We start from the raw sequence: 56,810 nt of genomic DNA on the forward strand, positions 1-56,810 counted from the left end.
CCCTAATTTCAAAAAACTTTTCAACCGTGTTTTTTTTCAGCAAAAACCGAGTAAAAGAACAATCCTTAAACAATTATTAAGCTAAACATCCAATACCGAAGTGAAACAGTAGAGTAAAATAGAAATATAAGAAGACTGATAGGACAAATCACCATGCAACTAAATACCCAACAGCAGGCCGCCCAGCGAAATCTTTCCTACTTACTGGCTGAAAAGATTGGTCAGCGTATTCTCGCAGGAGAATATGAAGCGGGCAGTATACTGCCCGGCGAAATAGAGTTGGGTGAACAATTTGGTGTAAGTCGCACCGCAGTACGTGAAGCAGTAAAAATACTGGCAGCGAAGGGGATGCTATTGCCGCGCCCACGAATTGGTACTCGTGTTATGCCACAGACGAATTGGAACTACCTTGATCAGGAATTATTAACGTGGTGGATGACCAAGGAGAATTTTGATCAGGTCATGCAACACTTCCTTATACTAAGAACATCGTTGGAACCACAAGCCTGTTATCTGGCAGCAACACATGCCAATGAGAAACAGCGGGAGCTGTTAGCATCATTAGTTGCAGAAATGCGTGCGCTGCATAGCAACTTTAATCGTGAGCAATGGATTCAGGTGGATACCCAGTTTCATAAATTAATTTATGAAGCTAGCGGCAATCCATTTTTAACCTCTTTTGCTAACTTATTCAGTTCGGTTTATTACAGCTACTTTCGTGCTATTACTGGTGATGAAGTGATTAAGCTACAACATCATCAGAACATTGTAGATACTATTCTGGCAGGTGATAACCAAGGTGCTTTATTCGCCTGTCAGGTGCTATTAAAAACGGTAGACTGACGACAGCACTATCAGCCACATGCTATTTATATAAAGAAGAAAAATTATCGCCCCCATATAAATCACCAGGACGGATAATGATAAAATCTGCGCGCAGTATGGCAGGCCTTCCCTGGATAGCGGCTATGGCTTTCTTTATGCAGGCTTTGGATGCCACCATACTGAATACTGCTCTCCCTTCAATCGCCGAAAGCCTTAACCGTTCGCCGCTGACAATGCAGTCAGCCATTATTAGCTATACCCTGACAGTCGCGATGTTGATTCCAGTTAGTGGTTGGCTGGCTGATCGTTTTGGTACCCGCCGAATTTTTATCCTGGCAGTTTCTTTATTTACCTTCGGATCACTGCTCTGTGCGCTTTCAGATTCACTGGCTTTCTTAGTGGCTTCTCGAGTCATTCAAGGGATCGGTGGGGCGATGATGATGCCGGTAGCCAGGCTGGCGCTTATCCGGGCTTATCCACGCAGTGAGTTATTACCGGTTTTAAATTTTGTTACTATTCCAGGGTTAGTCGGGCCAATCATGGGGCCATTATTGGGCGGGTTGCTGGTGACTTATACCTCCTGGCATTGGATTTTTATCCTTAATATCCCTATTGGCTTATTAGGTATTTTTTATGCCCGCAAATATATGCCAAATTTTACTATGCCGAAGCGCACCTTTGATTTTATTGGTTTCCTACTATTTGGTATCAGCTTAGTTATGATATCCGTCAGCCTAGAGATTATGGGCCGACCAGAAATCGCAGATTATTTGCCTGCCGCAACCATGCTAGGCGGCCTATTAATGCTGGTTTTCTATATATTCCATGCCAAAGGCCATCCTAACCCACTTATTGGTTTGCCATTATTTAAAACCCGGACATTCTCCGTGGGGATTGCCGGTAACGTAGCCTCCCGTTTAGGGACTGGCTGTGTGCCTTTTTTAATGCCGTTGATGTTACAAGTTGGATTCGGTTATTCCGCACTTATCGCCGGTTGCATGATGGCTCCCACCGCGATTGGATCTATCATGGCAAAATCAGCCGTCACACAGGTGCTGCGCTCACTAGGCTATCGTAAAGTACTAGTCGGTATAACCTTAATTATCGGGGTACTGATTGCTTCTTTTGCGTTGCAATCTCCAGGGATGCCGGCGTGGATGATGATATTGCCGCTATTTATATTAGGCATAGCGATGTCGACCCAATTTACTGCAATGAATACAATTACACTGGCTGATTTGACTGATAACAATGCCAGCTCCGGTAACAGTGTTCTGGCGGTAACCCAGCAATTATCGATAAGCTTCGGGATCGCTATCAGTGCGGCTGTGTTGCGTTTTTATGATGAGTTGTCGTTAGGCGGTAATGTTGACCACTTCCACTACACCTTTATCACCATGGGAATAGTGACATTGCTATCATCTCTGGTGTTCTTATTACTCAAACCCAGAGATGGAGACAATTTAATTCAGGGCCGTAATGTGAAGAAAGCAGCCCCGCCGGTAAAAAATAACGTTTAACGGGGGGAGACTGAACCGCGTTCTATTAGCTCGGGGGTGAGAGTCAGAACTTGTGGATCCGCTTCCGGGTTATTCAACCGATGGATCAGCGTATCAATAGCCAGTTCACCCAGATCATCTTTGGGTTGATGAATAGTGGTCAATGGTGGCGTCATATATTGTGCAATTTCAATATCATCATAACCAATGACCGCCATATGTTGTGGAATGGATAACCCCACCTGATATAAAGCCTGATAAACCCCGACCGCCATCGCATCATTACTGGTAAACACCGCGTCTGGAGGTTGTGGCAGCGCAAGTAGCTGCTTCATGGCAACCAGGCCGCCACCAAATTCAAAATTACTAACAACTTCATATCCGTTAATAATCGGCAAACCTGCACGTGTCATTGCCTGACGATACCCCTTCAGCCGTTCTTGAGCGGAGGTTTTATCCTGTGGCCCCGTAATACAAGCGATACGGGTATAGCCTTTGGCAATCAAATATGACGTTGCCATTTCCCCGCCCAATAATGAATTATCCTGAATGACGTCATTGACCCCCTCAAAGGGGGCCCAGTCCATCATAATAATAGGCAATGAAGGATAGCAGCGCAGAATGTCTTGGGAAGGACGGTGGCTCTCGGTACACATGAGCAGCAGACCATCGACACGTTTTTGCATCAATGTTTCTATACTACGGCTCATACGGTCGATATCGCCCTCGGTATTACACAGAATCAAACTGTAGCCACGCTCATAACAACTACGCTCAACACCACGCACGACCTCCGCATAAAATGGGTTACTACTGGCAGTAACCAACATGCCAATCGTGCGGGTTTGATTCAGTTTCAGGCTACGAGCCAGTGCTGATGGAGCATAATTAAGTTGTTTGATAGCAGCCAATACTTTGTCGCGAATAGGATCACTGACAAAACGATTTTTATTGATAACGTGCGAGACTGTTGAGGTTGATACACCCGCCAGGCGGGCAACATCTTTCATAGTGGCCACGTTTTACACTCGTTCTTGTAAGAAACTATCGATTTCAGTACGCCATGGAATGGACGGTTGTGCTCCAGACCAAGTGACCGCAATAGCCGCCGCGGCATGAGCAAAACGGACTGCGGCATCCATAGACTGGCCTTCTAATAAAGCTGTCAATAATGCACCGTTAAATGTATCACCGGCAGCAATGGTATCTACGGCATTTACCTTGAACCCCGCCACTAGCTTGCCTTTACCTTGTTCACTGAGCCATACGCCACGGCTACCTAAGGTGATGATCACGGTAGCAATGCCTTTATGATGCAGAATTTGTGCTGCTTTCGCTGCATCATCATCCAGCTCAATATGAATACCAGTCAAACGCTCGGCTTCCGTTTCATTAGGCGTGATCATATCAACCAGAGCTAATAACTCATCGGGTAATTTACGGGCGGGCGCCGGATTAAGGATAACCTGAGTTTGATGCTGCTTCGCCAGTTTAGCGGCCGCAATAACTGTGTCGAGCGGTGACTCCAGTTGCATTAATAGTGCATCAGCATCGATCACTTGCTGTTGGTAGCGGCGAAGATACTCTGGTGTCACCGCTGAATTAGCTCCCGCATCAATACCAATCACATTTTCACCATCGCTATTCACGAAGATCAATGCTACACCGGTAGTCGCCCCCGTAATAGCCTCGATAGGCTGAGTATCAATGTTATCGGCAGTGAGCTGCTGACGCACCCTTTCACCAATATCATCATCACCCACACAGGCAATAAATGCGACATCCGCGCCACTACGGCCAGCAGCAACCGCTTGATTAGCCCCTTTGCCACCGAAAGCAACGTTATACTGCTTCCCGATCACCGTTTCACCCGGACGTGGAAACTGCTCAATATTCAGAATATGGTCGGCATTGATACTGCCCAACACCACCAGCTTACCTGTTTCCATCGTATTTATTCCTTTGTCCTTGAAATTGCAGGGGTAGCTGCTCTCTTTACTCGGCTCACGCAGTGAACCACGTTCAAAATGGTTTATAACCAATTTATAGTTTGCTGGCTACCTACCTGCAACTTCAATTACTTTGGGTATTATTGAATAACAACGTGCTAGTGACTGACTTTATTATTTAGTCACTAATTTCAAATCAACCGGAATGACAGACTGTACCTTTTCGCCTTTCAATACCTTATCTGCGGTTTGTACGCCAATAACACCAATCTGATCGGGACGTTGAGCAATTGTCGCCCCCAGTTTGCCGCCTTCAACCGCTTTGATGCCATCATCTGTGCCATCAAAACCCACCACTAGCACATCCGTTTTACCCGCAGTCTGTAAAGCACGTAAAGCACCCAGCGCCATTTCATCGTTCTGAGCAAATACCGCCTGAACATTTGGGTAAGCTGTCAGCAGGTTCTGCATCACATTCAAGCCTTTAGTACGGTCAAAATCCGCAGGCTGGCTGGCTAACAACTGGAATTGATGCTGTTCCATTGATTGTTTAAAACCTTCACCACGCTCACGGGCAGCAGAAGCCCCCGCAATACCTTCCAGTTGAATCACTTTCGCGTCATTACCCAGTTTTTTGGCAATGAAATCACCGGCTATTTTACCACCAAAGCGGTTATCAGATGCGATGTGGCTGACTACGGTGCCTGAATTTGCCAAGCGGTCTAATGTAATCACGGGAATATTCGCCTGATTAGCCATTTTAACGGCATTACCAACAGCATCAGAGTCTGTTGGGTTGATAAGCAGTAATTTGGTGCCACGGACAGTCAAGTCCTGCACGTTGGCCAGCTCTTTAGCGGGGTTATTCTGAGAATCCAAGACCACCAGGTTATAGCCCAGTTTATCGGCCTCTTTCTGCGCACCGTCTTTCATTGAAACAAAGAACGGGTTATTCAGGGTGGAAACCACCAGCGCGATAGTGTCTTTTGCCAGCGCGTTAGCACTTACGGTGGCGCTCAACGCAACAACAGAGATCAAAGTAGCCAGTTTCTTCATTTTCATGGTCGCACTTCCTGTAGGGAGGTTAGCAAAATCAATTAATCTGGTAGGCGTTATTGCTGCAAACAAACGGCCTACTGCTTTTTGTTCTCTACCAATACTGCCAGCAAGATCACCACTGCTTTAACGATCATTTGGTAGTAAGAGGAGACACCTAATAAATTCAAACCATTATTTAAGAAGCCGAGGATGAGTGCGCCAATTAAGGTACCCACTATTCGCCCTTTCCCCCCGGCAAGACTGGTGCCGCCTAAAACCACAGCCGCGATAGCATCCAACTCATAGCCAGTACCTGCTGTAGGTTGTGCCGACGATAGACGGGCAACTTCAATAATCCCAGCCAGTGCAGCTAACAATCCACATAATGAATAAACAATAATTTTAACTTTATCGACGCTGATCCCCGATAGACGAGTTGCAGACTCATTGCCCCCCAGCGCGTAGATATAACGACCCAGGCGGGTATGATGCAACATGTACCATGCGGCAAGAAACACAATGGCCATCAACCAGATAGGAGTGGGTACGCCAAATGGGCGACCAATACCGAACCAACCAAATGTATCCGCCACCTCAGTAAAACCGGTATTGACCGGGCTACCATTGGTGTAAACCATGGTCACACCGCGTAACAACAGCATCATAACCAGTGTCGCAATAAATGCCTGCACCTTCCCTTTGGCAACAATAACTCCGGTTATGGCACCAATAAAGGCACCCAATGCTAACGCCGCAGCCACGGCAACCAAGGCATTGACTTCCAACCCAACAATTGAGGCCGCTACCGCGCCAGTCAACGCCAGCAATGACCCCACCGATAAATCAATACCGGATGTCAGAATAACCAGTGTCATCCCTACCGCCATGATGGCGTTGACAGAGGTCTGCTGAAGAATGTTAAACATATTATTAAGGGTGAAAAAGTTCGGGCTTAGTGACGAAACCACCGCTATCAGCACCAATAGCGCAATCAGTGATTTTTGTTCTAATAACCATTCTTTACTGAACCAGCGTTTTGTCTGGATAGTGTGAGAACTCATATCTGATGACTCCTGCTCTACGCGCCATGACTTATAAATCAATAAATTGCTTACCAACGGCTGCTGCCATCAATACTTCTTGGGTAGCTTGCTCAATAGAGAACTCGCCGCTTAGCTGACCTTCATGCATGACGAGAACACGATCACTCATGCCCAATACTTCCGGCATTTCTGAAGAAATCAGAATGATACTTAGCCCTTCCTGCTTGAACTGATTGATTAATTGATAGATTTCTTTTTTAGCCCCAACATCTACCCCTCGGGTTGGTTCATCAAGAATTAATACTTTAGGCCGGGTCATCAAACCACGGGCAATCGCCACTTTTTGTTGGTTGCCACCGGATAACAAACCGATAGGTTGTTCCATGGAAGGTGTTTTTATATTGAATAAACGGATGAAGTCGGCCACAGCCAGCCGCTCATCAGCATGCTTGAGCGAACCGCCTGAATGGCTGAAATAGCGTAATGCCGTTAAAGACATATTCTCTTTGACTGACATACCCAGCACCAGACCATCCCGCTTGCGGTCTTCAGAAATGTAGACGATGCCGTTTGCCAAGCCATCCTGTGGTGAGCGAGTCACTACTTCTCGTCCATCCAACATGATAGAACCTGATTTGCGCGGTAAGGCACCATAGATGATTTTCATCAATTCAGTACGGCCAGCCCCCATCAAGCCAGCAACACCGAGGATCTCACTACCGTAGAGCGTAAAGCTGACGTTTTTCACGCCTGGGCCACATAACTGTTTAACCTGCAGACGTTTTTCACCACGTGGTAAATTCAAGCGCGGATATTGTTCTTCCAGTTTACGGCCAACCATCATCTCTATAAGTGAGTTTTCGGTCAGACTACTCACCGGTTTTTCGGCGATAAACTGCCCATCACGGAATACCGTCACATCGTCGCAAATTTCAAAGATTTCTTTTAATCGATGAGAGATATAAACAATGCCACGCCCTTGAGCTTTCAGCTCATTAATAACGTTAAATAAAGAGGCTGTTTCGGTATCCGTCAAGGCATCGGTTGGTTCATCCATAATGATGACTTTAGATTCAAAGCTCAGCACCTTGGCAATTTCCACCATTTGCTGATCACCAATGGAAAGCTCACCGACCAGCCGATGGCTGCTATAACTGATATTCAGGCGCGCTAGCAATAAATCGGCTTCGGCATACATCTTTTTCCAATCAATGCCGCCAAGGCGGTTAACAAATTCACGACCCAAAAAGATATTTTCAGCGATAGTTAACTGTGGGATCAGGTTAAGTTCCTGATGAATAATGCCAATGCCTGCTTCCTGTGAAGCCTTGGGACCCGCAAACACCACTTCTTTACCCAAGAAATGCTGACTGCCAGTATCTTTACTGTAGATACCCGTCAGCACTTTCATCATGGTTGATTTCCCCGCACCATTTTCCCCCACCAGCGCCATAACTCTGCCAGGGTAGACACTGAGCGCAGCACCGGAGAGTGCTTTGACGCCGGGGAAGGCTTTATCAATTCCTTTAAGTTGCAGTAAAGGTTGCATAAAGGCCTCAGAAGGTTACGCCGGAGCAGAGAATGATGTTAGCAAAGGGAGAGCACTCTCCGCTGCGTATCACCGCCCGACTTTGTTTGGTTTGCTCTTTGAACACCTTATGGCTGATATAACGCAGAGTAATTTGATTTCCCTGCTGTTGCTCAAGTTGTGTTAGCAGCGCGAGTAATGCCTCATGAAGTTGCGGATTATTTTTAACGATCTCTTGCGCAAGGTAAGCACTCTCAACCTGCATTTCTTGCGTTACCACATCGACAACCTGCAGAAACCCTGGCACGCCTCGTGTTAATGCCAAATCGATTCGTGTAGTGGTTGCCGGTATCGGTAGCCCTGCGTCACCTATCACAATCTGATCGGTATGGCCCAGACGGGAGATAACAGCGGAGATATCAGAGTTAAGTAATGCACCTTTTTTCATGTTCTACTCCAAGAGCGAAACGTTTCGCTAATAAGGAGTTTAGAAAAATGGCAGCAGAAGGCAAACCTAATTTAGCGAAATTGTGATCGCAATCGAAACGTTTCGCTGGCGATATAAAAAGCAGAAGGATCTTTAGAGAGGTTATTGACAAAGTGCCTGCAACGGAGAGAACAGGCAGATCGTAAAGACGCCGGCTTCCCTGTATAAAAATAGCCTTCCCTGGGGGCTCGAGCCGCGCCCTCCCTGGCGCGGACGCTTTACTCCTCTGCCTATCCTCACCGTTCAAGATCAAGTCATCGGGGGTTGTCAGCAGTCTGAGACCGTTATGATTAACGGCCTTTCAATTAAATTTCCACTTGTGTCCCAAGTTCAATAACCCTATTGGGTGGGATCTCAAACTGATCTGGTGCACGTAATGCATTACGGCTAAGTGCAATAAATAACTTGCCACGTAAAAATAAGTGCCATGGCCGCTTGGTAAGGATTAACGATTCATGTGACATGAAGAACGAGGTTTCCATCATCTGGCAAGATAAACCTTCCAAGCCACAACGGTGGAAAATTTCCGCCACATTAGGTGTTTCACGCCAACCGTATCTGGCAACCACCCGCCAAAAAGTTGGAGAAAGCTGCTCGATGGTAACCCGCTCCACATTATGCACATAAGGTACATCTTCCGTACGCATCGTGAGCAACACAACACGGGCATGTAACACTTTGTTGTGCTTAAGGTTATGTAATAGTGCGAATGGAATGACATCCATTGCTCGTGACATATACACCGCCGTACCAGGTACTCGTACTGGCGGTGACTTCTCCAGTGAGGCAATCATCGCTTCCAGTGAATTACTGTGTTCATGCATACGACGCAGTAAACTGAAACGCTCACTTTTCCAGGTAGTCATAATAATAAACATCACCAAGCCCAGAGACAGTGGTAACCAACCCCCAGAGAATAATTTAAGCGCATTGGCAGAAAACATTGGGATATCGATAATCAGCAAGACTATCAGTAAAAATGCGACAAGAAAGCGATTCCAATGCCAGTTTTTCCATGCCACGGTACAAAACAGAATACTGGTGATAACCATAGTACCGGTAACCGCTATCCCATAAGCCGCCGCCAAATTACTGGAACGTTCAAAACCGACAATCACTAACACCACCGCTAAATAGAGGGTCCAGTTGATCACCGGGATATATATCTGGCCAGATTCCATCTCTGAAGTATGAATAATTCGCATAGGTGGCAAATACCCTAAACGAACAGCCTGCCGAGTAAGTGAAAACACGCCAGAAATCACCGCCTGTGAGGCAATAACGGTGGCTAACGTCGCCAGAATGAGTAATGGGATCAGTGCCCAGTCGGGGGCCAGTAGGAAGAAGGGGTTTTTGATAGCTTCAGGATTTTTCAGTAATAACGCCCCCTGACCAAAATAATTCAGCACCAACGAAGGTAAAACCACAGTAAACCAGGCGAGTCGAATAGGAAATTTACCAAAATGCCCCATATCCGCATACAACGCCTCAACGCCGGTGATCGCCAGTACTACGGCACCAAGGGCAAAAAATGAAACAGACTTATATTCGATAAAAAAGCTTATTGCCCATTTGGGATTCAGCGCAGCCAAAACTTCTGGGTTAGCAATAATACTGCGCAGGCCAAGTAAGGCTAGCGTCAGGAACCACACCAGCATAACGGGTGCGAAGAGTTTACCGACACTGCCAGTGCCATGCTTTTGAATCACAAAAAGTAGTGTTAATACAGCAATGGAGCAGGGAACAATATAGGGATCAAGGGCAGGTGCAGCAATTTCCAACCCTTCAATGGCCGACATCACTGAGATTGCCGGGGTAATGACCACTTCACCATAAAAGAAGCTGCCACCAATTAACCCGAGGACCACCAAAATAGACGTGGCTCTGGAAGAGGTATTACGCCCTGCCAAAGACATTAACGTTAAAATCCCCCCTTCACCCGCGTTATCAGCCCGCATTACATAGGTCAGATATTTAACCGAGACCACTAGAATCAGCATCCAGAAAATCAGCGATAAAAAACCAAACACCACATCTGGTCGGACATCAAAACCATAATGACCAGAAAAACACTCTCTCAAGGTATAGAGTGGGCTGGTGCCAATATCACCGTAAACGACCCCGATTGCGGCCAAAGTCACCGCGGATAAAGACTGTTTATGTTCTGTGCTCATAAGTTATTTCTTTTTGCTAGAACATCCATAAGCTGATGTGTGCGTTTAAGACCCCGTGACAGTGGGTTCTGTAGCCTTTGACGCCTACTAAAAGGCGCTCAGTATGCATGATTTAAATGGATTGCCTACTCTTAAATTAGAGCAGAAAAAGAGTAAAGTTTAATCAAAAATAAATAGTTGATGATATAAAAATTTCACTAGTCAACAAGCTATCCCATTAAGGAAAAAGAGGATTTATTCCCTTTTATCAGGTAAAAATTAACTCATCAGAGGAACATGTAGAACAATTATGGCGCAATCATCGCAATTGGCAGAAAGAATATCTCGCTTAAGTAATGCTCTTGAAAGTGGGCTGTATGAAAGACAGGAAGCCATTCGTTTATGCTTACTGGCGGCACTCAGTGGTGAAAGTGTATTTCTGCTCGGTCCACCGGGGATTGCCAAAAGCCTGATTGCCCGTCGCCTGAAATTTGCTTTCCGCCATGCCAGGGCATTTGAGTACCTGATGACCCGTTTTTCTACACCGGAAGAGGTTTTTGGCCCGCTGTCCATACAGGCATTAAAAGAAGAAGGGCGCTACCAACGAATGACCGGGGGCTACCTGCCAGAAGCGGAAATTGTCTTCCTCGATGAAATCTGGAAGGCAGGCCCGGCTATCCTTAATACTCTACTGACCGCCATTAATGAACGGCGCTTTCGAAATGGTGATCGGGAAGACAGTATCCCGATGCGCTTACTGGTAACCGCGTCCAATGAGTTACCAGACGCTGACAGCAGCCTGGAAGCACTTTATGACCGGATGCTGATCCGTCTGTGGCTAGACCGGGTACAAGAGAAACAAAATTTCCGCTCACTGCTGATCAGCAGACAAAATGAAAATCACAATCCGGTGGCTGAAAACCTCAGCATCACTGATGAAGAATTCCACCAATGGCAGCCATTAATCGATAAAATCACACTACCGGACCACTGCTTTGAGCTTATTTTTCAGCTACGTCAACGACTCAGCGCTCTGGAACACGCCCCTTATGTCTCTGACCGCCGCTGGAAGAAGGCATTGCGTCTGCTGCAAGCCAGTGCATTCTTCAGTGGCCGTGATGAAATAACCCCTATTGATCTGATTTTACTGAAAGATTGCCTATGGCATGACCTTAACTCGCTCAAATTACTGCAACAGCAACTGGAACAATTGCTGACGGAGCAAGGGTATCAACAGCAAAGCTTATTAATGAAGTTACAGGATATTAATAGCAAATGGTTGCAACATCAGCAGCAGCAAAGTGACCACCAGGCGCTAACAGTAATTAAGCAAAGCGGCATGTTCAGCCGAAAAGCGCAATATGCTCTGCCAGATAATCTGACAAACAGTACCTTGACGCTATTACTGCAAAAACCGCTTAATTTACATGATATTCAGGTCAATCACTTGCAAGTTGAGAAAGAGGCTCTTGCTCAATGGTTGAGTAAAGGTGGCGCTTTACGGGCCAAATTAAATGGCGTTGGCTATGCACAATCTATCGATGCGGAAATTGATGATCAGTTACATATAATCATACTAGATGTGAGCCGCCAGCCATCAACATTGTCCCTACCGGGTGTCTCAACCACTAGCGTACCGCCAGAACTGCTGGTGGCACTCACCGAACTGGAAAGTACGCTGGCAGAACAACGGCGCTTATTTAGCCAGCATCAGCCTTGTTTATTTACACCATCATCTTGGCTGGCAAAAATAGAGGCCAACCTTTTGCAGGTGGCGGAACAATTTAAACATCAATGTCAGCAACTTCAACAAGTTAAACAACAACTGAGTGGACACTGACCGATGTTCAGTCTGGCAACACTGGATATGCTGCTGTCGATAAGTGAAGGCGAACTTATCGAAGAGATGGTGGTAGGTTTACTGGCGGCACCTCAATTGGCGATTTTCTTTGAAAAATTCCCGCGGATTAAACGGGCATTAATGAAAGATATCCCCGGCTGGAAACAAAATTTACAACAACGGATCCGTGAAGCTAGCGTTCCGCCGGGGCTGGCGAATGAATTTTCCTTATATCAACAGAGTCTGTTGGAGGATAGCCCACAGTTTTATGCGCATCTGCCCGATATCGTGGCACAGTTACAAGATTTGCATTCCCCTTTTGCAGCGCAGGCTAAAACATTATTACAAACTGCAGACCTGGCAAAAAATCCTCAGGGCGGGAATAGCCTACAAACACTTTTTTTACAACGTTGGCGTGTCAGTCTGACTCTACAAACCATCACGATTCATCATCAGTTGTTAGAACAAGAACGGGAGCAGCTCTTAGCTGAACTACAGCAGAGATTAGCGCTCAGTGGTGCATTGGAACCCATACTCACCACCAATGATAATGCCGCTGGGAGACTTTGGGATATGAGTCAGGGGCATTTGCAACGTGGCGATTATCAATTATTGCTGCAATATGGCGATTTTCTGCAACAGCAACCTGAATTAATGCGTTTGGCCGAACAGCTTGGCCGCAGCCGTTCAGCCAAAGCACAACCAACACCTGACGCCCGCTATGAGCCTTACACCGTCATGGTACGCCAGCCAGATTCAGTGCCTGAGGAGGTCAGTGGCATTCATCAGAGTAATGACATTCTGCGATTATTACCGACTGAACTGGTGATGTTAGGGATGAGTGAACTGGAGTTTGAATTTTATCGCCGCTTATTGGAACGGCGCTTGCTCACATACCGATTACAAGGGGACAACTGGCAGGAAAAAACGCTACAGAGACCCGTCAGCCTTAAACAAAATGATGAGCAACCCCGTGGGCCATTTATTGTCTGCGTCGATACTTCAGGCTCTATGGGGGGCTTCAACGAGCAATGCGCCAAAGCATTTTGTCTGGCCTTACTCCGTATCGCGTTGGCCGATAATCGCCGCTGTTACATCATGTTATTTTCTACCGAAATAATTCACTACGAGCTATCAGCCGACAATGGTATTGAGCAAGCCATACGTTTCCTCAACCAACATTTTCGTGGTGGTACTGATCTGGCGGCATGTTTAACCAACACGCTAAATAAAATGGAAGACAGAGAATGGTATGATGCAGACGCGGTAATCATTTCAGACTTTATCGCCCAGCGTTTACCAGAAGAGTTAGTCAGAAAAATCAAAATCCAACAGCAAGCTCAACAGCACCGTTTCCATGCCGTTGCCATGTCCGCTTATGGCAAACCAGGGATCATGCGCATTTTCGATCATGTCTGGCGTTTTGATACAGGCTTAAAAAGCCGCTTGATACGCCGCTGGAAACGATAATCCCCTATAGTTATGCCGCCTACAGACTGATTAAAGTTAAAAACCCGCTATAACTGATACAGTTATAGCGGGTTAGCTAGGGGGATAACGACTAGATTTTACAGCAGACCATCAACTTTCTCGCTGATTTCAGGGCCCCAAACACCACATTGAACCTGACCAATATGTTGCTTCTGTAGCAATAACATCACTAAGCGGGACTGACCAATACCTCCACCGATAGTTTGTGGCATTTCACCGCGCAACAGTGATTGATGCCATTCCAGTTCCAAGCGGTCTTCATCACCAGTAAGGACTAACTGACGCTTAAGTGCTTCTGCATCAACACGAATTCCCATAGAAGATATCTCAAAGGCATCTTCCAATATTGGGTTCCAGACAATAATATCGCCGTTTAATCCAGAGAAACCTTCCGCACTCGGGGAGGTCCAGTCATCGTAATCTGGCGCACGAACATCATGGGATTGACCATCCGCCAATTTGCCACCAATCCCTATAAGGAAGACAGCCCCCAACTCTTTAGCAATTGCACGTTCACGGCCTTTAGCATCTAAATCAGGGAACCTGGCACGCAGGCTTTCGCTGTGAATAAACTGAATATGATCCGGTAGGAAGGTCTTCACACCAAACTCATCACTGATCGCCGCTTCAGTTTCTTTAATCGCTGCATAAATCTTGTTAACTGTGGATTTCAGGTAAGCCAGGTTACGTTCACCGTCACCCATAACACGTTCCCAATCCCACTGATCTACATATACAGAATGAATAGCACTCAGGCGATCTTCATCTGGGCGCAATGCTTTCATATGGGTATAAACCCCTTGGTCAGCACCAAAATCAAAACGCCCTAAGGTTTTACGTTTCCACTTCGCTAATGAATGTACAACTTCAAAAGTTGAATCTGGCAATGATTTAACTTTTACCTGTACCGCTTTCTCAGAACCAGAAAGGTTATCTTGGGTACCATCGCCCACACGGCTCAAAATAGGCGCCTGGACTTCGATCAAGCCAAGTTGTTGCTCTAATTGACGGGAAAAAAATGATTTTACGAAGCTTATTTGTTGTTGTTTTTGGATAAATTGTTTTTTCATTGCTGTTTTCTCAATTCGTTATGTTTAGTTATGCCTACTGGCTTGTCATCGATTAAGCAACAGAATGAGGGTTAAATTCAATATCCAATAACAAATATAGCCATTGTTGTTTTAATAATGAATTTATATGGCACTATAATTGAGATATCGATAAAAAAATGGGGGAAATATGAGTGAAATTTATCAGATCGATAATCTCGATCGCAGCATCCTGAAAGCATTAATGGAAAATGCACGCACACCCTATGCTGAATTAGCCAAAATCTTCACCGTTAGCCCCGGAACTATTCATGTAAGAGTAGAAAAGATGCGGCAAGCAGGGATCATTACCGCAGCTTGTGTACACGTTAACCCAAAACAACTGGGTTACGACGTTTGCTGCTTTATCGGCATAATCTTGAAAAGTGCTAAAGATTACCCTTCAGCCCTGAAAAAATTGGAAAGCTTGGAAGAAGTGGTTGAGGCCTATTACACCACTGGCCACTACAGCATATTTATTAAAGTGATGTGTAAATCCATTGATGCATTGCAGCAGGTACTTATCAACAAGATCCAGACTATTGATGAGATCCAGTCAACCGAGACGCTAATATCACTGCAAAACCCTATCATGCGTACGATCGTCCCTTAATCCCAAAATAACTATACCCACATTATCCACAGCTAGATCCCAGCTGATTCACAGAGTACAATACTGGCTCTCTACTTCAGTTGGGTTCTTTATGGCTGACATAACCTTGATTAGTGGCAGTACGCTTGGCAGTGCTGAATATGTTGCTGAACATTTAGCGGATAAATTAGAAGAAAGTGGGTTTTCTACAGAAATACTTCATGGTCCAGAGTTGGACGAACTTACGCTGAATGGCCTGTGGTTAATAGTGACATCCACCCATGGTGCCGGGGATCTTCCTGATAACTTGCAGCCATTATTAGAACAGCTCGAACAACAAAAACCTGATTTATCCCAAGTACGATTTGGAGCGGTTGGTTTAGGCAGCTCAGAATATGACACTTTCTGCGGTGCAATCATAAAACTGGATCAACAATTGATCGCACAAGGAGCCCAACGTTTGGGTGAAATATTAGAAATTGACGTCATCCAACATGAAATACCAGAGGATCCAGCAGAGATTTGGGTCAAAGATTGGATTAATTTACTCTAATTAGCTCAAAGATCACGCGAACGAATGTGTATAACTATGCTTAAAAGCAGGGTAAAACCAGTAGATATCCACATAACAACCTTGATGCAGACAAGTGCCTGTGTATAACATGCCATTTAGATCCCAGCTTATACGCAATAGGATCACTGGTCATTCACAGCAAACGATCCTCCTTAATTACATGATCTTTCATGTGAATAATCACTTATCCACAGAGGATCGTGATCCTAATAAGAGATCTAATAAAGAGATCTTTAAATAAAAAGATCTTCTTTTAATTAAGGGCGATCCTAAGCCACTTGGTCGATCGTCTAAACTTGAGTAGAATCCCCCACCCCAGGGCAAACACAGAAATTCGCATAACGGCGAGGTGCAGTACCATGTTTTATCCAGATCAATTTGACGTCATCATCATCGGTGGTGGCCATGCAGGCACCGAAGCTGCAATGGCCGCAGCACGCATGGGACGTCAGACCTTATTGCTGACGCACAATATCGATACACTGGGACAAATGTCTTGTAATCCAGCGATCGGCGGTATCGGTAAGGGGCACTTGGTCAAAGAAATTGATGCTCTGGGTGGCCTGATGGCGAAGGCAACAGACCTTGCAGGGATCCAGTTTAGGATACTAAACGCCAGCAAAGGGCCAGCGGTAAGAGCAACCCGCGCTCAAGCTGACCGTGTTCTGTATCGGCTAGCGGTACGTACAGCATTAGAAAATCAACCTAACTTGATGATCTTCCAGCAACCTGTTGAAGATCTCATTGTTGAAAATGATCGTGTCGTTGGCGCTGTCACACAAATGGGCCTGAAATTCCGTGCCAAAGCGGTGGTGCTAACCGTTGGTACATTCCTCGATGGTAAAATACATATTGGGCTAGAAAATTACAGTGGTGGCCGTGCCGGAGATCCCCCTTCGATCTCACTATCACAACGCTTACGTGAACTACCTTTGCGGGTAAATCGCCTTAAAACGGGTACCCCACCACGTATCGATGCGCGAACTATTGACTTTAGCCAATTAACACCTCAGTTAGGTGATACGCCAATTCCAGTATTCTCTTTCCTGGGAAATGCTGAGCAACATCCTGAACAAATGGCTTGTCATATCACCTACACCAATGAAAAAACGCATGATGTGATCCGCAATAATCTGGATCGCAGTCCAATGTACGCAGGGATCATCGAAGGGATCGGCCCACGTTACTGCCCATCGATCGAAGATAAAGTCATGCGCTTTGCTGATCGTAATTCACATCAGATCTTCCTCGAACCAGAGGGGTTAACCAGTAACGAGATCTACCCGAACGGTATTTCTACCAGTTTGCCTTTCGATGTACAGATGCAAATTGTCCGCTCGATGAAAGGGCTGGAAAATGCACGTATTATTCGTCCCGGCTATGCTATCGAATATGATTTTTTTGATCCCCGTGATTTGAAACCGACTCTGGAAAGCAAATATATTCAGGGCTTGTTCTTTGCGGGACAAATCAATGGCACAACGGGCTACGAGGAAGCTGCGGCCCAAGGGCTGCTTGCAGGGCTTAATGCGGGCCGTTTTGCCAACGAGGAGGACGGATGGTCACCTCGGCGTGATGAAGCTTACCTTGGCGTGCTGGTGGATGATTTAAGCACACTCGGCACTAAAGAACCGTACCGCATGTTTACCTCCAGAGCTGAATATCGTTTGATGCTGCGCGAAGATAACGCTGATCTACGCCTGACCGAAACAGGCCGTAAATTGGGATTAGTGGATGACATCCGGTGGGCACATTTCAGTCAAAAAGTTGAACAAATTGAAAAAGAGCGCCAACGGCTGCGTGATATCTGGGTGCATCCGCATTCTGAGAATGTTTCAGAGATCAATGCGCTGTTGAAAGCGCCTTTGTCCAAAGAAGCCAACGGAGAAGAGCTACTGCGTCGGCCTGAAATAGACTATCGTTTGTTGACTTCTTTGACATCATTTGGTCCAGCGTTGACAGATCCACAATCTGCTGATCAAGTTGAAATTCAAGTCAAATATGAAGGGTATATTACTCGTCAGCAGGAAGAGATCGAAAAACAACTACGCAACGAAAATACCTTATTGCCAGTTGATCTCGATTATCAGCAAGTCTCAGGTTTGTCGAATGAAGTCATTGCCAAATTGAATGACCATAAACCAAGTTCAATTGGTCAGGCATCCCGAATTTCAGGTATTACCCCCGCGGCAATATCTATCTTACTGGTCTGGCTGAAAAAACAAGGTTTGTTGCGCCGCAGTGCGTGACGATTAAACGTTTGCCTGCATTCTGAATTTTATGGTCAGGCAAGCACAGCAAACATATTCAATCCATGACCATGCTGGATTATCATTTTGCCTATTGACCCATTTATATGCTGACTGGGCATTTTCTGGTCAGAGGATACCCTTGTGTTAAAAAAATTAGACTATTTGCTTACCGTTGCTGGCATTACGTTACCCGATCAGCAAAAACATCAGTTGATTGGCTATGTAGAGCTGTTAGACAAGTGGAATAAAGCTTATAACCTGACATCTGTTCGTGATCCGCAGCAAATGTTAGTGCGGCATATCCTTGATAGTATTGTGGTTAATCCGCATCTGCAAGGCAGCCGATTTATCGATGTCGGAACTGGGCCAGGCCTTCCTGGTATTCCTTTGGCTATCGTGCGCCCTGATGCGCATTTTACTTTGTTGGATAGCCTGGGTAAGCGAGTTCGCTTTCTACGTCAGGTGCAACACGAGCTGGGGTTAAATAACATAGAGCCAGTTCAGAGCAGAGTTGAGGCGTTTACCTCAGAACCGCCATTTGATGGTGTGATAAGCCGTGCATTTGCATCTTTACAAGATATGCTCTCGTGGTGTCACCACTTGCCAGCTAAGCCTGAAGGGCGTTTTTATGCGCTTAAAGGGGTTCGGCCTGATGATGAGTTAGCGGTTCTACCCGAAGAAATTGTTCTTGAGTCGGTGATAAAACTGGACGTTCCCGAATTGGATGGAGAGCGGCATTTGATTATTCTTAAGTCAAACTAACTTTGCTTTTTATCAAAAAAAGGCAACAAATTATTAGTAGTCGTTAGTAAAATTATTAAGTTCATTGTTTCCAGCATGGGGAGATCTTTATTTGCCCACTGTTGTTTAGGAAAATTATATTTCACCTTTTTTTACAAAAAAAGAGGTAAAAGTGAGCATAACAATATCGTAAGCAGCTAAATAGTCACTTTAGTAATTACTTTTGTTGGCTATCACTCTTTTTATGTCTCTTGATTGTTATTAAATTATTATCTGAAATGTCAATGGTAAGTTTTCACTAAGTAGATAAGTTGTTTTAGAAAGAGTTTTAATTTAACATTATGATTTATAAAATATTTTAAAGGCTCTTTTCGTTAAAGACAAAGCAAGGCTTTATAGGTTATAACTCGTTTTCTTTTTATTTATGTGATGAAATTCACGTTTCTATGACTATTCTTGGAATAGTAAGACAATTAAATGAGAGCTTTATTCCGAGGCTTTTCTTGTGAAAATAAGCCTAAAGAATAAAATTTAAATAATTGTTCACCTTTTCGCTACTTATCGATTGAATTCGTTTGAGTGGCCCGTATAATTTGCTCGTTTTTCGCTGCTTGACTCAATGGGAGAAAGGCAGTTTCATACCTCACTCAGCATACCCTGGTGTGGTTCGGAGAGAACAAACGTCATGCCTGTATCCCTTTACAGTGGGAAAATTGCACGAAAGTTACTGTTTTTGCAGTTAATGACTTTTGTTGTTCTCAGCGCAGTTTTTGGCTTTAAAAGCCTGGAATGGAGTGTTTCAGCTCTGGCAGGGGGGTTGGCAGCCTGGTTACCTAGTGCCATGTTTATGTTGTTTGCTTGCCGCCATCAGGCAAAAACAGCAGCTCCGGGTCGTGTTGCGTGGTCGTTTGCCATTGGCGAAGGGTTAAAAGTTATCCTTACGATAGCTTTACTGATTGTGGCGTTAGGGCTGTTTAAAGCCGCATTTGTCCCACTTGGTTTAACCTATTTATCGGTGCTGATTGTGCAGATTTTAGCACCAGCCGTGATTAACGGTCACCGTACTTAACAGTTATCGTATTTAACTACAACAAGGGTAAGAGGCATCATGTCTGCATCAGGAGAAATCTCTACTCCAAGGGACTACATAGGTCACCACCTGAATCACCTTCAGTTGGACCTGCGTACCTTTGAGTTGGTCAATCCCCACTCAACTGGCCCTGCAACGTTCTGGACGTTGAACATTGACTCTTTGTTCTTCTCTGTCGTGCTGGGGTTAGCTTTTCTGCTTGTGTTCCGCAAAGTTGCTGCAAGCGCCACCAGTGGCGTACCCGGTAAATTGCAGACTGCTGTAGAGTTAATTATCGGTTTTGTCGATAACAGTGTGCGGGATATGTATCACGGCAAAAGTAAAGTCATCGCACCATTAGCCCTGACAGTATTTGTTTGGGTTTTATTAATGAACATGATGGATTTACTGCCAATCGATTTACTGCCTTACATCGGTGAACATGTCTTTGGGTTACCAGCACTGCGTGTGGTACCTACAGCTGACGTGAGCATTACGTTGTCTATGGCATTGGGTGTTTTCATCCTGATTATTTTCTATAGCATTAAAATGAAAGGTGTAGGCGGCTTCACAAAAGAATTAACTATGCAGCCGTTCAATCACCCGATATTCATTCCAGTAAACTTAATTCTGGAAGGTGTCAGCCTGCTGTCCAAACCGCTTTCACTGGGTCTGCGACTGTTCGGTAACATGTATGCGGGTGAGTTGATCTTCATCCTGATTGCGGGTCTGTTGCCGTGGTGGTCACAGTGGATGCTCAGTGTACCTTGGGCTATATTCCACATACTGATCATTACGTTACAAGCCTTTATCTTCATGGTTCTGACGATTGTCTATCTCTCGATGGCATCCGAAGAGCACTGATTTTCTTATAACACTACTGCGTTTTAACTGAAATAAACTGGAGACTGTCATGGAAAACCTGAATATGGATCTGCTGTACATGGCTGCCGCTGTGATGATGGGTTTAGCGGCAATCGGTGCTGCGATCGGTATCGGCATCCTGGGTGGTAAATTTTTGGAAGGCGCTGCACGTCAGCCTGACCTGATTCCTCTGCTGCGTACACAGTTCTTTATCGTCATGGGTCTGGTTGACGCCATCCCTATGATCGCTGTTGGTCTGGGTCTGTACGTGATGTTTGCTGTCGCGTAAGTAGAGTTTTCTCTACGGTGAAACTACACCAAACTATTAACTTTTAAAGAGGCATTGTGCTGTGAATCTTAACGCAACAATCCTCGGCCAGGCCATCGCGTTTGTCCTGTTTGTCATATTTTGTATGAAGTATGTATGGCCGCCAATTATGGCTGCCATCGAGAAGCGTCAACAAGAAATTGCTGACGGTCTCTCTTCTGCAGAGCGTGCCAAAAAAGATTTGGACTTAGCGCAAGCCAATGCGACCGACCAACTGAAGAAAGCCAAAGCAGAGGCACAGGTGATCATTGAGCAAGCAAATAAACGCAAAGCTCAGATCCTTGATGAAGCTAAAGCAGAAGCTGAACAGGAACGTAACAAAATCGTGGCGCAAGCGCAGGCAGAGATCGACGCCGAACGTAAGCGCGCTCGTGAAGAGTTGCGTAAGCAAGTCGCGATGTTGGCTATAGCTGGCGCCGAGAAGATCATCGAACGTTCCGTGGATGAAGCTGCTAACAGCGACATCGTTGATAAACTGGTCGCTGAACTGTAAGGAGGGAGGGGCTGATGTCTGAATTTGTAACTGTAGCTCGCCCCTACGCCAAAGCAGCTTTTGACTTTGCTGTTGAGCACCAGGCGGTTGAGCGTTGGCAGAATATGCTGGCGTTTACTGCCCAAGTGACTTGCAATGAACAGATCGCTGAATTACTTTCCGGTGCTGTAGCGCCAGAGACAATGTCGACGACGTTTATTGCAGTCTGTGGTGATCAGCTCGATGAGCCCGCACAGAACTTCATTCGAGTTATGGCGGAGAATGGCCGTTTACTGGTTCTTCCTGAGGTGTTACAGCAGTTTATTCAACTGCGTGCCTCATTGGAGTCTACCGTCGACGTTGAAGTGTCCTCTGCGAGAGCACTTAACGACGAACAGCTAGCGAAAATTGCTGCTGCGATGGAAAAACGTCTGTCACGCAAAGTTAAGCTGAATTGCAAAATTGATAAGTCTGTAATGGCCGGCGTAGTAATACGTGCAGGCGATATGGTGATAGATGGCAGCGTTCGCGGTCGTCTTGAACGCCTGGCAGACGTCTTGCAGTCTTAAGGGGACTGGAGCATATGCAACTGAATTCCACCGAAATCAGCGAACTGATCAAGCAGCGCATTGCTCAGTTCAATGTAGTGAGCGAAGCTCACAATGAAGGTACTATTGTTTCCGTTAGTGACGGGATCATTCGTGTACACGGTCTGGCCGATGTTATGCAGGGTGAGATGATCGCACTGCCAGGCAACCGTTACGCAATCGCACTGAACTTGGAGCGCGACTCCGTAGGTGCTGTAGTTATGGGGCCGTACGCCGATCTTGCCGAAGGCATGAAGGTTAAATGTACTGGCCGTATCCTGGAAGTTCCTGTCGGTCGTGGCTTGTTGGGTCGCGTCGTCAATACTCTGGGTGAACCTATTGATGGTAAAGGTTCTATAGAAAACGACGGCTTCTCAGCTGTTGAAGCTATCGCACCTGGCGTTATCGAACGTCAATCCGTTGATGAGCCTGTTCAGACGGGTTATAAATCCGTCGATGCCATGATCCCAATAGGTCGTGGTCAGCGTGAATTGATCATCGGTGACCGTCAGACAGGTAAAACTGCACTGGCGATTGATGCGATCATCAACCAACGCGATTCCGGCATCAAATGTGTGTATGTTGCTATCGGCCAGAAAGCTTCTACTGTTGCAAACGTAGTGCGCAAGCTGGAAGAACATGACGCATTAGCTAACACCATTGTGGTTGTCGCTACTGCATCAGAATCTGCAGCATTACAGTATCTGGCACCTTACTCCGGTTGTGCTATGGGCGAATATTTCCGTGATCGCGGTGAAGATGCGCTGATTATTTATGATGACCTGTCTAAACAGGCTGTTGCATATCGTCAAATCTCCTTGCTGCTTCGTCGTCCACCAGGTCGTGAAGCCTATCCTGGCGACGTATTCTACCTCCACTCCCGTTTGTTGGAGCGTGCTGCGCGTGTAAACGCTGAGTATGTTGAGGCCTTTACCAAGGGTGAAGTGAAAGGTAAAACAGGTTCTTTAACCGCATTACCTATCATTGAAACTCAGGCAGGTGACGTTTCTGCGTTCGTTCCGACCAACGTAATATCGATTACCGATGGTCAGATCTTCCTGGAATCCAGCCTGTTTAACGCCGGTATTCGCCCTGCCGTTAACCCAGGTATCTCCGTATCCCGTGTGGGTGGTGCAGCGCAGACCAAGATCATGAAAAAACTGTCCGGTGGTATTCGTACCGCTCTGGCACAGTATCGTGAGCTTGCAGCGTTCTCCCAGTTCGCATCCGATTTGGATGATGCAACACGTAAACAGCTGAGCCATGGTCAGAAAGTGACCGAACTTCTGAAACAGAAACAATATGCGCCGATGTCGGTTGCACAGCAGTCTCTGGTTCTGTTCGCAGCTGAACGTGGTTATCTGGGTGATGTCGAGTTGGCGAAGGTGGGTAGCTTTGAAGCTGCACTGTTGGCATTTGCCGACCGTGAGCATGCTGAGCTTCTGCAACAAATCAACCAAACTGGCGCGTATAACGATGAGATCGAGGCCAAGCTGAAAGGCATCCTCGATACATTTAAGGCAACCCAGTCCTGGTAACGCTATGCGGTCCTGCTTTTCTTTAGGAAAGCAGGCCGTCTGGTAATGAGGAGAAGCAGAAATGGCCGGCGCAAAAGAGATACGTTCCAAGATCGCCAGCGTGCAAAACACGCAAAAGATCACCAAAGCCATGGAGATGGTCGCCGCCTCCAAAATGCGTAAGTCGCAGGAACGCATGGCGGCCAGCCGTCCTTATGCAGAAACAATGCGTAGTGTGATTGGTCACCTCGCGTTAGGTAATCTGGAATATAAACATCCGTACCTGGAAGAACGTGACGTTAAGCGCGTTGGGTATCTGGTGGTTTCGACAGACCGTGGCTTGTGCGGTGGTTTGAACATTAACTTGTTCAAAAGACTGTTGGCTGAGATGAAAGGTTGGTCTGAAAAAGGCGTTGAATGTGATTTAGCACTGATCGGATCAAAAGCAGCCTCTTTCTTTGGTTCCGTAGGCGGCAAGATTGTCGCTCAAGTGACTGGCATGGGGGATAACCCTTCGTTGTCAGAGCTGATCGGGCCGGTGAAAGTCATGCTACAAGCCTATGATGAAGGTCGTCTGGATAAGCTGTATATCGTCAATAACAAGTTTATCAACACAATGTCTCAGGAACCACGGATCATGCAGTTGTTACCTCTTCCGCCTGCGGAAGATGGCGAGCTGAAGAAGAAGTCCTGGGATTACCTGTATGAACCTGATCCTAAAGCCCTGCTGGATACACTCTTGCGGCGCTATGTAGAATCACAAGTTTATCAGGGGGTCGTTGAAAACCTGGCCAGCGAGCAGGCCGCGCGAATGGTAGCGATGAAAGCCGCCACCGATAACGGCGGTAGCCTGATCAAAGAGCTGCAGTTAGTTTATAACAAGGCTCGTCAGGCCAGCATCACTCAGGAACTCACCGAGATCGTCGGGGGAGCCTCCGCGGTTTAACCAGGTTATTACCCTAAATAGTTCAGATTGCGGGAAGGCGGCAACTGAGTAAATCCTCTGGCGCTTATAAAGTAAGCTATCGGAGTGAGATAAGGCAGCCAACGCCTCAGCAATTTGAAGTATGGCGGGTAAACGTATTACGTAGAGGATTCAAGATGGCTACTGGAAAGATTATCCAGGTAATCGGCGCCGTAGTGGACGTCGAATTCCCCCAAGACGCTGTACCAAAAGTGTACAACGCCCTTGAGGTAGAAGGCACAACTGAAAAGTTAGTGCTGGAAGTTCAGCAACAGCTGGGCGGTGGTGTTGTTCGTTGTATCGCAATGGGCTCTTCCGATGGTCTGAGCCGTGGGTTGAAAGTAATCAACCTGGAACACCCGATCGAAGTGCCGGTTGGTAAAGCGACCCTTGGCCGTATCATGAACGTATTGGGTGAACCAATCGACATGAAAGGTCCTATCGGTGAAGAAGATCGTTGGGCAATCCATCGCGAAGCGCCTTCTTATGAAGAGCTTGCCAGCTCACAAGATCTGTTAGAAACCGGTATCAAGGTTATGGACCTGATTTGTCCGTTTGCTAAGGGCGGTAAAGTCGGTCTGTTCGGTGGTGCGGGTGTAGGTAAAACAGTAAACATGATGGAGCTGATCCGTAATATCGCGATCGAGCACTCTGGTTATTCTGTATTTGCCGGTGTAGGTGAGCGTACCCGTGAGGGGAATGACTTTTACCACGAAATGACTGACTCCAACGTTTTGGACAAAGTATCCTTGGTCTACGGCCAGATGAATGAGCCACCAGGTAACCGTCTGCGCGTTGCACTGACCGGCCTGACCATGGCGGAGAAATTCCGTGATGAAGGTCGTGACGTACTGCTGTTCATCGATAATATCTATCGTTATACCCTGGCTGGTACGGAAGTATCCGCATTACTGGGTCGTATGCCATCAGCGGTAGGTTATCAGCCAACACTGGCTGAAGAGATGGGTGTGTTGCAGGAACGTATTACTTCCACTAAGACGGGGTCAATCACCTCTGTTCAGGCCGTTTACGTACCTGCGGATGACTTGACTGACCCATCACCGGCAACCACCTTTGCTCACTTGGATGCAACCGTTGTTCTGAGTCGTCAAATCGCCTCTCTGGGTATTTACCCAGCGGTTGACCCACTTGACTCTACCAGCCGTCAGCTTGATCCGTTGGTTGTTGGTCAGGAGCACTACGATGTAGCGCGTGGCGTGCAGTCTATTCTGCAACGTTACCAAGAGCTGAAAGATATCATCGCTATCTTGGGTATGGACGAGCTGTCAGAAGATGACAAACTGGTGGTATCCCGTGCGCGTAAGATTCAGCGCTTCCTGTCTCAACCGTTCTTTGTGGCTGAAGTCTTCACCGGTTCACCGGGTAAGTTTGTGTCGCTGAAAGATACCATTCGTGGTTTCAAAGGCATCATGAATGGCGACTATGACCACTTGCCGGAACAGGCGTTCTACATGGTCGGTACCATTGAAGAAGCAGTGGAAAAAGCCAAGAAACTGTAACGCTGTTGACTGGAGGGTGACATGGCTGCAATGACTTACCATCTGGATGTTGTGAGCGCCGAGAAGAAAATGTTCTCAGGCGTGGTACAAAAGATTCAGGTGACGGGTAGTGAAGGTGAACTGGGTATTTTCCCTGGGCACGCCCCACTGCTCACTGCCATCAAGCCTGGCATGATACGTATCGTTAAACAGTTCGGTGAGGAAGAGTTTATTTATCTTTCTGGCGGCATCCTTGAGGTGCAACCGAGTGTTGTGATCGTATTGGCTGACACAGCTATTCGTGGGCTGGATCTGGACGAAGCAAGAGCGCTGGAATCTAAGCGTAAAGCAGAAGCCCATATTAATAACTCCCACGGCGATGTCGACTATGCTCAGGCATCCGCTGAATTGGCGAAGGCGATTGCGAAACTACGCGTAATTGAGCTAACCAAGAAGGCGATGTAACGTTATATTTTGTATTGTTTATCTATCTGTGACTGCTTAAATGGTATCAGATAGAACATCACAAGGTTTTAAACCGCGGCGTTTAAACCATATGAAGTATAATGTTATTAAATAATAACGATAGAATGCCAGTCGGTGAAAATTGACTGGCATTTTTTTAATGCTTATACCACCCGGCATTGACTGTTTTATCCCTCATATACCCGTCGCCCTTCAATATGAAGGAGTGTTAGCTGCCCTTGCTCACCTCAGTCACTTAGTTATCTAAGTTCCTGGGATTTACCCGGTTGCTGCCTATCTGCATCTTGAAGTAACTAGGGTATATATGATGTTTAATTCTTTAAAACCCTCAACAAATCATAAGCCAGAGTTATAAAATTTCTTTCTTAAAAGCCTTGTTTCTTGTCGTAAAATAAGTAGTTAATAACCTAATTATGTGAATACATTCTGACAAGAAAACAGCAAAAAACGTCGTCGATCGCCGACACTTTTTTACGCATTTTTTGTTTATATGACAAGTCACTACAACCCTTTAGCCACGCGGATTGTGTACGTTTTTCGTTGAGAAATATGTAGTAATTATTTCGGTAAACAGGTTTACTTCCGTCTATTAAATTGGAGTTATCAGGTTGCTTATGTCTAACAGCTCAATGAGTGTAGTCATCCTTGCCGCGGGTAAGGGGACACGTATGTATTCCGACCTTCCTAAGGTGTTACACCCATTGGCCGGTAAGCCAATGGTTCAGCATGTTATTGATGCTGCTATGAAGCTAGGTGCACAACATGTTCATCTGGTTTATGGCCACGGGGGGGAGTTACTGAAGGAGACCCTGGCTGATCCATCTTTGAATTGGGTATTACAGGCAGAGCAACTGGGCACCGGGCATGCGATGCAGCAAGCAGCCCCACATTTTACTGATGATGAAGATGTTTTGATGTTGTATGGCGATGTGCCGTTGATCTCTGTTGATACGCTACAACGTCTGCTGTCCGCTAAGCCCCAAGGCGGGATTGGCTTGTTGACGGTAAAACTGGATAACCCAAGCGGTTATGGTCGTATCGTTCGTGAGAATGGTAATGTTGTTGGGATCGTTGAACATAAAGATGCCAGCGACGCACAGCGGGAAATCAACGAGATCAATACGGGGATTCTTGTCGCTAATGGGCGTGACTTAAAACGCTGGTTATCACTGTTGGATAATAATAATGCTCAAGGTGAGTTTTATATCACTGACATTATTGCGCTAGCGCATGCTGATGGTAAGAAAATTGCTACTGTCCATCCTACCCGCTTGAGTGAAGTGGAGGGGGTGAATAATCGCCTACAATTGTCTGCTCTTGAGCGCGTATTTCAGACTGAACAAGCCGAAAAACTATTGTTAGCGGGTGTGATGTTATTGGATCCCACCCGCTTTGATTTGCGCGGAGAATTAACTCATGGCCGCGATATTACTATCGATACCAATGTCATTATTGAAGGCCATGTGACTTTAGGTGACCGGGTGCGAATTGGTACGGGTTGTGTACTCAAAAATTGTGTTATTGGTGATGACTCAGAAATAAGCCCATATACCGTTTTGGAAGATGCCCGCTTGGATGCCAATTGTACTGTTGGGCCATTTGCTCGTCTGCGCCCTGGCGCTGAATTAGCTGAAGGTGCACATGTTGGTAATTTTGTTGAAATCAAAAAAGCACGTTTGGGTAAAGGCTCTAAAGCAGGCCATCTCTCTTATCTAGGTGATGCTGAAATTGGGGCTGGCGTCAATATTGGTGCGGGAACTATAACGTGCAACTATGATGGGGCTAATAAGTTTAAAACTATTATTGGTGATAATGTTTTTGTCGGATCGGATACTCAATTAGTCGCCCCCGTCACTGTCGCAAAAGGTGCAACTATTGGCGCGGGTACGACGGTCACCCGTGATATTGCCGAAAATGAGTTAGTCATCAGCCGGGTCAAGCAGGTTCATATTCAGGGATGGAAGCGCCCGGTAAAGAAAAAATAACGTTATTTAAAACGCCCTTCAAGGTGAGTAATGCTTCTTTGAAGGGATGTTTTGCCCTGTATTTTTGGTTTACTGATTGCTGCTGAAAATACAGTACAAAACATAATAATCCCCAACTCTACAGGCTCGGGGAGCCCGGAAAATCCGGTTCAATCAGGTCACTGACATCGAAAAGGTTCTAATAAGGGACCTTACATAGGAATAAAACAGATGTGTGGAATTGTTGGCGCAGTAGCGCAACGTGATATCGCTGAGATTCTGATCGAAGGTTTACGTCGCCTTGAGTACCGTGGCTACGACTCCGCTGGTTTAGCGGTAGTTGATAGTGAAGGTCATCTAACTCGCTTACGTAGGGTGGGTAAGGTTCATGCACTGTCTGATGCTGCTGAAAAGCAGGATTTACACGGTGGCACGGGGATAGCACATACCCGCTGGGCTACCCATGGGGAGCCGTCAGAGGCCAATGCACACCCTCATGTTTCTGACCATATATCAGTCGTGCATAACGGCATTATTGAGAATCATGAGCCGTTACGTGAATTATTAATTAGCCGTGGCTATCGTTTCAGCTCTGAAACTGACACCGAAGTTATTGCTCACTTAGTACATTGGGAGCAACAGCAAGGGGGGTCTTTGCTGGAAGTAGTGAAACGCGTGATCCCGCAATTACGTGGTGCATACGGTACTGTTGTGATGGATAGCCGTGATCCAAATCGTCTGATTGCTGCCCGTTCCGGTAGCCCGCTGGTGATCGGTTGTGGTGTGGGTGAAAACTTTATTGCTTCTGACCAGCTTGCTCTATTGCCAGTTACTCGCCGGTTTATCTTCCTGGAAGAAGGTGATGTGGTTGAAGTTACCCGCCGGAGCATCTCTATCTTTGATAAGCAGGGTAATGCCATTGAGCGTCCTGAAATCGAATCTCAGGTGCAATACGATGCGGGTGATAAAGGTATTTACCGCCATTACATGCAGAAAGAAATTTATGAACAGCCAATGGCGATTAAAAATACGCTGGAAGGCCGTTTAAGCCACGGGATGATTGATCTGTCAGAGCTTGGCCCAAAAGCTGATGCCTTGTTGGCAGAGGTTCAACATATTCAAATCATTGCCTGCGGTACATCTTACAACTCAGGGATGGTTTCTCGTTATTGGTTTGAGTCTTTAGCGGGTGTGCCTTGTGATGTCGAAATCGCCTCTGAATTCCGTTATCGCAAATCAGCTGTGCGTCCAAATAGCCTGTTGATCACTTTGTCACAATCTGGCGAAACGGCAGATACTCTGGCAGCTCTGCGTTTATCTAAAGAGTTGGGGTATTTAGGTTCACTGGCCATTTGTAACGTTGCTGGTTCTTCATTAGTTCGCGAATCCGATTTAGCGCTGATGACCAAAGCGGGTACCGAGATTGGTGTTGCTTCAACGAAAGCTTTTACCACTCAGTTGACCGTTTTACTGATGCTGGTGGGGCGTATAGGTAAGTTGAAAGGTGCCGATGCCAGCCTAGAGCACGATATTGTCCATGCGTTACAGGCATTGCCTGCTCGTATTGAACAGATGTTGTCTCTGGATAAAACCATTGAAGCGTTGGCTGAGGGGTTCTCTGATAAGCATCATGCACTGTTCCTTGGCCGTGGTGATCAATACCCGATCGCAATGGAAGGTGCGCTGAAGCTGAAGGAAATCTCTTATATTCACGCAGAGGCTTACGCTGCGGGTGAATTGAAGCATGGCCCATTGGCATTGATTGATGCGGATATGCCGGTCATTGTGGTAGCACCAAACAATGAATTATTGGAAAAACTCAAATCCAATATTGAAGAAGTTCGTGCCCGGGGTGGTTTGCTATACGTGTTTGCTGATCAAGATGCCGGGTTCACTGATAGCGAAGGGATGAAAATAATTCAGCTGCCACATGTAGAAGAAATTATTGCGCCTATCTTCTATACCGTACCGCTACAGCTACTGTCTTATCATGTCGCGCTGATTAAAGGTACCGATGTGGATCAGCCACGTAACTTGGCAAAATCAGTAACGGTTGAATAAGTTGCTCTAAGATAGGGTATTAACGAAAGAATAGCGTATTAACGAAAGCCGGCAAAATTGTCGGCTTTCTCATTTTATCTACGAATTATTAGCGAATTTTGCCCTGAAGGCTTCTCATATTTTGCTCAAGAGAAGAAATGCTTCTTTCCAATGAAGAAACGTTGCCTTGTAGGCTAGATATCTGGCTTTTGTACTGTGAGGCTTGCTGGCTCAGGTCACTAAAGCCACATCGCTATAGACTAATTCTCCTGTCCGGCTATCTCATGCGACTATGGCACTACCTTGGTCTGAATAGCTCAATTATTGAGCTTGCAGACTAGAAGTGCTAATAAATAACAAGCTTGCCGCTATTGGTAATATGACCATTTTTTTCATTTATGACACCTTTATTGTGTTCGGTCTTTAAACAGATTAAGTATAAAAACATATATTAATCATAATGTTATTTATATTAACGTCAGTTGTCATATAACTGTAATAATTCATACATTTTTCTGTCATTAAACTGTCCTATTTTCCCTCCTGCACCATACTTGATCTGATGAAAACAATTTATACACTTCGTACTTGAAGCCGCAGGGTTGTTAGCGATGTTCACTCCTCGAATCACTTACTTACCTGAGTAAGTTTCCTGGGATTCATTTGCTGCCCACCAGCAACACCAAGTTCGTTGGGTAAAGAGTTAATTCTAATATCCCATTAGGAGGGATTATGAAACTGATGCGTACCACCGTAGCCAGCATTGTGGCAGCGACTTTATCTATGACTGCTGTATCCGCGTTCGCTGCTGCAAGCCTGACAGGTGCAGGTGCGACATTCCCCGCACCGGTGTATGCCAAGTGGGCAGATTCTTATCAGAAAGAAACAGGTAACAAAATTAACTATCAAGGTATCGGTTCTTCCGGTGGCGTGAAGCAAATTATTGCCAATACTGTTGATTTTGGTGCTTCTGATGCACCATTAACAGATGAAAAACTGGCTACTGAAGGTTTGTTCCAATTTCCGACCGTGATTGGCGGTGTGGTGTTAGCCGTGAATATCCCAGGCATTAAATCCGGTGAACTGACATTAGACGGTAAAACGCTGGGTGATATCTATCTGGGCAATGTGAAAAAGTGGAATGATCCTGCGATTGTTAAGTTGAACCCAGGCGTTAAATTACCGGATCAAAACATTGCTGTTGTACGTCGTGCAGACGGCTCTGGTACCTCATTTGTTTTCACCAGCTACTTGGCTAAAGTGAACGCAGAATGGAAAGAGAAAATCGGGGCTGGCTCTACCGTGAACTGGCCAACCGGTTTAGGTGGTAAAGGTAACGACGGTATTGCTGCTTTTGTTCAGCGTCTGCCTGGCTCAATTGGCTATGTGGAATACGCTTACGCGAAACAAAATAATCTGGCTTACACTAAACTGATTTCAGCAGATGGGAAGCCCGTTAGCCCAACTGAGCACAGCTTTAGCTCTGCGGCAAAAGGTGTGGACTGGAGCAAATCATTTGCTCAGGACTTAACCAATCAAAAAGGTGATGATGTTTGGCCAATTACCTCAACGACCTTCATTTTAGTGCATAAAGAACAGAAAAATGCCGCTAATGGCACTGAAGTATTGAAATTCTTTGACTGGGGTTACACACACGGCGCTAAACAAGCTAACGAACTGGATTATGCAACATTACCAGCGGAAGTTGTTGAACAAGTACGCGCAGCTTGGAAAACTCAGATTAAAGATAGTAGCGGTAAGCCAATCTTCTGATTTACTTGCAACGAGTGATTTATAAAATATTGATTCAATATTATACCCAAAGTAATTGGAGTCGCAGGTAAGCAGCAAGTGAACGCATCCCGATGAGCTTACTTATTTTAAGGTCAAGACCAGTAAGTTTTAAGGTCAATACCAGTAAGTGATTCGGGGCGTGAACGTAGCTAACACACCTGCGGCTTCAAGCGCGAAGGGAATAACACCCTGATGAGAAGAGAGTCTATGGCTGTCTACAAGCCGACGATCAAAGCACCGAGTAAATACGGTGACATCATTTTCAGTGCGCTGGTAAAACTGGCTGCGCTGATTACGCTATTTCTGTTGGGCGGCATTATCATTTCATTGATTGTTGCTTCCTGGCCAAGTATAGAAAAGTTTGGTTTTGCTTTTCTCTGGACCAAAGAGTGGGATCCACCAGCTGAACAGTTTGGTGCATTGGTGCCAATTTACGGCACAATAGTCACCTCGTTTATTGCCCTGATTATTGCCGTTCCTGTCAGTTTTGGTATTGCTTTGTTCTTAACGGAACTGGCACCAAACTGGTTAAAACGGCCTTTGGGAGTCGCGATTGAGTTGTTAGCGGCGATCCCAAGTATTGTTTACGGTATGTGGGGCCTGTTTGTCTTTGCTCCATTATTTGCCCGCTATTTTCAAGAGCCTGTTGGTAACGTGATGTCCGGTATTCCAATTGTTGGGACACTGTTCTCCGGCCCTGCATTCGGCATCGGTATTTTGGCTGCAGGCATTATTTTAGCCATCATGATTATTCCTTACATTGCGGCAGTCATGCGCGATGTCTTTGAACAAACGCCCGTGATGATGAAAGAGTCCGCTTATGGCATTGGCTGTACCACTTGGGAAGTTATCTGGCGCATTGTGCTGCCCTACACCAAGAATGGGGTTATCGGCGGTGTGATGTTGGGTCTTGGCCGTGCATTAGGTGAAACCATGGCGGTGACATTTATTATCGGTAACACCTACCAGCTCGATAGTTTCTCACTGTTTATGCCTGGTAACAGTATTACCTCTGCGTTAGCTAATGAATTTGCAGAAGCTGAATCTGGCTTACATACCGCCGCGTTAATGGAATTGGGCCTTATTTTGTTCGTTATTACCTTTATCGTACTGGCTTTATCTAAGTTAATGATTATGCGTCTGGCTAAGAACGAGGGGCGTTAACATGGTGACCATGGATATGCGAAGTGATGCGACGCTGATGGAGAGCCGCCGCAAAAAGCAGGCTTGGCGTCGCCAAAAGAACCGGATTGCCTTGGTGCTTTCAATGGTAACTATGCTATTTGGTTTGTTCTGGTTGATATGGATTTTATTCTCCACGGTCACCAAAGGTATTGATGGGATGTCTCTGGCGTTGTTTACCGAGATGACACCGCCGCCAAATGCTGCGGGTGGTGGTTTAGCGAATGCCATCGCCGGTAGTGGGTTATTAATCCTGTGGGCAACAGTTATAGGTACCCCGCTTGGGATCATGGCAGGAATTTATCTGGCGGAATATGGCCGTAAATCGTGGCTGGCAGAAGTTACCCGCTTTATTAATGACATCTTATTATCAGCGCCGTCTATCGTTGTTGGTCTGTTTGTTTACACCATTGTGGTCGCCAAGATGGAGCACTTTTCTGGTTGGGCCGGGGTGATTGCACTGGCGCTGTTACAAGTGCCGATTGTTATCCGCACCACAGAGAACATGCTGAAATTGGTGCCTGATAGCCTGCGAGAAGCGGCTTATGCATTGGGGACACCCAAATGGCGCATGATCTCTGCTATCACGTTGAAAGCCTCTGTTTCTGGTATTTTGACCGGTATTTTGCTGGCGATTGCACGTATTGCTGGTGAAACGGCACCTTTGCTGTTTACCTCGCTCTCCAACCAGTTCTGGAGTACCGATCTGACACGGCCTATTGCTAACTTACCAGTCACTATATTTAAGTTTGCTATGAGTCCGTTTGCTGAATGGCAGAGTCTGGCTTGGGCAGGGGTGTTATTGATCACCTTGTGTGTTCTGTTACTGAATATTCTGGCCCGGGTTATTTTCGCTAAGAAAAAATACTAATTAGCTAAGAAAAATACCGATTCGCCAATAAATTCCAAAATGCCGCTTCGGCGGTATTGGCTAAAAGAGAGAAGTCTTGATGAGTATGGCTACTGACGTTACCAACAGTAAAATTCAGGTTCGCGATTTGAACTTCTACTATGGCAAATTCCATGCACTGAAGAATATTTCGTTGGATATTGCCAAGAATCAGGTCACTGCGTTCATCGGCCCGTCAGGTTGCGGTAAATCTACTCTACTGCGTACTTTCAATAAAATGTACCAGCTGTATCCGGAACAGCGGGCGGAAGGTGACATCTTATTAGATGGCCAGAATATTCTAACTGATAAACAAGATATTGCTTTGCTACGGGCAAAAGTCGGTATGGTTTTCCAAAAGCCGACTCCGTTCCCGATGTCGATTTACGATAACATCGCTTTTGGTGTCAAATTGTTCGAGAGTTTATCTCGCACCGATATGGATGAGCGGGTGCAATGGGCGTTGACCAAAGCAGCGCTATGGAATGAGACCAAAGATAAGTTGCACCAGAGCGGTTATAGCTTATCGGGTGGGCAACAGCAGCGTCTGTGCATTGCTCGTGGTATCGCCATCCGCCCTGATGTATTACTGTTGGATGAGCCTTGCTCGGCGCTTGACCCGATCTCTACCGGCCGTATTGAAGAGCTGATTAGTGAATTGAAATCGGACTATACGGTTGTGATTGTAACGCACAATATGCAGCAAGCTGCTCGCTGTTCAGATCATACGGCATTTATGTATCTGGGAGAGCTTATTGAATTCAGTGATACCGATACCCTGTTTACTGCGCCACGGCAAAAACAGACCGAAGATTATATCACTGGCCGCTATGGTTGATTGCCTTATTACTGGGCTACTGCACATAGGCAACTACATTCATTACGCCTACTGCCTTTGGGATAGGCCATACGTACGGGAAGTATCATGGATAATCTGAATCTGAGTAAACATATTTCCGGCCAGTTCAATGCAGAACTTGAACATATCCGCACCCAAGTTTTAACTATGGGGGGGTTGGTGGAACAACAATTATCTGATGCGATCACCGCCATGCATAATCAAGACGGCGAACTGGCAAAGCGGGTAATTGCAGGGGATAAAAAGGTCAATATGATGGAAGTGGCTATCGATGAAGCCTGTGTGCGCATCATTGCCAAACGTCAGCCAACAGCCAGTGATCTACGGTTAGTGATGGCTATCATTAAGACCATTTCCGAATTAGAGCGTATCGGTGATGTGGCCGATAAAATCTGCCGCACAGCATTGGAAAAATTCTCTCATCAACATCAGCCGCTGTTGGTCAGCCTGGAGTCTTTGGGGCGTCATACGGTGCAAATGCTACATGATGTCCTGGATGCATTTGCTCGGATGGATCTGGATGAAGCCATCCGGATTTATCGTGAAGACAAAAAGGTCGATCAAGAATATGAAGGCATCGTACGTCAGTTGATGACATATATGATGGAAGATCCGCGAACTATCCCAAGTGTGTTAACTGCACTGTTTTGTGCTCGCTCCATTGAGCGTATCGGTGACCGCTGTCAGAATATTTGCGAATTTATCTTCTACTTTGTTAAAGGGCATGACTTCCGCCACCTTGGTGGCGATGATTTAGAGAAATTGCTTTCTGGTAAGACTGAATAATAATATTTAACCCCGGTCAGGCTGCTGTCTTGACCGGTTTTTTTATCCATTTCTTGTTATTAATATCCCAACCTTCTTACTATTAATTATAATACATTTAATCTCTGTTTATACTTATAATTGACAATTATCACACATAGTGCGATGGTTATTTTTTATTGTTATTAGTCATTTTTATTAATAGGAAGTATACCTTCCTCACACAGGAAAATTTAATTCCTAAATTATTTTTTGAGTGTGTTATTTATTAAAAATAATGACCAATGTATTGTTAAGCAGGGCAGGATAGAAAAAATGAGCTTTTATATACGCAAGAACACGGTGCTTAGCCTCTTGTGGGGTCTGTGGATTGCGGCTTTAGTGGCCCATATCATCTACGATTTATTTTTCTATTTATTTATCGTTCCTGCATTATTCCTCATCTTTACAGTGATTAACGTTATGTTTAAAAAGAAAATAAATAGTAATAATGAAGGTTCTTCTATCGTAAATATCCCTGACCAAACCAGTATGCCATTATCTAATACCTCACAGGATCATGCTAAAAACAATACTATTATTGCCGCAGGTACACAGTTGAAAGGTAATATTAATCTGGATGGTGATATTCAGATTTACGGTGTAGTGATGGGGGATATCATCGTCAATGAAGGTTCAATCAGATTAATGCGTAGTGGGCAGATTGAGGGAAATTTAACTGCCCCTCATATTACGGTTGATGGCAGGGTTGAAGGGGTCTGTATTTCTGATGATCTGGAAATTCTGGAACATGGGCGCTTAAAAGGTATCGTGAAAGGCAGTAATTTCTCAATCAAAAAAGGCGGTATTTTTGTTGGTCAGTCGGAGATTACGGAAGAACCGGTTAGCCAAGTTAAGAGTAAAGCTAAGCCAATTATCGCGATAAGTCAGGAAAAGACTAAAGTAGAGGACCTCGCTGTCGGCCAGCACAGCAGTAAATAATACTGTCTTATAACATATGCGAATAATTGTTAGTGAGCAGTGAGCAGTGCATGGGGTATCCCTCTCGCCCTAATTAACTACTGGTCACTAACTGTCCACTGATGCTTATTTTTGAGTGACGCGGCTAGTTTGATGCATACCTAACGTTTCTTAATATGAAAATTCAGAAATATATGTTTCTTAAACAATAGTGAGACACCTAAGTTACTGCTTTATTGCCGCTCTACGGCCTTGTCTCACATTTCCCAATGTAGTCAGATTAACTCATTGAGATTAATTAGTTATAAACATATCGTTTTATATTATTTCCTGACCTAACACGGAGTTGGTAGCGTATACACAACGTAATACCTCATCTCTTTAGGAGTTTTCCCATGAAACAGGGTCTTTCCATAAAAAAAAGCGCAATAGCATTAACGCTATTCGCTGGTCTGGCTATACTTTCCGGCGCTGCTTACGCTGATAAGTTGGATGATATCAAGCAAGCGGGCGTGGTAAGGATTGCGGTTTTCGATAGCAATCCCCCGTTTGGTTATATCGACCCACAGACTAAAAAGCTGGTGGGATACGATGTTGATGTGGCTAATGCTATTGCTAAGGATTTAGGGGTGAAAGTGGAATTACGGGCGACCAACCCGGCGAACCGTATTCCATTACTGGTCTCTAAAAAAGTTGATTTGATTGCTGCCAACTTCACTATTACTGATGAACGGGCCAAGGAAGTGAACTTCAGCTTGCCCTATTTTGCTACTGGCCAAAAATTTATTGCCCGCAAAGGTGTATTAAAAACACCAGAAGATATTGGTAAGTTACGTATTGGTGCAGACAAAGGCACGGTACAGGAAATTACTTTGCGTGAGCATTATCCAACCGCGAAAGTGATCTCTTACGATGATACACCGCTGGCATTCACCGCCTTACGTAATGGTAACGTCCAAGCTATCACGCAGGATGATGCAAAATTAGTGGGCCTGCTGGGTAACATCCCCGAGGCGCAAAAAGCAGATTTTGAGATTTCACCTTTTAGTATCACCAAAGAGTATCAGGGCGTTGGTATTCCTAAAGGTGAAGACCGCTTAATAGCAGCGGTCAACGAGACACTGATTAAGCTGGAGAAAGACGGTGAAGCAGTAAAAATTTATGATCGCTGGTTTGGACCGGAAACCAATTCAGCACAACCGCGTGGCGAGTTTAAATTTGCCCCGTTAGACCAGCAGCCTAAAGCGTAACTTATCCCCCTTAGTTCTTCGCGTTGCAGGGGCCGATTGCCTACCTGCAGCGCCAATGACTTTGGGTATCAGTACGGTAATGTGTCGGTATGTTAAGTTACGGAGTAAAAATAAGATGGATTTTATTGTGTACTTAAAAACTCATTATATTAGAGCATCAGATGGATATAGATATAAAAGCCTATGAATCTATACCATCTGACAGATTGGCTATTAGCCCCGCAATATCTTGGTTGGTTGTGGGATGGTTTTCTACTGACGTTGTGGATTTCCGCCTGTACGGTAGTGGCTGCCACGTTATTGGGCTTTTTGCTGGCCGCGGCCAGAGACAGTGAGTTAAAAGCCTTGAAAGGCTTTGCTATTGGCTACAGCGCCTTATTCAGAAATACTCCTCTGCTGATCCAATTATTCTTTTGGTACTTTGCTGCCAGCCAATTCCTGCCAGCTTCTTGGATCCCTTGGCTCAATACTCCTCATCAAATTACGGTTGCCGGGTTAACCCTGGCCTGGCCCTCTTTTGAGTTTTTAGCTGGTTTTGTCGGGTTGACACTCTATTCCACCGCATTTATTGCCGAAGAGCTGCGTGCGGGCATCAGCGGCGTAGCCAGAGGGCAGAAATATGCTGCACATGCGCTGGGGCTTACGGGGTGGCAATCGATGCGGTATGTGGTTTTGCCGCAGGCTTTGAAAATAGCCATGCCTCCGTTGCTGGGCCAATATATGAATATTATTAAAAACTCTTCATTGGCAATGGCTATTGGCGTGGCTGAACTCTCCTATGCTTCCCGCCAGGTTGAAACTGAAACATTACGGACATTTCAGGCATTCGGAGTTGCAACCCTATTGTATATTTTCACCATTGCGCTAATTGAGGCTTGGGGTATGTGGCGTCAACAGCGAACTGTCGTCCGAGGGCACTGAGATGGATTTTACCATTATCGTTGATAACTGGCGTTATCTGCTGTGGGGGACTTTCCCTGATGGCCCTCTGGGAGGGGCGGCATTGACCTTGGTGATCAGCATTATGGCTGGGGTAGCCTCAGCCGTATTAGGCACTGTGCTGGGCGTGGCATTGGCGATGTCCCGTGGTATCTGGGCGGGGATATTGGCCGCTATTTTGGGCTTCTTCCGTGCTATCCCGGTGATTATGTTGATTTTTTGGACGTATTTCCTGCTGCCGATCGTTTTTAGTGTGGATATACCTGAAATCACAACTGTAGTGTGTGCGCTGGCGTTAATTGCTTCTGCTTATCTGGCTCATGCGGTAAAGGCCGGGATTATGGCGATCGGTGCCGGGCAGTGGCAAGCGGGGCTGTCATTAGGTTTTAATCGCTGGCAGACATTGTGGTTTGTCGTATTGCCACAAGCGCTGCGCATGATGGTACCGTCCTTTATTAATCAATGGATATCATTGATTAAAGATACGTCGCTGGCTTATATCGTCGGGGTGAATGAGCTGACCTTTTTGGCTACACAGGTTAATAACCGCAGTATGGTTTACCCGATGGAGGTCTTCCTGTTTGTGGCGTTGGTCTATTTTGTTTTATGTCTGGCACTGGATCTGCTGGCTAACGGCCTTAATCGCCGCTTTAGCCCACAGCATGCCATTAAAAACCAAAGCGCCATGACACGTTCATGGCGCTGGTGGTTTAACAAGTTAACATTGCAATCGAGTTAATTGATTACAGGCAAATTAATCGCGGGTGATACGCCAGCCTCTTTCCTTCCACAAATCAGGCAGTTGCTGAATATCCGTAAAAGTAGTCACTAGCGGGTGGTTAATCGGTTGGTTGTGCGGATCGGCACAGTAATAAAACACCGGAATACCTGCGGCAATCCCGGCATGGGCACCTGCAGCGGAATCCTCAATCAAAATACAGCGCTCAGCGGCAACCTGCATATGTTCCGCGGCATGGTAAATCAGGGCCGGATCAGGCTTCCAGCGCTGAATATCATAGCTGCTATAAAGTCGGTCCTCAAAGAATGGCAGTAATCCGGTCAGGCCAAGCGAGTGCTGCATTTTGCTGACAGGCCCGTTGGATACCACGCAGACGGGCAACACGATTTGTTCTAACAGTGCTTTTGCACCGGAAATAGGCTGTAATTCGGCGTCGAATAAACGTGCAACTTCTGCACGATAGAGCTTCTCCAGTACCTCTATCGGTTGATCTAATCCATATTCTTTACAGACTATTCCAACAATTTCATACAGTTTTACGCCTTTAAAGCGTTTAATCACCTCTTCCAACGACAAGTGAATATCGTAGTGAGCAAACATCAGGACGTAAGCCTGGCAACACAGGACTTCGCTATCGACCAAGGTGCCGTCGCAATCGAACATGACGCATTGAATCTGATTCACGCAACTAATCCTTCAAAAAGATAGATATCAGTTAATCCCACTCTAACCATCCTAATAAATAAAGCGATGTTTATTAGCCTGTTAGTAATAAAATTAATATTTTCTTCTTAACTTAAAATTACAGAGTGATTAGCGATGCTGCATTGTCTTATCGCTGAGGTTAATCAGGTCATCGGGCTGGCGCGTTTGGCGCGAAAAAGAGACATTTATAAAAACCATAATAAAAAAGAGTGTGTTCACGCTCTAAACAAATGGTTTTTGTTATAGGATATGCCCCGACTATCACTCCCTTCAGCGGAACTCTTCGAATGAGTAAATCAAACCTTGATACCGAGCAGGGCCTGCTCGAACGTGTATTTAAACTGAAACAGCATGGCACCACAGCTCGTACTGAGCTGATTGCGGGTATCACGACTTTCTTGACCATGGTCTATATCGTATTCGTAAACCCGCAGATTCTCGGGGTTGCGGGTATGGATGTGCAGGCTGTGTTCGTGACAACCTGCCTGATCGCCGCATTTGGCAGCATTTTTATGGGCTTATTGGCTAACTTACCTGTGGCACTGGCACCGGCGATGGGGCTCAACGCTTTCTTCGCTTTTGTGGTGGTGGGGGCGATGGGTATTTCCTGGCAGGTCGGTATGGGCGCTATTTTCTGGGGGGCAATCGGTTTCCTTTTGCTAACCATTTTCCGCATTCGTTACTGGATGATAGCGAACATCCCACTGAGCCTGCGTGTGGGGATCACAAGTGGTATTGGCCTGTTTATTGCCATGATGGGGTTGAAGAATGCCGGTATCGTGGTCGCAAACCCAGATACACTGGTGGCGGTGGGTAATCTGACCTCTCACAGTGTACTGTTGGGTGCACTGGGTTTCTTTATTATCGCAGTCTTGGCTTCTCGTAATATTCACGCGGCAGTGCTGGTTTCTATTGTTGTCACCACACTGATTGGCTGGGCGTTGGGTGATGTGCATTACACGGGCATTTTCTCCATGCCGCCAAGTGTGACTTCTGTGGTTGGGCAGGTTGATTTAGCGGGCGCATTAAACATTGGTATGGCGGGTATCATTTTCTCCTTCATGCTGGTTAACCTGTTTGATTCATCCGGCACATTGATTGGTGTTACGGATAAAGCCGGTTTAACGGATCATAAAGGCAAGTTCCCGCGCATGAAACAAGCGCTGTATGTGGACAGTATCAGTTCTGTTGCCGGTGCTTTTATCGGTACTTCATCAGTGACCGCGTATATCGAAAGTTCTTCCGGGGTATCTGTTGGTGGACGTACTGGGTTAACTGCCGTTGTTGTCGGGATACTCTTCCTGCTGGTGATATTTATTTCTCCGTTGGCCGGTATGGTTCCTGCGTATGCAGCAGCGGGCGCGCTGATTTATGTTGGCGTGTTGATGACGTCTAGCCTGGCACGGGTGAAGTGGGATGATTTGACTGAAGCCGTTCCGGCCTTTGTCACGGCCGTCATGATGCCGTTCAGTTTCTCTATCACTGAAGGGATCGCACTGGGCTTTATCTCTTATTGCTTGATGAAATTAGGTACTGGCCGCTGGCGTGAAATCAGCCCTTGCGTAGTGGTAGTGGCGCTACTGTTTATGCTGAAAATTGCGTTTGTTGATCACTGATAATGGTGATTAATCCCGTTTGAATATTAAGTAAAAAACTCCCCCTCTCGGTGTATTAGGGTTGGGGGAGCTCTATTAATAAAAGCATTCGTTCAGGATAATAATTGCTTCGCCGCCATCAACCAGATAAGTGGGCATTGTTGAAGAAAGATTTCATTAATACGCTATGAGCGTATGCCTGTTGAATGACGCCAGTACCAATGAAGCTATCTTTTATTTGGAATATATATTATTAATGGGCTGGAGGGGGTAATGAACAATAAATACTTTAATATATTAGCATCAATAATATTGTTGTTAATAATAATCCCAATAGAATACCCAAGCTATAAATACATTAATTCATATATGGTTATGGCAAAGGAAATAACATTTTCTGCTTCTATTTTTATCGCTTTCTTATCAATTCCACTACTGATTTATGCTTTATTAAGCGGCCTTATTTACCTTGTTTCTGGTTGGCGGTTCAAATATGACTCACTTATTTGCAGATGTTTGTTAATAATATCCGTGATATCAGTAATCCTTAGTTTACCCATTTCTTTTTATGTTACCTACAAACTAAAACAGGATAACTACGTTGCTTGCGACAGAATATCATGGATGTCACCAAATAATTTCGTAAAACCCCCTGCGGTTTGCAATTGATATTTTTGATAACCCCAGTAAAAAGATGATCAACCTGCTGCGTGATAGTGACGCAGCAGGTTATTTGAGCAATAAACTGGAGCTTAACCCTGAATCAAGTTAGGGATTTTTACATCAGGGTTAACGTCTGCATCATAATCCACACCGTCGATACCGAAACCGAACAGATTTAGGAACTCTGATTTATAACCAACGAAATCAGTTAGCTGATAAATATTGTCGTTGGTAACCTGATCCCACAACTGCTGAACCTGATTTTGGACTTCAGGATCCAATTCTTTGTAATCAGCCCGCAGACGACCTTCTTGATCCATATGCGGTGAATCGCCGCACAGGCTGTCTTTATACAGGGAATAGACCTGCTCGATGCAGCCTTCGTGAGTGCCTTTCTCTTTCATCACTTTGAATAGCAATGATAAATACAGAGGCATCATTGGAATGGCAGAGCTGGCTTGGGTCACGACCGCTTTTAATACGGATACGCGAGCATCGCCACCGCCGTGAGCCGCCAGGCTCTCGCGGATAGCCAGCACCTTCTGGTCCAGATCTTTTTTGGCTGCGCCAATGGAACCGTTCCAATAAATATCATGAGTAATTTTTTCGCCCAGATAGGTGAATGCTGTCGTTTGCGCCCCTTCGGCCAGTACACCAGCTTCCAACAGAGCATCAATCCACATCTGCCAGTCTTCGCCACCCATGACGGCCACTGTACTATCGATCTCGCTTTGTGTTGCCGGTTGCAAGACCGATTCCTTGATAACTTCTTTATCGGTATCCAGACCGCGTAAATTAACTGCATTGCCGATAGGTTTCAGTGTCGAATTAAACACTTCACCCGTTTTAGGATGGGTGCGTCGTGGTGACGCAAGGCTATAGATAACCTGATCAACCTGACCCAGATCTTGCTTGATAGCATCGATAGTCAGTTGTTTGATCTCATCAGAGAACGCATCGCCGTTGATGCTTTTTGCGTACAAGCCTTTCTGTGCCGCAAATTTGTGGAAAGCCGCGCTATTGTACCAACCGGAGGTTCCGGGTTTACCTTCTTCACCGGGACGTTCAAAGAAAACGCCCAGTGTATCGGCGCCACAACCAAATGCTGCTGTGATCCGGGCTGCTAACCCGTATCCAGTTGACGCACCAATCACTAATACTCTTTTAGGACCATTAGCGATTGGGCCTTCTGTTGTGACGTAGTCGATCTGCTTCTTGACGTTGGCTTCACAGCCCGTCGGATGAGCTGTCACACAGATAAAGCCGCGTACACGTGGTTTTATAATCATGGGAACCTCAATTTATGAAACGAGTAATTATCCCCGTCATACTTCAAGTTGCATGTGCGTTAGCCGCTTTCCTACAACTTGAATTATTTAGGGTATCTCTTGAATTATTTAGGGTATACAACGTTAAGTGTTCAATTCACTGCTAGACCCATAGAGTAAGGTTATCAAAATTAGCGATAACTGGTGCTAGCTTTATGGTATTACACTCATTTTCCGATACAGAAACTGGAAAAAATCCTCCCCAGTAAGTCATCAGAACTAAATTCACCGGTAATTTCACTCAATGACTGTTGTGCTAAACGCAGTTCTTCTGCCAGTAATTCACCAGCGTAAGCGCTCACTAACTGTTCGTGGCCTTGTACCAAATGCTTAGCAGCCGTCTCCAGCGCCTGTAAATGGCGACGTCGAGCCAGGAAACCGCCTTCAGTGTTGCTGGTAAAGCCCATACTTTGTTTTAAATGGTCACGCAGCAGGTCAATGCCTTCTCCGGTGCGTGCCGACAGGCGAATAAGTGAGTGACCATTTACTTCGGTCAGCCCCAGCGTTTCACCTGTTATATCTGCTTTATTGCGTACCACAGTGATTGGCAGCGTTGCCGGTAAGCGAGCCATAAATTCTGGCCAGATAGCTGCAGGCTCGGTGGCATCGGTGGTGGTGCCATCCACCATAAACAATACACGGTCGGCCTGTTCAATCTCGTTCCACGCGCGTTCGATACCAATGCGCTCAACTTCGTCATTGGCCTCCCGCAACCCTGCGGTATCAATGATATGTAAAGGCATCCCATCAATATGAATATGTTCCCGTAAAACATCACGGGTCGTACCCGCGATATCCGTTACAATCGCCGCTTCACGGCCAGCTAACGCATTGAGTAAACTGGATTTACCGGCATTTGGACGGCCAGCAATCACCACTTTCATCCCTTCGCGTAGTAAGCTGCCTTGTCTGGCTTCAGTGCGTACCTGTTCCAGATCGGCCATGACGCCATTCAATTGGCCTTCTATTTTGCCATCAGAAAGGAAGTCAATTTCTTCATCTGGAAAATCAATGGCAGCTTCAACGTAGATTCTCAGGTGAGTAAGTGCTTCCACCAATTGATGGATACGCGCTGAAAATACGCCTTGCAATGAGTTCACTGCTGAGCGTGCTGCTTGCTCTGAACTGGCGTCGATCAGGTCGGCAATTGCTTCAGCCTGTGCCAAGTCCAGCTTATCGTTAAGGAAGGCACGTTCGGAAAACTCCCCAGGGCGGGCAATACGCAGCCCTGGCAGGGCCAGAATGCGTTTTAACAGTAAATCCAGTATCACTGGCCCACCGTGGCCTTGCAGCTCTAATACATCCTCGCCAGTGAAGGAATTTGGGCCGGGGAAATAGAGAGCGATACCTTGATCCAGCGTACTGCCATCCGCGTCTTTAAACGGCAGATAATCGGCATAACGTGGCTTAGGTAATTTGCCTAGAACGGCGTGTGCAACCTCTGAGGCAGCACGACCTGAAACACGTAGAATGCCAACACCGCCACGACCAGGAGGCGTTGCTTGGGCCACGATAGTATCAGTGGTGCTCATGGTGATTTCTCTCTTTATCGATTATTTTTGCAACAATTCTGTATTATTTTTGCAAAAACCTGAAGGTAAAAAATCAGGCTTCTGTAAAAAGAATAAGGCGGTCATATTGACCGCCCTAAATACTAATGATTATCGCTGTGGGTTATTTTTTCTTCTCGCGGCTGTGTAAGCCACGTTTTTCCAGACCACGATAAATCAGCTGCTGTTGCAGGATGGTCACCAGGTTACTGACGATATAGTACAGCACCAGACCTGCCGGGAACCACAGGAAGAACACGGTGAAGATAACCGGCATAAAGGTCATGATCTTCTGCTGCATTGGGTCAGTCACGGTAGTTGGTGACATCTTCTGAATAAAGTACATGGTGATACCCATCAGAATTGGCAGAATGTAGTACGGGTCTTGTGCTGACAGGTCATGAATCCACAGAATGAATGGCGCATGGCGCAACTCAACAGAACTCATCAACATGTAGTACAACGCCAGGAAGATTGGCATCTGAATGATCAGCGGTAAGCAGCCACCCAGCGGGTTAACCTTCTCTGCTTTGTACAGCGCCATCATCTCCTGACTCATACGCTGCTTATCGTCACCGATACGCTCACGCATGGCGGCCAGTTTAGGCTGCAGCAAACGCATTTTCGCCATCGAGGTGTATTGCGCTTTTGTCAGCGGGTACATGATACCGCGCACGATAAAGGTAATAACGATGATGGAGAAGCCCCAGTTACCCACAAAGCTGTGGATAAACTTCAGCAGTTTGAATAGTGGCTGAGAAATGAACCACAACCAACCATAATCAACAGTCAGGTCCAGATGTGGCGCAATTTCCGCCATTTTATTCTGAATCTCTGGGCCAATCCACAGTGTGGCACTCAGTTGTTTCTGTTCACCGGGTTGGATAACAACAGGCGCACCTTTGAAACCAATTGCGGCAAGGCCGTTACCTAACTCAGCAGAGTAGAAGGTGTTGGTTTCGTTAGCCGCTGGGATCCATGCTGTGGCGAAATACTGCTGCAACATAGCGACCCAGCCACCTTTGGTGGTGATGTCCATATTTTTGTCTTCGATGTCACTAAAGCTATATTTCTTATATTTAGTTTCATCAGAAGAGTAAGCCGCACCACGATAAGTCTGTAGCGCAAAGTTATTGCTACCGGTATCACGCTTTTTAGGCAAGTTGATGCTTTGCTTCAATTGACCAAACAGCGTCAGCTCCAGCGGGGCAGCGGAGGCGTTGTTAACGTGATAATCCACGCCGATGGCGTAATCGTTACGTTTCAGCACGAAAGTCTTAATGAAAACAGAGCCATCTTTACTTGTGAAGGTTAATGGAATGCGCAGTTCATCCTGACCATCTGCCAGAACAAAGCTGGTTTGTGGCACTTCAAACAAAGGACGGTCGCCATTCGCTGGGTTATCCGGGCCATTTTTGCCTGTCAGACCACTTTGTGCCTGATAAACGAAACTTGGAGTGGTTTCCAGTAATTCGAACGTATTACTTGAACCCAAAGTATCTGGGTAAGCCAGGAGATTAGCCTGCTCAATGTCACCGCCTCGGGTATTAATAGTCAGAGACAGCACATCAGTTTTTACAGTGATCAGTTGACCTTGACCGCTGCCTGGCACAGCCTGGCTTGCTTTATCACCGGTAGCGGTATTCGTAGTCTGTTGCGTGGTCTGAGCGGTTGGTTGTGGATTGTTATCCACTTGCCAAGCTTGCCAGATCATGAAAGACACGAACAGCAGAGCGATGAGTAGAAGATTGCGTTGCGAATCCATCGTTAGTGTTCTCTGTTATCGTCGAGTTTCGGCGGCACGGGATCATCGCCACCTGAGTTCAAAGGGTGGCATTTTAATACGCGTTTCAGTGTTAACCAACTGCCTTTTATCATGCCAAACCTGCGCAATGCCTCAATTCCGTAATGAGAGCATGTCGGATGGAAACGGCAACGCGGCCCCAGCAACGGACTGATTACGAGCTGATAGCCCCTAATCAGCCCGATCAGGATGCGGGAGCCTGGCGACAGTGGCGACGCCATAATTTTTCCAAAGCTTCCGTCAACGCACGGTTATCGAGGTCAGCCACACCTTTTTTTACCAAAACGACAAAATCCATAGACGGTAACGTATGCTGATGTAAACGGAAGCTTTCGCGGGTTAAGCGCTTTATCCGATTACGTTCATGAGCACGTTTGACATGTTTTTTTGCGACGGTAAGACCGATGCGGGGATGCCCCAGCTCGTTCAGGCGGCCGAGGATAGTAATTTGCGGCGTGCCAGCCCGTTGTGGTTGCTGGAAGACGAAAGTGAAATGACTGGGAGTTAACAAACGTAACTCCCTAGGAAATGCTAGCTTAACCACTGAGATGGTTAGCTTTTATTACTTAGAAACAGTCAGACGAGAACGGCTTTTCGCACGACGGCGAGCCAGAACTTGACGACCATTTTTTGTGGCCATACGAGCACGGAAACCGTGGCTACGGTTGCGCTTCAATACGGACGGTTGGAAAGTGCGTTTCATAGCGATTTCTACCTAAACTTAAAATAATTACTGATTCAGTAAACGCGTTTGGCTGCTCGGAGTGAAGACCACCGACGCCTCAATCGCAACATATAAAGAAGCGGGATTGTAATAATTGTACAGTCCCGAGTCAATTGACATCGCGTCTGCCGCTTAGAAGTTTTCTAAACGGGGAGTTTACCAAGAGCCTGCCTGCCCGTGTTTACCGCTGGATTCCCTTTAGCTATCGCTATTAAGAACACAGGCATCACACGTAGGGCTGAGGATTATACGGACTCCCTGCCAAAGCGCAAGGATCGCGGTGAGATCCTTTACAGATTAAAAGAGATCCATTGCCGGAATAAGGGGAAGGTGACACCAGTATATTCCGAAATATTTATGGATCTTTAACGATGAGGCCACGAAAATCGATCTACTGGGTTACACTCATTGCAGAAGTAACAGCCTGTGGATAAAAAGGATCTAATCTGTGAGGAAGGAGAGGATCTATTGCTCCTTTTGCGTTATGATCCGCCATTCCGATCGCTTCCCCTACTCTGGGATCGTGGGGGAATGTGAGTCGTAAAAAATCAGCAGTAAAAAAACAACTGTAAAAAACAGTTCGCATGTCACCTTGGCTTGCTACAGGCCATATGGCGTGTGTCAAAACGATGAGTTACAAAATATCCTGATTTCTTTCTTTTTATTGATCTTGTTCGAGTGGAGTCCGCCGTGTCACTTTCGCTTTGGCAGCAGTGTCTTGCCCGATTGCAGGATGAGTTACCTGCCACAGAATTTAGTATGTGGATACGCCCCCTACAGGCAGAACTGAGTGACAATACTCTGGCGCTTTACGCACCTAATCGTTTTGTACTGGACTGGGTCCGCGATAAGTACTTAAACAATATCAATGGCTTACTTAATGATTTTTGTGGCGCAGAGGTCCCTTTACTGCGTTTTGAGGTAGGGAGTAAACCTGCGGCAAGAGCACACAATAATCCAGTTACAGCCAGCGTGAGTACGCCTGTTGCTCCGGTTACCCGCAGTGCACCTATGCGCCCGAGCTGGGACAACTCACCCGCTCAGCCAGAACTTTCTTACCGCTCTAATGTGAATCCAAAACACACATTTGATAACTTTGTTGAAGGTAAATCTAACCAGTTGGCCCGTGCTGCCGCCCGTCAGGTAGCCGATAACCCAGGTGGTGCCTATAACCCGTTATTCCTTTATGGCGGTACAGGCTTGGGTAAAACCCATCTGCTACACGCGGTGGGGAACGGCATTATGGCCCGTAAAGCCAATGCTAAAGTGGTCTATATGCATTCCGAGCGTTTTGTGCAAGATATGGTCAAAGCCTTGCAAAATAATGCTATCGAAGAGTTTAAACGCTATTATCGTTCGGTTGATGCTTTATTAATCGATGATATTCAATTTTTTGCCAATAAAGAGCGTTCTCAGGAAGAGTTTTTCCACACCTTTAATGCGTTGCTGGAGGGGAATCAGCAGATCATTTTGACCTCAGATCGCTATCCAAAAGAGATCAATGGGGTGGAAGATCGTCTGAAGTCGCGCTTTGGTTGGGGGTTGACGGTCGCCATTGAGCCACCAGAGCTGGAAACGCGTGTAGCGATCCTAATGAAGAAAGCGGATGAAAATGATATTCGCTTACCGGGAGAGGTCGCGTTCTTTATTGCCAAGCGTCTGCGTTCCAATGTGCGTGAATTGGAAGGGGCATTGAACCGTGTGATCGCCAATGCCAATTTTACTGGTCGCGCTATCACGATTGATTTTGTTCGCGAAGCCCTGCGTGATTTGTTGGCGTTGCAAGAAAAGCTGGTCACTATCGATAATATTCAAAAGACTGTTGCTGAATATTATAAAATTAAGGTCGCTGACCTGCTCTCCAAACGGCGTTCCCGTTCGGTTGCCCGCCCTCGCCAAATGGCAATGGCACTGGCAAAAGAGCTAACCAACCACAGCCTGCCTGAAATCGGCGATGCGTTTGGTGGCCGCGACCATACCACGGTGTTGCACGCTTGCCGGAAGATTGAGCAATTGCGTGAGGAAAGTCACGACATCAAAGAAGATTTCTCTAACTTAATCAGAACATTATCCTCCTAGCGCTATGAAATTTATCATTGAACGTGAGCATCTGCTAAAACCGCTGCAACAGGTCAGTAGCCCGCTGGGTGGACGCCCTACGTTGCCTATTCTGGGTAACTTGTTGCTGCAAGTCACGGAAGGCTCTTTGCGGCTGACCGGTACCGATCTGGAGATGGAGATGGTGGCTTGTGTTGCCCTGTCTCAGTCCCATGAGCCGGGTGCTACCACAGTACCCGCCCGGAAGTTTTTTGATATCTGGCGTGGTTTACCCGAAGGGGCGGAAATTACGGTAGCGTTGGATGGTGATCGCCTGTTAGTACGCTCTGGTCGCAGCCGTTTCTCGTTGTCTACCTTGCCTGCGATTGACTTCCCTAATCTGGATGACTGGCAGAGTGATGTTGAATTCACTTTACCGCAGGCCACGTTAAAGCGTCTGATTGAGTCCACTCAGTTTTCGATGGCCCATCAGGATGTCCGTTATTATTTGAACGGCATGCTGTTTGAGACCGAAGGCGAAGAGTTACGTACTGTGGCGACCGATGGGCATCGCTTGGCTGTATGCTCAATGCCTATAGGCCAGACGTTACCTTCACATTCGGTGATCGTGCCGCGTAAAGGTGTTATGGAGCTGGTTCGGTTGCTGGATGGCGGTGATACCCCCTTGCGGCTGCAAATTGGCAGTAATAATATTCGTGCTCATGTAGGCGATTTTATTTTCACATCTAAGCTGGTTGATGGCCGTTTCCCAGATTATCGCCGCGTATTGCCGAAGAATCCTGATAAAATGCTGGAAGCGGGTTGCGATTTGCTGAAACAGGCATTTTCGCGTGCGGCAATTCTGTCAAATGAGAAGTTCCGTGGTGTTCGGCTCTATGTCAGCCACAATCAACTCAAAATCACTGCTAATAACCCTGAACAGGAAGAAGCAGAAGAGATCCTCGATGTTAGCTACGAGGGGACAGAAATGGAGATCGGTTTCAACGTCAGCTATGTGCTCGATGTGCTTAATGCACTGAAGTGCGAAGATGTGCGCCTGTTATTGACTGACTCTGTATCCAGTGTGCAGATTGAAGACAGCGCCAGCCAAGCTGCCGCCTATGTCGTCATGCCAATGCGTTTGTAGTATTTATCGGGCTATCTTACTTGCCCCTTTGCGATTGGGCAGTGCTCGCCATCCTCACGTACATGAAGTACGCTCCGGTGGCTGCGCGCTGGCCGCACGCAAATGGCCTGCGACGATAACGCCCTTGATCAGAAATAAGGCGACATTGCCTTCGATCATAAGAATTAGTTTCATGGCTCTAACGCGTTTACTAATTAAAGATTTTCGCAATATCGAATCGGCAGACTTGGCGCTGGCGGCGGGCTTTAATTTTTTAGTCGGCCCCAATGGCAGTGGCAAAACCAGTGTACTCGAGGCGGTTTATACCCTTGGTCATGGTAGGGCTTTTCGTAGTTTGCAAGCAGGCAGAGTGATACGTCACGAATGTGCTGAGTTTGTGTTGCATGGACGGGTTGACGCCAATGAACGTGAGGCGTCAGTGGGTCTGAGCAAAAGCCGACAGGGTGATACCAAAGTACGCATTGATGGCACTGATGGTCATAAAGTGGCTGAATTGGCGCAAATGTTGCCAATGCAGTTGATCACTCCCGAAGGTTTTACTTTATTAAATGGCGGGCCAAAATTCCGGCGCGCTTTTTTAGACTGGGGTTGCTTTCATAATGAACCCGGTTTTTTTACGGCCTGGAGCAACTTGAAAAGGTTACTCAAGCAGCGCAACGCCGCGCTGCGCCAGGTTAGTCGCTATACGCAAATCCGGGCTTGGGATCAGGAAATTATCCCTCTGGCTGAGCGTATCAGCGAATGGCGAGCGGCATACAGTGACGCGATTGCGGCGGATATTTCAGCCACATGCGCTCTGTTCCTGCCAGAGTTCGCCCTGAGTTTCTCTTTTCAGCGCGGCTGGGATAAAGAGAGTGACTATGGCGAGTTGTTGGAGCGCCAGTTTGAGCGTGACAGAGCGCTAACGTATACCGCTGTTGGGCCACATAAAGCGGATTTCCGCATTCGGGCCGATGGTACGCCGGTAGAAGATTTGCTATCGCGTGGTCAGCTTAAGTTGCTGATGTGCGCACTGCGGTTAGCGCAGGGTGAGTTTCTCACCCGACAGAGCGGGCGGCGTTGCCTGTATCTGCTTGACGATTTTGCTTCCGAATTGGACACCGGCCGCCGTCGATTGCTGGCCGAGCGTTTGAAAGCTACCCAGGCACAGGTTTTTGTCAGTGCAGTGAGCGCTGAGCAAGTTGCCGATATGGTAGGTGAAAAGGGCAAGATGTTCCGTGTGGAACATGGCAAAATAGAGGTTCAACCACAGGATTAAAAATGAGCGAGAAACGTTGATGTCGAATACTTATGACTCCTCAAGTATCAAGGTATTAAAAGGGCTGGATGCCGTTCGTAAGCGTCCGGGCATGTATATCGGAGATACTGATGATGGTACCGGTCTGCACCACATGGTATTCGAGGTTGTGGACAACGCTATTGACGAAGCCCTCGCTGGTCATTGTAAAGAAATTCTGGTAACCATCCACGCGGATAACTCCGTTTCTGTACAGGATGACGGCCGTGGTATCCCAACTGGTATGCACGATGAGGAAGGGGTATCTGCAGCAGAGGTCATCATGACCGTGTTGCATGCTGGCGGTAAATTTGACGATAACTCCTATAAAGTTTCTGGCGGCTTGCATGGCGTAGGTGTATCCGTTGTTAACGCCTTGTCTGAAAAGTTAGAGCTGGTGATCCGCCGTGAAGGTAAAGTTCACGAGCAAACCTACAAAATGGGCGTGCCACAGGCACCGCTGAAAGTGGTGGGTGAAACTGAGCAAACCGGGACCACTGTGCGTTTCTGGCCAAGTTTCCAGACCTTTACCAATAACACCGAATTCCAGTATGAGATCTTGGCTAAACGCCTGCGCGAACTCTCTTTCCTGAACTCGGGTGTTTCAATCAAGCTGAAAGACAAACGTAACGATAAAGAAGACCACTTCCATTACGAAGGTGGTATCAAGGCGTTTGTTGAATATCTGAACAAAAACAAGAACCCGATCCACCCTAAAGTGTTCTACTTCTCCACCATGAAAGACGATATCGGGGTAGAAGTGGCACTGCAGTGGAACGATGGTTTCCAGGAAAATATTTACTGCTTCACCAATAACATTCCACAGCGTGATGGCGGTACCCATTTAGTCGGTTTCCGTACGGCAATGACCCGTACCCTGAACAGCTATATGGATAAAGAAGGCTACAGCAAAAAAGCGAAGATCAGCGCCACCGGTGATGACGCCCGTGAAGGCTTGATTGCCGTTGTCTCAGTGAAAGTGCCCGATCCTAAATTCTCCTCACAGACCAAAGATAAACTGGTTTCTTCTGAGGTGAAAACGGCGGTCGAAACGCTGATGAACGAGAAGTTGGTTGAGTATTTGTTGGAAAACCCATCTGACGCCAAAATCGTTGTGGGTAAAATTATTGATGCGGCCCGTGCCCGTGAAGCTGCACGTAAAGCTCGTGAAATGACACGCCGTAAAGGCGCGCTAGATCTGGCGGGTTTACCCGGCAAATTGGCTGACTGTCAGGAACGTGATCCAGCATTGTCCGAACTCTACTTAGTGGAAGGGGACTCTGCGGGCGGCTCGGCTAAGCAAGGCCGTAACCGTAAAAATCAGGCCATTTTGCCGCTGAAAGGTAAAATCCTGAACGTTGAGAAAGCGCGCTTTGACAAAATGCTCTCTTCACAGGAAGTGGCGACACTGATCACCGCATTGGGTTGTGGTATTGGCCGGGATGAATATAACCCGGATAAATTGCGCTATCACAGTATCATTATTATGACCGATGCCGACGTGGATGGCTCGCATATCCGTACGTTGTTGTTGACCTTCTTCTACCGTCAGATGCCGGAAATTATTGAGCGTGGTCATGTATTTATCGCTCAGCCTCCGCTGTATAAAGTGAAGAAAGGCAAGCAAGAGCAGTACATCAAAGATGATGATGCGATGGAGCAGTACCAAATGACACTGGCTCTGGATGGCGCGGCATTGCATACCAATGCTCACGCGCCAGCACTGGCTGGTGAGCCTTTGGAGAAGCTGGTTGCTGAGCATTACAGCGTCCAGAAGACCATTGCCCGTATGGAACGCCGTTATCCGCGTGCTTTACTGAATAACCTGATTTATCAGCCTACCTTGCAAGAAGAGGATTTAGGCAATAAAGAGGTTGTGACGCAATGGATTGATTCGTTGGTGGTTCTGTTGAACGAAAAAGAACACCATGGCAGCAGCTACAGTTCGGTGGTGCGTGAGAACCGTGAGCGTCAACTGTTCGAGCCTATTTTGCGTATTCGTACCCACGGGGTTGATACCGATTATGATCTGGACTTCGATTTCATCCATGGTGGCGAGTACCGTAAAATCTGTCTATTGGGTGACAAACTGCGTGGCTTAATCGAAGACGGTGCTTTCGTTGAACGTGGTGAGCGTCGTGTGCCGGCTTCAAGCTTCGAAGAGGCGCTGGACTGGTTAGTGAAAGAGTCTCGCCGTGGTTTGGCAATCCAGCGTTACAAAGGCTTGGGTGAAATGAACCCAGATCAGTTGTGGGAAACCACGATGGATCCAGAGAGCCGCCGTATGCTGCGAGTCATGGTAAAAGATGCTATCGCCGCCGATCAACTATTCACTACTCTGATGGGTGATGCCGTTGAACCTCGTCGTGCCTTTATCGAAGAGAATGCACTGCGCGCAGCCAATATTGATATCTAATTTGTTAGCCAGATAATTATTGGCCAGATAAAAAAGTCCAGGGTGGGAAACTGCCACTGGGCTTTTTTTTGTCTGAAAATTATTATTGTTACCTGATGAGTATCGCTTTTAGATTTTTCATTTTGATGCTATTTGCATGGTGCTTAGACTTACTGGTATTCGTGTGCTGAATCGAGTTAGCATGAGATATTCGTTAAATATAGATGAGGGCCCTATGGCTATTGAACTGATCGCTATTGATATGGATGGCACGTTGCTGAATCCACAGCATGAAATTACGCCACGGGTAAAGCAGGCGATTGCTGCTGCGCGGGCTAAAGGCGTCTGTGTGGTGCTGGCCACGGGTCGGCCTTATATCGGGGTTCAACGTTATTTACGTGAACTGAATATGGAGTACAGTGGCGATTATTGCATCAGTAATAACGGTGCATTAGTACAAAAGGCAGCAACTGGCGAGTGTATTTTACAAGAGACCCTCAGTTTTGAGGATTATCTCTATTTTGAAGCGCTATCCCGTGAGTTGGGTGTTAGCTTCCAGGCATTTGATTTCGATACGTTATACACCGCCAATAAAGACATCAGTAAATATACACTTCATGAAGTGATGTTGACGGGGATCCCACTGAAGTACCGAGCAGTGGACGAGATGGATTCGACATTACGTTTCCCGAAAGTGATGATGATTGATGAGCCAGAGCGGTTGGATCGTGCATTGGCTATGATGCCTGCCGAGGTATTTGAACGTTTCACTATTATGAAGAGTGCGCCATTTTATCTGGAAATCCTGAGTAAGCGGGCGGATAAAGGCACTGGCGTGAAAATGCTGGCTGAGCATTTAGGCATTGTGCAAGAAAATGTCATGGCGTTGGGTGATCAGGGTAATGATATCGCAATGGTTAACTACGCCGGAGTGGGGGTTGCCATGGGGAATGCTATCCCAGAGCTGAAAGAGATAGCGCAGTATGTGACGGGGACCAACTGCGAGGATGGTGTGGCGACTGCGATTGAGAAGTATATTGGCTGATTATTTGTATTTTTTATTTATATTTTTGATTGGGTGATTTGAGTCGGTGATCGGGTTCGGTTGATATTCGTTCAGTGATCACCTAATCACAGTCGTCTCGACCGAGCAGGAGGGCTAGCCAGACCATCATCTTTAGGCTTTTAATACGCTTTTGATTTTGAATGGGTTGTTGATGTCCAAAGCACATTTGAGCAGCCGAGTGAAGCCAGACTGTCTACTCCCCGTTATCTGAGACAGACCTGATTAGACTTTTAATAACTTTTTGATTTTGAAT

50 protein-coding genes are annotated in these 56,810 nt (G+C 46.3%); 35 read left to right on the forward strand and 15 right to left on the reverse strand.

Features of this window, described 5'->3' with window-relative positions; all coding sequences use genetic code 11:
- Positions 1-153: 153 nt before the first annotated feature.
- Together AC971_RS17555 and mdtD are read left to right on the forward strand one after the other, a co-directional pair.
- A complete protein-coding gene (locus AC971_RS17555) occupies positions 154-843 on the forward strand; it encodes a FadR/GntR family transcriptional regulator (RefSeq protein ID WP_025381992.1) in 690 nt (229 codons plus the stop codon).
- A gap of 77 nt (positions 844-920) precedes the next feature.
- On the forward strand, positions 921-2,345 hold the full coding sequence (gene mdtD, locus AC971_RS17560; RefSeq protein ID WP_025381991.1) for a multidrug transporter subunit MdtD: 1,425 nt from the start codon (positions 921-923) through the stop codon (positions 2,343-2,345).
- Here mdtD and rbsR read toward each other — a convergent pair.
- The 7 genes from rbsR to kup all read right to left on the reverse strand — a co-directional run bounded on the left by rbsR (position 2,342) and on the right by kup (position 10,543).
- Positions 2,342-3,343, reverse strand: coding sequence for a ribose operon transcriptional repressor RbsR (gene rbsR / locus AC971_RS17565; protein ID WP_025381990.1), 1,002 nt, complete (start codon positions 3,341-3,343; stop codon positions 2,342-2,344). The genes mdtD and rbsR overlap by 4 nt on opposite strands.
- Before the next feature lie 3 nt (positions 3,344-3,346).
- Positions 3,347-4,273 (reverse strand): ribokinase, encoded by a 927-nt coding sequence (rbsK, locus tag AC971_RS17570; RefSeq protein WP_025381989.1) that lies wholly within the window; start codon positions 4,271-4,273, stop codon positions 3,347-3,349.
- A gap of 174 nt (positions 4,274-4,447) precedes the next feature.
- Positions 4,448-5,335, reverse strand: a complete 888-nt coding sequence (gene rbsB / locus AC971_RS17575) for a ribose ABC transporter substrate-binding protein RbsB (protein WP_025381988.1) — start codon at positions 5,333-5,335, stop codon at positions 4,448-4,450.
- Positions 5,336-5,406: 71 nt separating this feature from the next.
- Complete coding sequence (rbsC, locus tag AC971_RS17580; RefSeq protein WP_025381987.1) at positions 5,407-6,372, reverse strand: ribose ABC transporter permease; 966 nt, start codon at positions 6,370-6,372, stop codon at positions 5,407-5,409.
- Positions 6,373-6,403: 31 nt separating this feature from the next.
- A complete protein-coding gene (rbsA, locus tag AC971_RS17585; RefSeq protein WP_025381986.1) occupies positions 6,404-7,903 on the reverse strand; it encodes a ribose ABC transporter ATP-binding protein RbsA in 1,500 nt (499 codons plus the stop codon).
- 7 nt (positions 7,904-7,910) lie between these two features.
- Positions 7,911-8,330, reverse strand: a complete 420-nt coding sequence (rbsD, locus tag AC971_RS17590) for a D-ribose pyranase (protein ID WP_025381985.1) — start codon at positions 8,328-8,330, stop codon at positions 7,911-7,913.
- 344 nt (positions 8,331-8,674) lie between these two features.
- On the reverse strand, positions 8,675-10,543 hold the full coding sequence (gene kup / locus AC971_RS17595; protein WP_025381984.1) for a low affinity potassium transporter Kup: 1,869 nt from the start codon (positions 10,541-10,543) through the stop codon (positions 8,675-8,677).
- 289 nt (positions 10,544-10,832) lie between these two features.
- Here kup and ravA point away from each other — a divergent pair, with 289 nt between their 5' ends.
- Both ravA and viaA read left to right on the forward strand, forming a co-directional pair.
- A complete protein-coding gene (ravA, locus tag AC971_RS17600; protein WP_025381983.1) occupies positions 10,833-12,362 on the forward strand; it encodes an ATPase RavA in 1,530 nt (509 codons plus the stop codon).
- A 3-nt stretch (positions 12,363-12,365) separates the two neighbouring features.
- Positions 12,366-13,832 (forward strand): ATPase RavA stimulator ViaA, encoded by a 1,467-nt coding sequence (viaA, locus tag AC971_RS17605; RefSeq protein WP_025381982.1) that lies wholly within the window; start codon positions 12,366-12,368, stop codon positions 13,830-13,832.
- Positions 13,833-13,930: 98 nt separating this feature from the next.
- Here viaA and asnA read toward each other — a convergent pair whose 3' ends face one another.
- A complete protein-coding gene (gene asnA / locus AC971_RS17610; RefSeq protein ID WP_025381981.1) occupies positions 13,931-14,923 on the reverse strand; it encodes an aspartate--ammonia ligase in 993 nt (330 codons plus the stop codon).
- A gap of 169 nt (positions 14,924-15,092) precedes the next feature.
- Here asnA and asnC point away from each other — a divergent pair, with 169 nt between their 5' ends.
- The 24 genes from asnC (at position 15,093) to AC971_RS17730 (ending at position 40,267) form a co-directional block, all read left to right on the forward strand.
- A complete protein-coding gene (gene asnC, locus AC971_RS17615) occupies positions 15,093-15,554 on the forward strand; it encodes a transcriptional regulator AsnC (RefSeq protein WP_025381980.1) in 462 nt (153 codons plus the stop codon).
- Positions 15,555-15,645: 91 nt separating this feature from the next.
- Positions 15,646-16,086 (forward strand): FMN-binding protein MioC, encoded by a 441-nt coding sequence (gene mioC, locus AC971_RS17620; protein ID WP_025381979.1) that lies wholly within the window; start codon positions 15,646-15,648, stop codon positions 16,084-16,086.
- 380 nt (positions 16,087-16,466) lie between these two features.
- Complete coding sequence (mnmG, locus tag AC971_RS17625) at positions 16,467-18,356, forward strand: tRNA uridine-5-carboxymethylaminomethyl(34) synthesis enzyme MnmG (protein WP_025381978.1); 1,890 nt, start codon at positions 16,467-16,469, stop codon at positions 18,354-18,356.
- A gap of 144 nt (positions 18,357-18,500) precedes the next feature.
- Entirely contained in the window at positions 18,501-19,121 is a 621-nt protein-coding gene (gene rsmG / locus AC971_RS17630; protein WP_025381977.1) for a 16S rRNA (guanine(527)-N(7))-methyltransferase RsmG, read from the forward strand.
- A gap of 664 nt (positions 19,122-19,785) precedes the next feature.
- The gene (atpI, locus tag AC971_RS17635; RefSeq protein ID WP_025381976.1) at positions 19,786-20,169 is read left to right on the forward strand and encodes a F0F1 ATP synthase subunit I; all 384 of its coding nucleotides are present in this window, start codon (positions 19,786-19,788) and stop codon (positions 20,167-20,169) included.
- A gap of 39 nt (positions 20,170-20,208) precedes the next feature.
- A complete protein-coding gene (gene atpB, locus AC971_RS17640) occupies positions 20,209-21,033 on the forward strand; it encodes a F0F1 ATP synthase subunit A (RefSeq protein WP_002228150.1) in 825 nt (274 codons plus the stop codon).
- Positions 21,034-21,082: 49 nt separating this feature from the next.
- Positions 21,083-21,322, forward strand: coding sequence for a F0F1 ATP synthase subunit C (gene atpE / locus AC971_RS17645; protein WP_000429386.1), 240 nt, complete (start codon positions 21,083-21,085; stop codon positions 21,320-21,322).
- Between the two features lie 61 nt (positions 21,323-21,383).
- Positions 21,384-21,854: a F0F1 ATP synthase subunit B gene (gene atpF, locus AC971_RS17650; RefSeq protein WP_025381975.1), complete on the forward strand. Its 471-nt coding sequence runs from the start codon at positions 21,384-21,386 to the stop codon at positions 21,852-21,854.
- Positions 21,855-21,868: 14 nt separating this feature from the next.
- Positions 21,869-22,402 (forward strand): F0F1 ATP synthase subunit delta, encoded by a 534-nt coding sequence (gene atpH / locus AC971_RS17655; RefSeq protein WP_025381974.1) that lies wholly within the window; start codon positions 21,869-21,871, stop codon positions 22,400-22,402.
- A 14-nt stretch (positions 22,403-22,416) separates the two neighbouring features.
- Entirely contained in the window at positions 22,417-23,958 is a 1,542-nt protein-coding gene (gene atpA, locus AC971_RS17660; protein WP_002220758.1) for a F0F1 ATP synthase subunit alpha, read from the forward strand.
- A gap of 61 nt (positions 23,959-24,019) precedes the next feature.
- On the forward strand, positions 24,020-24,883 hold the full coding sequence (atpG, locus tag AC971_RS17665) for a F0F1 ATP synthase subunit gamma (RefSeq protein ID WP_002220756.1): 864 nt from the start codon (positions 24,020-24,022) through the stop codon (positions 24,881-24,883).
- A gap of 155 nt (positions 24,884-25,038) precedes the next feature.
- Entirely contained in the window at positions 25,039-26,421 is a 1,383-nt protein-coding gene (gene atpD, locus AC971_RS17670; protein WP_038402078.1) for a F0F1 ATP synthase subunit beta, read from the forward strand.
- A 21-nt stretch (positions 26,422-26,442) separates the two neighbouring features.
- Positions 26,443-26,865 carry a F0F1 ATP synthase subunit epsilon gene (locus AC971_RS17675; RefSeq protein ID WP_002215546.1) on the forward strand — a complete coding sequence of 141 codons (423 nt, stop codon included), beginning with the start codon at positions 26,443-26,445 and terminating at the stop codon, positions 26,863-26,865.
- A 635-nt stretch (positions 26,866-27,500) separates the two neighbouring features.
- Positions 27,501-28,871, forward strand: a complete 1,371-nt coding sequence (gene glmU, locus AC971_RS17680) for a bifunctional UDP-N-acetylglucosamine diphosphorylase/glucosamine-1-phosphate N-acetyltransferase GlmU (protein WP_025381972.1) — start codon at positions 27,501-27,503, stop codon at positions 28,869-28,871.
- A 210-nt stretch (positions 28,872-29,081) separates the two neighbouring features.
- Positions 29,082-30,911, forward strand: coding sequence for a glutamine--fructose-6-phosphate transaminase (isomerizing) (gene glmS / locus AC971_RS17685; RefSeq protein ID WP_025381971.1), 1,830 nt, complete (start codon positions 29,082-29,084; stop codon positions 30,909-30,911).
- A 711-nt stretch (positions 30,912-31,622) separates the two neighbouring features.
- Positions 31,623-32,663 carry a phosphate ABC transporter substrate-binding protein PstS gene (gene pstS / locus AC971_RS17690; protein ID WP_025381970.1) on the forward strand — a complete coding sequence of 347 codons (1,041 nt, stop codon included), beginning with the start codon at positions 31,623-31,625 and terminating at the stop codon, positions 32,661-32,663.
- 228 nt (positions 32,664-32,891) lie between these two features.
- Complete coding sequence (pstC, locus tag AC971_RS17695; protein WP_025381969.1) at positions 32,892-33,848, forward strand: phosphate ABC transporter permease PstC; 957 nt, start codon at positions 32,892-32,894, stop codon at positions 33,846-33,848.
- Position 33,849: 1 nt separating this feature from the next.
- Positions 33,850-34,737 carry a phosphate ABC transporter permease PstA gene (gene pstA / locus AC971_RS17700; protein WP_025381968.1) on the forward strand — a complete coding sequence of 296 codons (888 nt, stop codon included), beginning with the start codon at positions 33,850-33,852 and terminating at the stop codon, positions 34,735-34,737.
- Between the two features lie 79 nt (positions 34,738-34,816).
- Positions 34,817-35,593 (forward strand): phosphate ABC transporter ATP-binding protein PstB, encoded by a 777-nt coding sequence (gene pstB / locus AC971_RS17705; RefSeq protein ID WP_025381967.1) that lies wholly within the window; start codon positions 34,817-34,819, stop codon positions 35,591-35,593.
- Between the two features lie 87 nt (positions 35,594-35,680).
- Positions 35,681-36,400, forward strand: a complete 720-nt coding sequence (gene phoU / locus AC971_RS17710; RefSeq protein ID WP_025381966.1) for a phosphate signaling complex protein PhoU — start codon at positions 35,681-35,683, stop codon at positions 36,398-36,400.
- Between the two features lie 294 nt (positions 36,401-36,694).
- A complete protein-coding gene (locus AC971_RS17715; protein ID WP_025381965.1) occupies positions 36,695-37,360 on the forward strand; it encodes a bactofilin family protein in 666 nt (221 codons plus the stop codon).
- A 374-nt stretch (positions 37,361-37,734) separates the two neighbouring features.
- Entirely contained in the window at positions 37,735-38,589 is an 855-nt protein-coding gene (locus AC971_RS17720; RefSeq protein ID WP_025381964.1) for an ABC transporter substrate-binding protein, read from the forward strand.
- Between the two features lie 183 nt (positions 38,590-38,772).
- Positions 38,773-39,510 (forward strand): amino acid ABC transporter permease, encoded by a 738-nt coding sequence (locus AC971_RS17725; RefSeq protein ID WP_025381963.1) that lies wholly within the window; start codon positions 38,773-38,775, stop codon positions 39,508-39,510.
- A 1-nt stretch (position 39,511) separates the two neighbouring features.
- On the forward strand, positions 39,512-40,267 hold the full coding sequence (locus AC971_RS17730; protein WP_025381962.1) for an amino acid ABC transporter permease: 756 nt from the start codon (positions 39,512-39,514) through the stop codon (positions 40,265-40,267).
- A gap of 15 nt (positions 40,268-40,282) precedes the next feature.
- Here AC971_RS17730 and yieH read toward each other — a convergent pair whose 3' ends face one another.
- Positions 40,283-40,951, reverse strand: coding sequence for a 6-phosphogluconate phosphatase (gene yieH, locus AC971_RS17735; RefSeq protein WP_025381961.1), 669 nt, complete (start codon positions 40,949-40,951; stop codon positions 40,283-40,285).
- 308 nt (positions 40,952-41,259) lie between these two features.
- On the opposite strand from yieH, the gene AC971_RS17740 reads away from it, so the two are divergent.
- Entirely contained in the window at positions 41,260-42,588 is a 1,329-nt protein-coding gene (locus AC971_RS17740; RefSeq protein WP_025381960.1) for an NCS2 family permease, read from the forward strand.
- A 354-nt stretch (positions 42,589-42,942) separates the two neighbouring features.
- On the forward strand, positions 42,943-43,236 hold the full coding sequence (locus AC971_RS23405) for a DUF1240 domain-containing protein (RefSeq protein WP_080984337.1): 294 nt from the start codon (positions 42,943-42,945) through the stop codon (positions 43,234-43,236).
- 83 nt (positions 43,237-43,319) lie between these two features.
- Here AC971_RS23405 and fabV read toward each other — a convergent pair whose 3' ends face one another.
- From fabV to rpmH, 6 genes are all read right to left on the reverse strand, one after another.
- Entirely contained in the window at positions 43,320-44,519 is a 1,200-nt protein-coding gene (fabV, locus tag AC971_RS17745) for an enoyl-ACP reductase FabV (protein WP_025381959.1), read from the reverse strand.
- Positions 44,520-44,725: 206 nt separating this feature from the next.
- Entirely contained in the window at positions 44,726-46,090 is a 1,365-nt protein-coding gene (gene mnmE, locus AC971_RS17750; RefSeq protein WP_025381958.1) for a tRNA uridine-5-carboxymethylaminomethyl(34) synthesis GTPase MnmE, read from the reverse strand.
- A 142-nt stretch (positions 46,091-46,232) separates the two neighbouring features.
- Positions 46,233-47,873, reverse strand: coding sequence for a membrane protein insertase YidC (gene yidC, locus AC971_RS17755; protein WP_025381957.1), 1,641 nt, complete (start codon positions 47,871-47,873; stop codon positions 46,233-46,235).
- A gap of 2 nt (positions 47,874-47,875) precedes the next feature.
- Entirely contained in the window at positions 47,876-48,133 is a 258-nt protein-coding gene (gene yidD / locus AC971_RS23410) for a membrane protein insertion efficiency factor YidD (protein ID WP_002228756.1), read from the reverse strand.
- On the reverse strand, positions 48,097-48,456 hold the full coding sequence (gene rnpA / locus AC971_RS17760; RefSeq protein WP_025380108.1) for a ribonuclease P protein component: 360 nt from the start codon (positions 48,454-48,456) through the stop codon (positions 48,097-48,099). The genes yidD and rnpA overlap by 37 nt, the downstream gene beginning before the upstream one ends.
- A gap of 18 nt (positions 48,457-48,474) precedes the next feature.
- Positions 48,475-48,615, reverse strand: coding sequence for a 50S ribosomal protein L34 (gene rpmH, locus AC971_RS17765; protein WP_002220736.1), 141 nt, complete (start codon positions 48,613-48,615; stop codon positions 48,475-48,477).
- Between the two features lie 711 nt (positions 48,616-49,326).
- On the opposite strand from rpmH, the gene dnaA reads away from it, so the two are divergent.
- From dnaA to yidA, 5 genes are all read left to right on the forward strand, one after another.
- Positions 49,327-50,715, forward strand: a complete 1,389-nt coding sequence (gene dnaA, locus AC971_RS17770) for a chromosomal replication initiator protein DnaA (RefSeq protein ID WP_025381955.1) — start codon at positions 49,327-49,329, stop codon at positions 50,713-50,715.
- 4 nt (positions 50,716-50,719) lie between these two features.
- Positions 50,720-51,820 carry a DNA polymerase III subunit beta gene (gene dnaN / locus AC971_RS17775; RefSeq protein WP_025381954.1) on the forward strand — a complete coding sequence of 367 codons (1,101 nt, stop codon included), beginning with the start codon at positions 50,720-50,722 and terminating at the stop codon, positions 51,818-51,820.
- 172 nt (positions 51,821-51,992) lie between these two features.
- On the forward strand, positions 51,993-53,078 hold the full coding sequence (gene recF / locus AC971_RS17780) for a DNA replication/repair protein RecF (RefSeq protein WP_012105977.1): 1,086 nt from the start codon (positions 51,993-51,995) through the stop codon (positions 53,076-53,078).
- A 19-nt stretch (positions 53,079-53,097) separates the two neighbouring features.
- Entirely contained in the window at positions 53,098-55,512 is a 2,415-nt protein-coding gene (gene gyrB, locus AC971_RS17785) for a DNA topoisomerase (ATP-hydrolyzing) subunit B (RefSeq protein WP_025381953.1), read from the forward strand.
- A gap of 214 nt (positions 55,513-55,726) precedes the next feature.
- Entirely contained in the window at positions 55,727-56,536 is an 810-nt protein-coding gene (gene yidA, locus AC971_RS17790) for a sugar-phosphatase (protein ID WP_025381952.1), read from the forward strand.
- Positions 56,537-56,810: the final 274 nt, after the last annotated feature.

The organism is Yersinia similis, assembly GCF_001053095.1.
Lineage (GTDB): Bacteria > Pseudomonadota > Gammaproteobacteria > Enterobacterales > Enterobacteriaceae > Yersinia > Yersinia similis.

Excerpts from the sequence above, each read along its gene's own strand:
- AC971_RS17555 (WP_025381992.1), top strand. The coding sequence starts at position 154 with ATGCAACTAAATACCCAACAGCAGGCCGCCCAGCGAAATCTTTCCTAC.
- mdtD (WP_025381991.1), top strand. The coding sequence starts at position 921 with ATGATAAAATCTGCGCGCAGTATGGCAGGCCTTCCCTGGATAGCGGCT.
- rbsK (WP_025381989.1), bottom strand. The coding sequence starts at position 4,273 with ATGGAAACAGGTAAGCTGGTGGTGTTGGGCAGTATCAATGCCGACCAT.
- rbsB (WP_025381988.1), bottom strand. The coding sequence starts at position 5,335 with ATGAAAATGAAGAAACTGGCTACTTTGATCTCTGTTGTTGCGTTGAGC.
- rbsC (WP_025381987.1), bottom strand. The coding sequence starts at position 6,372 with ATGAGTTCTCACACTATCCAGACAAAACGCTGGTTCAGTAAAGAATGG.
- rbsA (WP_025381986.1), bottom strand. The coding sequence starts at position 7,903 with ATGCAACCTTTACTGCAACTTAAAGGAATTGATAAAGCCTTCCCCGGC.
- rbsD (WP_025381985.1), bottom strand. The coding sequence starts at position 8,330 with ATGAAAAAAGGTGCATTACTTAACTCTGATATCTCCGCTGTTATCTCC.
- kup (WP_025381984.1), bottom strand. The coding sequence starts at position 10,543 with ATGAGCACAGAACATAAACAGTCTTTATCCGCGGTGACTTTGGCCGCA.
- ravA (WP_025381983.1), top strand. The coding sequence starts at position 10,833 with ATGGCGCAATCATCGCAATTGGCAGAAAGAATATCTCGCTTAAGTAAT.
- viaA (WP_025381982.1), top strand. The coding sequence starts at position 12,366 with ATGTTCAGTCTGGCAACACTGGATATGCTGCTGTCGATAAGTGAAGGC.
- asnA (WP_025381981.1), bottom strand. The coding sequence starts at position 14,923 with ATGAAAAAACAATTTATCCAAAAACAACAACAAATAAGCTTCGTAAAA.
- asnC (WP_025381980.1), top strand. The coding sequence starts at position 15,093 with ATGAGTGAAATTTATCAGATCGATAATCTCGATCGCAGCATCCTGAAA.
- mioC (WP_025381979.1), top strand. The coding sequence starts at position 15,646 with ATGGCTGACATAACCTTGATTAGTGGCAGTACGCTTGGCAGTGCTGAA.
- mnmG (WP_025381978.1), top strand. The coding sequence starts at position 16,467 with ATGTTTTATCCAGATCAATTTGACGTCATCATCATCGGTGGTGGCCAT.
- atpI (WP_025381976.1), top strand. The coding sequence starts at position 19,786 with ATGCCTGTATCCCTTTACAGTGGGAAAATTGCACGAAAGTTACTGTTT.
- atpB (WP_002228150.1), top strand. The coding sequence starts at position 20,209 with ATGTCTGCATCAGGAGAAATCTCTACTCCAAGGGACTACATAGGTCAC.
- atpE (WP_000429386.1), top strand. The coding sequence starts at position 21,083 with ATGGAAAACCTGAATATGGATCTGCTGTACATGGCTGCCGCTGTGATG.
- atpH (WP_025381974.1), top strand. The coding sequence starts at position 21,869 with ATGTCTGAATTTGTAACTGTAGCTCGCCCCTACGCCAAAGCAGCTTTT.
- atpA (WP_002220758.1), top strand. The coding sequence starts at position 22,417 with ATGCAACTGAATTCCACCGAAATCAGCGAACTGATCAAGCAGCGCATT.
- atpG (WP_002220756.1), top strand. The coding sequence starts at position 24,020 with ATGGCCGGCGCAAAAGAGATACGTTCCAAGATCGCCAGCGTGCAAAAC.
- atpD (WP_038402078.1), top strand. The coding sequence starts at position 25,039 with ATGGCTACTGGAAAGATTATCCAGGTAATCGGCGCCGTAGTGGACGTC.
- AC971_RS17675 (WP_002215546.1), top strand. The coding sequence starts at position 26,443 with ATGGCTGCAATGACTTACCATCTGGATGTTGTGAGCGCCGAGAAGAAA.
- glmU (WP_025381972.1), top strand. The coding sequence starts at position 27,501 with ATGTCTAACAGCTCAATGAGTGTAGTCATCCTTGCCGCGGGTAAGGGG.
- glmS (WP_025381971.1), top strand. The coding sequence starts at position 29,082 with ATGTGTGGAATTGTTGGCGCAGTAGCGCAACGTGATATCGCTGAGATT.
- pstS (WP_025381970.1), top strand. The coding sequence starts at position 31,623 with ATGAAACTGATGCGTACCACCGTAGCCAGCATTGTGGCAGCGACTTTA.
- pstC (WP_025381969.1), top strand. The coding sequence starts at position 32,892 with ATGGCTGTCTACAAGCCGACGATCAAAGCACCGAGTAAATACGGTGAC.
- pstA (WP_025381968.1), top strand. The coding sequence starts at position 33,850 with ATGGTGACCATGGATATGCGAAGTGATGCGACGCTGATGGAGAGCCGC.
- pstB (WP_025381967.1), top strand. The coding sequence starts at position 34,817 with ATGAGTATGGCTACTGACGTTACCAACAGTAAAATTCAGGTTCGCGAT.
- phoU (WP_025381966.1), top strand. The coding sequence starts at position 35,681 with ATGGATAATCTGAATCTGAGTAAACATATTTCCGGCCAGTTCAATGCA.
- AC971_RS17715 (WP_025381965.1), top strand. The coding sequence starts at position 36,695 with ATGAGCTTTTATATACGCAAGAACACGGTGCTTAGCCTCTTGTGGGGT.
- AC971_RS17720 (WP_025381964.1), top strand. The coding sequence starts at position 37,735 with ATGAAACAGGGTCTTTCCATAAAAAAAAGCGCAATAGCATTAACGCTA.
- AC971_RS17725 (WP_025381963.1), top strand. The coding sequence starts at position 38,773 with ATGAATCTATACCATCTGACAGATTGGCTATTAGCCCCGCAATATCTT.
- AC971_RS17730 (WP_025381962.1), top strand. The coding sequence starts at position 39,512 with ATGGATTTTACCATTATCGTTGATAACTGGCGTTATCTGCTGTGGGGG.
- AC971_RS17740 (WP_025381960.1), top strand. The coding sequence starts at position 41,260 with ATGAGTAAATCAAACCTTGATACCGAGCAGGGCCTGCTCGAACGTGTA.
- AC971_RS23405 (WP_080984337.1), top strand. The coding sequence starts at position 42,943 with ATGGCAAAGGAAATAACATTTTCTGCTTCTATTTTTATCGCTTTCTTA.
- fabV (WP_025381959.1), bottom strand. The coding sequence starts at position 44,519 with ATGATTATAAAACCACGTGTACGCGGCTTTATCTGTGTGACAGCTCAT.
- mnmE (WP_025381958.1), bottom strand. The coding sequence starts at position 46,090 with ATGAGCACCACTGATACTATCGTGGCCCAAGCAACGCCTCCTGGTCGT.
- yidC (WP_025381957.1), bottom strand. The coding sequence starts at position 47,873 with ATGGATTCGCAACGCAATCTTCTACTCATCGCTCTGCTGTTCGTGTCT.
- yidD (WP_002228756.1), bottom strand. The coding sequence starts at position 48,133 with ATGGCGTCGCCACTGTCGCCAGGCTCCCGCATCCTGATCGGGCTGATT.
- rpmH (WP_002220736.1), bottom strand. The coding sequence starts at position 48,615 with ATGAAACGCACTTTCCAACCGTCCGTATTGAAGCGCAACCGTAGCCAC.
- dnaN (WP_025381954.1), top strand. The coding sequence starts at position 50,720 with ATGAAATTTATCATTGAACGTGAGCATCTGCTAAAACCGCTGCAACAG.
- recF (WP_012105977.1), top strand. The coding sequence starts at position 51,993 with ATGGCTCTAACGCGTTTACTAATTAAAGATTTTCGCAATATCGAATCG.
- gyrB (WP_025381953.1), top strand. The coding sequence starts at position 53,098 with ATGTCGAATACTTATGACTCCTCAAGTATCAAGGTATTAAAAGGGCTG.
- yidA (WP_025381952.1), top strand. The coding sequence starts at position 55,727 with ATGGCTATTGAACTGATCGCTATTGATATGGATGGCACGTTGCTGAAT.